Here is a 57,671-nt window from a genome sequence, read left to right as displayed (position 1 = left end):
AAACTAAGGACTAATCACTATTCACTAGTTACTCCAAACTATCTTTTATCGCTTGAATCCAATCGTCAATAGTAGTTTCGTTAGTATTGATTGCAACACTTTTTGTTCCGTAAGGTGCATATTTATCTGTTTTGGTAACCGAAAACAAACCAACTACTGGCAATTGAGCGGCACTAGCCAAGTGCATCATTCCGCTATCAGCCCCCACAAAAACAGCTGTGTTTTTAAAAAATGCCGTAATTTCTCTGATGTCTTTGCTGTAATAGGTTGGCGCAGCAAAATGTATTTGCGACACATTCTCTACAGGCAACACTTCCAAAACATTGTAGTCTGGAAATTCTTTTAAGATTCTTTCATAAAAAACGGCCCACCATTCCACCGAATAACATTTGGCTCCCGTGGCAAAAGTGAAAAGACAAATCGTTTTTTTAGATGCTGGAACAATGGCATCCAAAAGTGCTTTCCCTTTAGCTACTTCTTCAGGACTTAATTGCAAAAGCAAATTAGGAATTGGTGTATTCGATACGTTCATCCCTACCGAAGCAAGAAAATGACGTAAATCATACACAGGATACTTTGCAATATGAGCATAGTCAGAGAATTGACTGGAAAGATCAGTTTCTAGCTCCCCAAAACACTTAAATTTTGCGTCTACAAGCTGAATAGATAAGCGACCTGACGAAGAATTTTTATCTGCATTGATGGCCAAATCGTATTTGTTCTTCTTCAGTTTCAACCAGCCCTTCATATAGTTTCCTAATTCGTCAAAATGTTTTTTAGGCAAACGAATAATCTGATTTACATTTGTGAAATTTTCAAAAACAATTGGACCAAGATTCCCTTTTATAAAAACATCAATAGTTGCATTCGGGAAAAGATTTTGTACTTCTTGTACCAAAGGTGTAATTAGCAACAAGTTTCCTAAACGGTGATTGGGTCTCGAAATCAAGACTCTTTTTACTTGTTGTGGATTAATTGTTCCTTTATTTACATTCGAAGATTTGCCAAGACCACTTGTTAGGCTTTGCATAACACTTCTTCTTATTCTATTGATTTTTATTTTTAGACTCATCGAAAAGTAAGTTTTAGTCAAAAAGAACACCTCTTTTTGGAACTGCAAATGTAGAACTCTTACTTAACAATATTTTAGAATTAAATAAAAAATTAACCGTTACTTAAATACTAAAAAAATACCCGACAAGCAAAAAGCCCATCGAGTACTTTCAATTGAAATAATATAATCCTTTAATTAAAAAATGTGACTAGCAATTTGTCTGATATTTTCTGATTTCCCCATAGAATAATAATGCAAAACAGGAACACCAGCGGCTTTTAATTCAATAGATTGTTGGATTGCCCATTCGATTCCAACTTGGCGGATTTCGGCATTGTTTTTACATTTTTCTACCGCTGCAATTAAATCTTCTGGCAAATCGATACGGAAAATTTGTGGCAACACTTGCAAATGTCTTTCTACCGCAATAGGTTTTATCCCTGGAATAATCGGAACCGTAATGCCCATTTCTCTGGCTTTGGCTACAAACTCGAAATACTTTGCATTATCAAAAAACATTTGAGTCACCACATAATCCGCGCCTGCATCTACTTTTTCTTTAAGACGTTTCAAATCGGTTTGCAAAGAAGGTGCTTCCAAATGTTTCTCAGGATAACCCGCCACCCCAATACAGAAATCGGCTTTGTTATCAATATCCATTACTTCGTGTAAATACTTCCCTTGGTTCAATTGATAAATTTGACTTACTAAATCGGAAGCATATTTATTACCTCCTTTGGTGGGCACAAACGATTGTTCATCTTTCATCGCATCACCACGCAAAGCCATCACATTATCAATGCCTAAGTAATGACAATCCACCAACAAATATTCTGTTTCTTCTTTTGTAAAACCTCCACAAAGCACGTGCGGCACGGTATCCACGTTGTATTTATGTTTGATTGATGCACAAATCCCCAAAGTTCCGGGACGCATTCTTGTCAACTTCTTTTCTAATAACCCGTTCCCTTTATTTACGTAGATAAACTCTTCACGAGAAGTGGTCACGTCAATAAATGGTGGCTTGAACTCCATCAACGGATCGATGTTATCGTATAATTCCTGAATGCTTTTGCCTTTTTGTGGCGGAATAATTTCAAAAGAAAACAAGGTTTCTCCTTTGGCGTTTTCTATATGTTGTGTTACTTTCATACTACAAGTTTATTGTTCATTGTTTGTTGTTGTTAGTTCTGATTCCAAAACCATAAACTATAAACCAACAACTATAAACATTTTTTAATCAGCTATATTCGGATTCAACCATTTCATTGCTACATCGGTCGAAACATTTCTTCGTTTGGCATAATCAATTACTTGGTCTTCTTTTATTTTTCCAAGTCCAAAATACTTGCTTTCGGGATTTCCAAAATAATAACCGGAAACAGACGAAGCAGGCCACATCGCCATACTTTCTGTCAAAGTCACCCCGATTTCTTCTTCAACGTTCAATAATTTCCAAATCGTCGGTTTCTCTAAATGGTCTGGACAAGCTGGATATCCTGGTGCTGGACGGATTCCTTTATACGATTCTTCAATCAAGTCCTCTTTACTTAAATCCTCATCAGCGGCATAGCCCCAAAATTCTTTGCGGACTTTTTCGTGTAAATATTCGGCAAATGCTTCTGCAAAACGATCGGCCAATGCCTTCACCATAATCGAATTATAATCGTCTAATGCTGTCTCAAACTCGGCAGCCCATTCCTCTACTCCAAAACCAGTGGTTACACAAAACGCTCCCATATAATCCACTTTACCACTATCTTTTGGCGCAATAAAATCAGACAAAGCAATGTTGGGCGCTCCTTTTGTTTTCTGAGCTTGCTGACGCAAAGTCAAGAATGTTTGCAATGGATTTCCGTTTTCATCTCTCAATTCGATATCGTCGTCGTTGATTTGATTCGCAGGGAAAATTCCGTAAACGCCTTTTGCTGTTAACTTTTTCTCCTCCAAAATTACTTTCAGCATAGCTTGTGCATCTGCAAAAACCGAAGTGGCTTGTTCACCCACTACCTCATCGGTTAAAATTGCAGGATACTTCCCGAATAATTCCCAAGTTCTGAAAAACGGCGTCCAATCGATATAAGGCACTAATGTCTCCAAATCCACTTCTACGATTTGTTTGCCAATTACTTTGGGTTGTACTGGTGTAAATTTATCCCAATCCAATTGCAATTTGTTTTTTCTAGCATCCTCGATAGACAAGAAATTTTTATCTCGTGAACGATTCAAGAATGTTTCTCTAAATGCATCGTATTCTGCACGAATATCTGCCGCATATATTTTTCGATTATGGTCCAATAAATTACCCGCTACAGTTACCGCCCTCGAAGCATCGTTGACGTGAATTACCGTTTCTCTGTATTGAGGCGCAATTTTCACCGCGGTATGCGCGCGCGAAGTAGTGGCTCCACCAATCATTACAGGGATTTTCATATTGCGTTTGTCCAGCTCTTTGGCCAAATACACCATTTCGTCCAATGAGGGCGTAATCAAACCGCTCAAACCAATTATATCTACCTCGTGCTCGATAGCTGCTGCGATAATTTTTTCTGGAGGCACCATCACACCCAAATCGACAATCTCATAATTATTACAAGCCAATACGACTGAAACAATATTTTTACCAATATCGTGTACATCCCCTTTTACAGTAGCCATCAGGATTTTTCCATTACCTTGTTTGTCTCCAACTTGCTTGGCAGCTTCTATGTACGGAAGCAGATACGCCACCGCTTTTTTCATTACACGTGCCGATTTCACTACTTGTGGCAAAAACATTTTTCCCGAACCAAACAAATCGCCCACGACATTCATTCCAGCCATCAAGTTGATTTCGATTACTTCGATTGGTTTTTCGGCGGCCAAACGTGCTTCTTCTACATCGGCTTCTATAAATTCATCAATACCTTTGACCAAAGCGTGTGTGATACGGTCTTGTAAAGAACCCGAACGCCATTCTTGTACCGCTTTCTCGTTGCTCTTTACATCGCCTTTTACATTTTCTGCAAAGTCCAACAAACGCTCGGTAGCATCATCACGTCGGTCCAGAATCACATCTTCTACGTGTTCCAATAAATCTTTTGGAATGTCGTCATAAATCGTCAACATTTCGGGATTAACAATTCCCATCGTCATTCCGTGTTGAATACCGTGGTACAAGAAAACCGAGTGCATCGCCTCTCGCACCACATCGTTTCCTCTAAACGAAAACGACACATTACTCACCCCACCACTAACGTGCGCGTGCGGTAAATTTTCACGAACCCATTTAGTCCCTCTAAAGAAATCCAAGGCATTCAAGCGGTGTTCTTCCATTCCTGTAGCCACAGGGAAAATATTCAAATCGAAGATGATATCTTGTGGTGGAAAATGTACTTTGTTCACCAAAATATCATACGAACGCTGGCAAATTTCGATACGTCTTTCGTAATTATCGGCTTGACCCACTTCGTCAAAAGCCATCACAATCACCGCCGCACCATACCGTTTGATTAAGTTCGCGTGATGAATGAATCGCTCCTCGCCTTCTTTCAAAGAAATCGAATTCACGACACATTTTCCTTGCACCACTTTCAATCCCGCCTCAATGATTTCCCATTTCGAGCTGTCAATCATAATCGGCACACGCGAAATATCCGGTTCGGCTGCAATCAAATTCAGGAATTTGGTCATGGCATATTCGCCATCCAACATTCCTTCGTCCATATTCACATCGATAATCTGAGCGCCACCTTCTACTTGTTGGCGCGCAATATCCAATGCCTCATCGTATTTCTCTTCCTTTATCAATCGAAGAAATTTTCGCGAACCCGTCACATTGGTTCGTTCCCCCACATTCACAAATACGCTATCGGGCGTGATGATTAGGGGTTCCAATCCTGATAATACTAGGTTTCTTCTTTTTTCTGCCATTTCATTATTTTGAGTTACTCAGTGGCTAAGTGGCTTAGACACTAAGTGATTTTCTATTCTATATTTTATCTCCAGCTCGTGCTTCAAAACGAAACTGGGTTTTCTTTTTTTATTTTGGGCGTGTCCCAAGGGCCGGGCTATCCGCTACAAGTCCTCGACCAATTCCGTTAACACTCCATTGGTCTGTGGGCTTTCCACTACTATCCCTCACGCGGTATTGTGCATACAACACCTTTTTTTTTTTCAACAAAACGATACCGTTTTTATAATTCACAACGGAATCAATTTCACTCTTACATCCAACGGATTAAAATCCGTTTCTACAAAATGAGTCGTTCCTACGGAACTTTTATGCTGCTAGTGTGAGCGGAACAACTAAATTTACTCTGTCATCCTGCAAGGTTTACAAAACCTTGTAGGTCTATTAAATTAAATACCTACAAGGTTAAAAAAAACCTTGCAGGAACAATATTTTACATCACGGCAGTAGAAACTCTAGGCTTATACTCCTTGGCGATATCGGCAATTAATTTGATATGTTCTGGAGTGGTGCCGCAGCAGCCTCCTATGATGTTGATTAAATTATCTTCTAAATAAGAACGAATTTGAGCTTGCATTTCCTCTGGCGTTTCGTCGTATTCTCCAAAGGCATTCGGCAAACCTGCATTAGGATGCGCCGAAATATTGAAAGAAGTGTTATGCGACAAAGTCTGCAAATACGGCTTGAGCAAATCGGCACCCAAAGCGCAATTGAATCCTACACTCAACAACGGAATGTGCGAAACCGAAATCAAGAAAGCCTCAACGGTTTGTCCAGAAAGGGTTCTTCCTGAAGCATCGGTGATGGTTCCAGAAACCATAATAGGCACATCGATGTTGCGTTCTTCTTTGACTTCTTCGATGGCAAAAAGTGCCGCTTTGGCATTCAAAGTATCGAAAATGGTTTCTACCAAAAGAATATCACAACCACCATCCAATAAGGCTTCGACTTGTTGTTTGTAAGCGATACGTAAATCATCAAAAGTTACGGCACGGTATCCTGGGTCATTCACATCGGGTGACATACTTGCGGTTCTGTTCGTGGGTCCGATGGAACCCGCTACAAAACGCGGTTGGTCTGGATTTTTGGCAGTGAATTCATCGGCTACTTCTCGGGCTAGTTTAGCGGATTCGTAGTTGAGTTCGTATACCAAATCCTCCAAATGATAATCGGCCATTCCGATGGTGGTTCCTGAGAAAGTGTTGGTTTCTACAATATCCGCTCCTGCCTCAAAATAGGCAGCGTGCACGGCTTTGATGGCCTGTGGTTGCGTGAGGGACAATAAATCATTGTTCCCTTTTAACGGATGCGGAAAATCTTTGAATCGTTCGCCACGAAAATCTTCTTCGGAGAAATTGTAGCGTTGCAACATTGTTCCCATCGCTCCATCGAGCACGAGAATTCTTTTTTTAATTTCTTCTTGTATTGTTGACATACTTTTATTTACCGCTAAGACGCTAAGGCGCAAAGCTTTTTTTATTTATATTTTCTGTTACGCCTCTGCTTGAGGGAATACATTTCTTTTTTGTTTCAAAATAAGCCTATTGCCAACTCTTTAGCCCCGATAGCAACGACATCCTTTTAAACCTGTCAGGTTTTAGAAACCTGACAGGTTTAAAAAGATATAGTGGATAGCGGGAACGTTGATGGCAAAAAAGCCCCAATGATGCGCTCATTCAATTATTAAAAATGTATCGGGAAAGGGGTTTGAAAAAATACTAGACTGTATTTTGTTGTTATCTATCCGCGCTATGCTTGGTAGAATGTAGCACCTTCTTTAAAAAAGTAAAGGGTTGCTAAGGGTTCATCGGGTCTTTTCCCTCCGCCTTTCGTGATAACTTTCAATAAAAATAGGAACGGTGCAAAGTAACGACATAGGGTTAACAATTGCAAGTGTTTTTTTTGAAGTTTAAGAGTTTAAAAAAAAGGTTTAAATTGTTTAAAGTTGTTTAAGATTGTCGCCGAATCGACGCAACACTTAAACTTTTAAACAATTTAAACCTTTAAACGGAATAAACGAAACTATACAATAGCTTTCACCACTGCTTTTGGCGCTTCTTTACGAGTACCGTCGAAACCGTCTACACCTGAAACGGTGGTATATTTCATCACATATTTTTTACCTGGATTGATAATTTGGTAAGCCGCTTGGCACATTAACGTGGCTTCGTGGAATCCGCAAAGAATCAATTTTAATTTTCCTGGATAGGTGTTTACGTCACCAATGGCGAAAATCCCAGGAATGTTGGTTTGATAGTCTAAAGCATTGTTTACTTTGATGGCGTTTTTTTCGATTTCTAATCCCCAATCGCCGATAGGTCCTAATTTGGGTGTCAATCCGAAAAGTGGAATGAAGTAATCGCACTCAATTTTTCGGTGAGCCCCTTCGATATCTACATCTACTGATTCTAAACGCTCTGCTCCATTCAATCCAACCACTTCTCCTGGCGTAATCATTTTGATTTTGCCTTCGTTTTTCAGTTCCTGCACTTTCTCCACCGAATCTAATGCGCCGCGGAATTCGTTGCGACGGTGAATCAAAGTTACCTCTGACGCTACATTCGACAAGAAAATACTCCAGTCTAAAGCAGAATCTCCACCACCAGCAATCACCACTCTCTTGTCACGGAATTTTTCTGGATTCTTGATAAAGTATTTGATTCCTTTGTCTTCGTAAAACTCGATGTCTTCGATTAAAGGTTTTCTTGGCTCAAAACTTCCTAATCCTCCTGCAATAGCAATAACTGGAGCGTGGAATTTTTTCCCTTTATTAGAAGTTACAATGAAAGTCCCGTCTTCTTGTTTTTCGATGGTTTCTGCACGCTCACCCAAAGTAAAACCTGGCTCAAATTGCTTGATTTGTTCCATTAAATTATCTACCAAATCTCCAGCTAATACTTCTGGAAATCCTGGAATATCATAAATAGGTTTTTTAGGATACAATTCGGCCAATTGTCCTCCTGGCTGTGGCAAAGCATCCAAAATATGACATTTTAATTTTAATAATCCCGCTTCGAAAACCGCAAAAAGCCCCGTTGGTCCTGCTCCTATTATTAATATATCTGTTTTAACCATTTTTTTTTATTTATACTTATTACTTCTTTTTTTACTCATTTTGTTCAGACAGTTCACGACTTGTCTCTACGGTGTTCAAATAAACGATTAATTCATTTGAGGATTTGTGATAAATATCACTTGGGTGTTTTATTTATTGTGATGAAGAACAGGTCGCGACCTGTCCCTACGGTATTATTTATTATTTTTTAATGCCTCGGTGATTTCATTCATACGTTGCACCTTTTCTTCAAAATTACCTTTCAACGTTTTGCGATATTCATTCAGGTTTTCGACCATTGTATTCACATCTTCTGGAATTACCTCTTCAAAAAATTCACGCAATCGTTTGGCAGTTGTCGGCGATTTTCCATTGGTTGAAATGGCGATTTTCACATTGCCTTTGGTCACAATTCCGCCCAAATAATAATCGCATAAATCGGGCGTATCGGCAATATTACAAAGCAAATAACGCTTTCTGGACAAATCATACACGCGCTTATTTACCTTTAAATCATCCGTGCAAGCAATCACCAAATGGCGTTTTTTGAGCATCTTCTTTTTGAACTTCGCCTGAGTCAATTGTACGGAAGGATGTTTTTCGGCCAAGGCTTCCAACTCGGGAAGAAACCTTGTTGCCACCACTTCAACATTTGCATTTGGACTTGATTTCAACATAAAAGACAACTTTTCTAACCCCACATTTCCGCCACCTACAATCAACACATTGAATTGATGTAGTTTTAAAAATACGGGATATAATTCGTTTCTTTCCATTGTTTATTTTGTTGGGTCAGGTTAAAACCTAACGGTTTTTGTTTATTTAGGTCAGGTCGCGAACAAATCATTCATTCCTTATCTAGATTTAGGTCAGGTCGCGACCTGACCCTACGATAAATTCCTCGTAAAACCCTTTTAATTTATTGCTTTCTTTTACCACTTCGCCAATTACAATGATGGCTGGATTACTCAAATTATGCGTTGCTACAACAGCTTCTATCGTTTCAATAGTTCCTACTCCAATTCTTTCTTGTGGAGTTGTTCCGTTTTGAATGATGGCAATCGGTGTTTCGCCTTTCCCTTCGTTTTGAAACAATGTTACGATTTGCGCCAATTTACTCATTCCCATTAAAATCACCACCGTAGCGGTTGATTGGGCTGCCAACCGAACATCAGTAGATAATTTTCTATCCGAAGTCGTTCCCGTAATTACCCAAAAACTTTCGGATACCCCACGTTTTGTCAACGAAATCCCTTGATAAGCAGGAACTGCAATTGATGATGAAATCCCTGGAACGACAAAGGTAGGAATTCCAAAGCTTTCAACGTGCTCAATTTCTTCACTTCCACGCCCAAAAATAAAAGGGTCACCACCTTTTAGTCGAACAACGTGACCGTAAGTCAAGGCATTATCAACAATTAACTGATTAATTTGTTCTTGGGAATAAGCGTGACTTCCTTTGCGTTTACCTACAAATATTTTTATGGATGACTTCGGTGCAAAATCCAATAACTCCTCATTGGCCAAGGCATCATACAAAACGACATCCGCTTCCGCCAAAGCTCTAACTCCTTTGATGGTTAGCAAATCTGGATCACCTGGACCTGCACCTACTAAGGTTACTTTTGGAGCCCCACTTCTCCCCTCATTAATAGGGAAGGAGGAAGAACTATTACCTGTTATTTTATAGCTCATACGATTCCGTTTTATTCTTGTGATAGCTCTACTGCTCTGTAGGCTTCAACCGTATTAAAAAATGCAATTGCATTGGCAATGTATGCTTTGGCAAAAGTTTCAGAAGGTTCGTTTTCTCTTATGTTATAAACCAATTCTTTAAAAGAGGTGGCTAATTGAATTTTATTCGTTTCTACAAAAACAGTATCAAACAAATCGATGATTCCTGCGTGATGATTTGTTTTTTGGTTTTCGGCCAATAACAAAGCTTTGGCTCCATTTACAAATCCAGCATAAGCCAAGTAAATCGCATCCGACCATTTTTTATCGTTGTAAGCTTCTTGAGCAAACGTTAATTTATCTTTGGCTTCGTATAATAAAGTCGCTACTAAATCAATCACAACACCCGCACATTCACCCACTCCAACTGCTTTTACATAATTATCGGCGTTGCCCCAGTCTACAAAATCAGCTTCGGTTAAATTGGTTACATCGGCCAAAGGTTTCAAAAATTCATAGAAATACTTCTCTCCTTTAGCATCATAATAATTCAAAAAGGACTGACCGTTGGCATTGGCTTCAAAATCATTTAAAATCAATCGCAAGGCTTCTGGACCGCGACGGCTCGGGATTTTGATTACTTTATCCGAAAAACGTCCTTGTCCGTTTCCTAAATTTCCTCCACCTAATAATACTTGTAAGGCTGGTGCCACCAATTTACCCGCATTGATAGACATGCCTTGGAAACCAATTTCGGCCATATTATGTTGGCCACAAGCATTCATACAACCACTAATTTTGATTGTAATCTCGTTTGAATTGGCATAGTGTGGATATTCTGTCGCCAACACTCTTTCTAGTTCTACGGCAATTCCGGTACTACTCGCTATTCCTAAATTACACGTATCTGTTCCTGGACAAGCAGTGATGTCAGCAGTACTGTTGTAGCCTAACGTAACAAAATCTAATTTGGCCAATTCTTGGTAGAAGAAAGGCAAATCTTCTTCCTTAATATGACGAATTAAAATATCTTGACGTAATGTAAAACGCAGTTCATTGGTAGCGTAATTTTTGATTAAATCAGCCAATTGTCTTGCTTTGTCAATATAAAAATCTCCTAGCGCTACTTTAATTCCGATAGCCACATAACCCGCTTGTTTTTGCGGAATAACATTGGCTTTTTTCCAAGCTTCAAATGCTGCCGTATCTTCAATCGTAACTTTTGGCGCCTTGAGCAATGGTTCTGGAATTGCCTTTTCGAAAGGAGTAGTATCAATTTCAACTACTTGATGCGATAAGGCTTTTTTCTCTTCTTCCACCAAACGTAAAAACTCCTCTTTTCCGATTTCCTTGATCAAGAATTTCATACGTGCTTTTAATCGCTTGGCTCTTTCGCCGTGACGGTCAAAAATTCTCAAAATTCCTTCTGTGGTGGGAATGATTTGATTGGCTGGAATGAATTCAGACAATAATTCGGCGTGACTAGGTTGAGATCCTAAACCGCCTCCAAACAATACTTTAAATCCTTTTTGACCATTGACAATCTTTGGAATAAATCCTAAATCGTGCAAATAGCTCAAAGCGGTATCTTTATCAGAAGAAGAAAAAGACATTTTGAATTTACGTCCCATTTCCTGACACACTGGATTTCTCAAGAAAAATTCGAATAATGCGTGTGCATATGGAGACACATCAAAAGGTTCGTCTGGGTCGATACCTGCAGTTTCACTTGCCGTAATATTTCTAACCGTATTCCCACAAGCTTCTCTAAGCGTTACATCATCTTTCTCTAGCTCAGCCCAAAGTTGTGGTGTTCTGTCTAAACTCACATAGTGAATTTGAATATCCTGACGTGTAGTGATGTGCAGGCGTCCCGTAGAATATTCTTCAGATACTTTACAGATACGGTGTAATTGTTCGCTGGTCACTTTACCAAAAGGCAATTTGATACGAATCATTTGCACGCCTTCTTGACGCTGTCCGTATACACCACGTGCTAAACGCAAGCTACGAAAACGCTCCTCGTCGATTTTTCCATCGCGGAATAAAGCAATTTTTCTTTCTAAATCGATAATGTCCTTTTGAACAATCGGATTCTCTATTTCGGTTCTAAAACTTTCCATAAGCTCCACCCCAGCCCTCCCCAAAAGGGAGGGAGCCGAGTCTAGTATTTAGTTAATAATTTTTTAATTCTATCGTTATTCCCACTAATTCCCCCTTTGGGGGTTAGGATGCTTGCCTATTTTATAAATCCAACGCCAGCTGTCGTGTTTGTTGCAGGGTCAATCAAAATAAAAGCACCATTTGATTTGTTATCTGTGTAACTATCAAAATAGATTGGTTTACTTAATTTGATGGTTACTTCACCAATTTCATTTATAGCCAATTGACTTGCTGGAGTTACCCCTGAATAATCAGTAGCGATTACATTTTTCACACTGTCAATCTTGGCTAAAACTCGGTTGGTATTATGCTGTACTAAATATTTGGCACCACCTACTAATTTTTTGCTGTCCATCCAGCAAATGGTTGTGGTGATTTCTTTTTCTATTTTAGGCAATTCGCTAGATTTTACAATCATATCACCGCGAGTCACATTGATGTCATTTTCCAATTCGATTGTGATAGAGGAACCAGCAATGGCTTCATCGTATTGCTTATCGAAAAAGTGAATGTTGGTTACTTTTGATTCTGTCAAAGAAGGCAAAACGGTTACCGCATCGCCCACTTTAATGGAATTCCCATATAATTTCCCAGCATATCCTCTAAAGTCGTGGTACTCCTCTGTTTTTGGACGAATAACGGTTTGCACTGGAAAACGTGTAATTCCATTTTCATAAATATCATTAGTTTCTAAAGACTCCAAATGTTCCAAAACGGTTTGCCCAGTGTACCAAGGCATATTTTCTGATTTTTGAGCCACATTCCCACCATTGATGGCACTTAGCGGAATATAACTTACATTTTGTTCCTTGTATGCGCTTTTCGCGTTCAAGGCTTGAAAGTCAGCTTTAATTTTATTGAAAACTTCCTCTGAATACTCCACCAAATCCATTTTGTTGATGGCTACAATCACGTCTTTTACTCTCAATAAATTATTGATAAAAAAGTGACGGTAGGTTTGCTCAATTACTCCTTTTCGAGCATCAATCAAAATAATCGACACTTGCGAAGTCGAAGCGCCGGTTACCATATTACGAGTATACTCTACGTGACCTGGTGTATCGGCAATGATGTAACTTTTTTTGGCAGTAGAAAAATAAATATGCGCTACATCTATTGTAATTCCTTGCTCTCTCTCGGCCACCAAACCATCGGTCGCCAAAGAAAAATCTAGGTAATCGTATCCTTTTTGCTTGCTGCTTTTCTCTATTGCTTCAATCTTATCAGTTGTCAAGGATTTTGTATCGTACAATAATCTTCCGATTAACGTACTTTTTCCATCATCTACACTCCCTGCTGTTGCTATTTTTAAAACTTCCATTCTTGTTTTGTTTATTGTTTGTTGTTTATTGTTTGTTGTTTAGAGTAAAAGGACACTTCCATAAACTATAAACGAAAAACCATAAACTCTTAAAAGTATCCTTGTTGTTTTCTTTTTTCCATAGCGGCTTCCGAACGTTTGTCATCGATTCTGGCGCCTCTTTCAGAAATGGTAGAGGAACGAATTTCTCCAACTACTTCAGCAATAGTGGCTGCATACGACTCTACTGCGGCAGTACAACTCATATCACCAACGGTTCTGAAGCGAACAATTCGTTCTTCGATTTGTTCGTCTTCTTCTTGGTACACATAAGGAGAGTGTGACCATATCAAACCGTCTCTCAAAAAAACTTTTCTTTTGTGTGAAAAATAAATCGATGGAATCTCGATTTGCTCTTGTTCGATATAACTCCACACATCCAATTCGGTCCAGTTTGAAATTGGAAAAACGCGTACGTTTTGACCATTTTCAATTTTACCATTCAACAAATCAAACAATTCAGGACGTTGGTTTTTTTCATCCCATTGACCAAAATCATCACGAACCGAGAAAATACGCTCTTTGGCTCTGGCTTTTTCCTCGTCTCTACGGGCTCCACCAATACAAGCATCGAATTTGAATTCTTCGATAGCATCCAAAAGCGTAGTAGTTTGCAATGTATTTCTACTCGAATATTTTCCTGTTTCTTCCACCACTTTACCTTCGTCAATGGCATCTTGCACATTGCGAACGATTAATTCTAATCCTAATTCGGCCACCAATTTATCTCTAAACTCGATGGTTTCTGGAAAATTATGTCCGGTATCTACGTGCAACAACGGAAAAGGAATTTTGGCTGGAAAAAAAGCTTTTTGTGCCAAACGCACTAAGGTAATCGAATCTTTCCCGCCCGAAAAAAGCAAAACAGGTCGGTCAAATTGAGCAATTACTTCTCTGAATATATAAATAGCTTCGCTTTCTAAAGCATTTGTTTTTAATACTGAACTCATTTTTTGTTTATTTGGTAATTTGTTTAACTGTTTAATCGATTAAACAGTTAAACGATTAAACTTTTTATTTTTGGTGCAACCCACATTCTTTGTGACTGGATTCCCAAGACCATCTTCCGGCTCTGATGTCTTCTCCCTCGACAATGGCTCTCGTGCAAGGCGCACAACCGATGCTCACAAAACCTTTTTTGTGCAATGCGTTTTGAGGCACATTGTTGGCATCAATATAGTCCTGAACTTCTTTTAGACTCCATTTCAATAAAGGATTGAATTTGATGATGTCAAAATGGGCATCGTATTCAAAAAAGGCTAAGTCACTTCTATTCTCAGACTGCTCCGCTCGCAATCCTGTAATCCAAATTTGATTCCCTGACAATGCTTTTTTTAATGGCACCACTTTTCGGATAAAACAGCATTCTTTTCTATTTTCAACCGATTCATAAAAACTGTTTGGCCCTTTGGTGTTCAACAAATTTTCTACTTGACTCGTTTCTGGATATAAAGTCTGAATAGTCACTTTGTATTTCTTTAACGTCTTATGAAAAACATCGTAAGTTTCTTGAAACAATCTTCCGGTATCGAGGGTAAATATTTTTATCGGCAATTCATTGGTTGCAATTAAAGCCGTGATTACTTGGTCTTCTTGTCCGAAAGAAGTCGAAAAAACTACTTTTTCTGGAAAATCATTAGCCAAAACAGCTAAAGTTTCCTCGATGGAAAGGTTTTCGGTTTTCTTGATTAATTCTTGTACTTTTAAAGTGCTCATATTTTTTTATTTAAAATCTATTACCCTATCGGTTTTGTAGATTACTTCGCAAAAGTACTACTATTTTCTAAATCACAAAATTTTTTTAAAAAAAATTAGCGTTGTTTTTACATCAAAAAATCAAGTCCATTAATAAATTAAAAGATTTATTGTTAAAGTCATAGGCGTAACATCTCTTCTTTCTATGAATAGTAATGAAGATGACGTCTTCTCTAATTTTTATAAAGCAACATAAAGGAGGAAAAGTGAATTGAAAAAGTAGACGTCTTTAATAGCCCCGGGAGTAGCGGCATCCTTTGTTGTCTCGTTTTTTTAAACGAGATAACAAAGATATAGCGAATCACGGGAGGAGACGTAATGAAAAAGAACAATTCGTGCTCCGAAAAAATTTAATTCTACTTAATCCATAGGATTATTATAAAATTGTTTTACATTTGCAAAAAAAAAAGTTTCAATGGATTTTCATATAGGATTTGTAATTGCAGGTTTAGTCGTAGGTTTTGTGGTTGGTATGACTGGTGTTGGTGGTGGGTCATTGATGACTCCTATTTTGTTATGGTTCGGTATTCCTCCCACTACAGCGGTTGGTACTGATTTACTGTATGCGGCTTTTACCAAAATGGGTGGAATATTTGTTCACAATAAAAAAAGTAATATCAACTGGACCATTGTGGGTTGGCTTTCGTTAGGAAGTGTACCTGCTGCTGCAGTAACCTTATGGATTTTAGAAAGTTTTAAGGCTGATATTTCGGGACTGAATAGCATCATCAAATACAGTCTAGGCTGGGCGCTATTATTCACCTCAATTGCGATAATTTTCAAAAAGAAATTATTGGTGTTTTCTCAAAAACACGCAGGAGATAAATTTCATAGTGAAAGCAAGACTCAAAATTTTCTAACTGTAGCTATTGGAGTGATGCTAGGTGCAACAGTGACATTGACGTCTATCGGCGCTGGTGCTCTAGGAACTGTAACCCTGTTTTTTTTGTATCCACTTTTACCTACTCCAAAATTGGTAGGTACAGAAATTGCACACGCCGTTCCTTTAACGCTAGTGGCTGGCTTTGGTCACGCATCGATGGGTAATATGGACTATGGACTATTAGTGCAATTATTAATGGGGTCTCTACCAGGGATATATATAGGCAGTATGCTCAGTGGAAAAGTCCCTGATTTATTGCTAAGAAATGCCATAGCAATGATGCTGTTTTTTGTTGGGTATAAATTGATTTTTTAATTTTCTCTCACCACTAAATAAACTTTCAAGAACCAAAACGGCAACTGAAAGTATAACAAAGAACCGCAAATTTTAAAACCTAATTAAAATTTGTGAATTTGCGGTTAATTTTTAAAAAGCAATGTCTGCCAAGGTGTTGTTCTCTAAAATCATCAAAGTATTGTCTCTGACTTCCATCATCAGTTTACGAACGGCGCAAGTAGCTTCGTCGTTGCAGTCATCGCAGGGCTCATAGAAATTATGACTGGCACAAGGCAATAAGGCAATTGGTCCTTCGAGTATGCGATAGACTTTGGCCATATTGATGTCTTTGGGTTCTTTGATTAAATAGTATCCGCCGCCTTTTCCTTTTTTGGCACCCAAAAAACCAGAATGACGCAAAAGCAATAAAATACTTTCCAAAAACTTCAAAGAAATATGCTCTGCTTTAGCAATTTCGGCAATTTGAACGGGCGTGTTATCTTCTCGACGAGCTAAGAAAGTAAGGGCTTTGATTCCGTATTTCGTTTTTTTTGAAAGCATAATGAATTTGGGTTGACGTATAACGATTGTAGCTTTTACCTACAACAATCTTTACCTTATTATGGTAACAAAAATATACTTTTTAACAATATAAACACAAAACCCACGGATGAAACCGTGGGTCATTGTATATGAATCAATAATTAAAACTTTTTATGCTAAAGCCTGATTCAAATCAGCAATCACATCTTCTACGGTTTCTAATCCCACGGAAACACGCACCAAACCATCGGTGATGCTCACCGCCAAACGCTCTTCTACAGATAATTTACTATGTGTGGTTGAAGCTGGATGTGTTACAATAGTTCTAGTATCTCCCAAATTAGGCGATAACGAACATAATTTAATTTTATCCAAAAAGGCTCTTCCTGCTTCTAGTCCGCCTTTGATTTCGAAGGCCACGATGTTTCCTCCTAATTTCATTTGCTTTTTGGCAATTTCGTATTGTGGATGCGATTTCAAGAAAGGGTATTTCACTTTATTGACTTGCGGATGATTTTCCAAAAACTCAGCTACTTTCAATGCGTTTTCACAATGTCTATCTACACGAACCGCCAAAGTTTCTAAACTTTTAGACAATACCCAAGCGTTAAATGGCGACAAAGAAGGTCCTGTCAAACGAGAAAAAAGATAAATATCTTTAATCAAATCCGACCTTCCAACGGTAATCCCTCCTAACACTCTTCCTTGACCATCGATTAATTTAGTAGCCGAATGAATCACCAAATCCGCTCCCCATTTGATAGGTTGTTGAATATATGGCGTAGCAAAACAATTATCGATAATCAAAATCAAATTGTGTTTTTTGGCAATGGCACCCAATAATTCCAAATCAATGATATCGATAGCTGGATTCGTTGGAGATTCGGCATAAAGAATCTTTGTGTTGGGCTGAATAAAGCTTTCTATAGTTTCCGGTTGATTGATATCAAAATAGGTCGTTTGAATATTCCACTTTGGAAAATAATTCATAAACAAAGAATGCGAAGCACCAAAAACACTACTCGACGAAACAATATGGTCGCCCGACTTCAACAAAGCCGCAAACGTAGAGTAAATGGCCGCCATTCCTGATGCAAAAGCATAACCCGACTCAGCGCCTTCCATTTTGCAAATTTTATCAATAAACTCAATGGTATTGGGGTTGCTGTAGCGACTGTACACATTGCGCTCTTTTTCTTCTGCGAATGAAGCTCTCATATCTTCGGCATCCTCAAATACAAAACTTGACGTTAAGTATAAAGGCACCGAATGCTCTAAATATTGTGTTCGTTCTATCTGACCGCGAATGGCTTGGGTTTCAAAACCAAAATCTTGTTCGTTCATTTATTTTTTTGTTTTTAACACGAATTGCACGAATTTGCACAAATTCTTATTGTTTTAAATTTCAAAAACAAACTGACAAATCTGTGTAAATCTGTGCAATCTGTGTTTTTTTTGCTTGAATAATTTATAATTCCTCTCCGTTCAAAACCACTTTGTAGTGAATGGTTGCAGTTGGTTCTAAGGTTTTGGAAACAGAACAATATTTCTCAAAAGAAAGTTGTGCTGCACGAGCCGCTTTCTCAGGAACAATTTCACCTTCCAAATAAAACACTACGTAAATGTCTTTGAAGGGTTTAGCTTCGCCCACTTGTACACGTTCTCCTTCAACCTCAGCTTTGAAAGAGGTGATTTGCTGACGTTGTTTTTTCAAAATCGAAATCATATCGATGCCACTGCAACCTGCAACTCCCATCAATACTAATTCCATTGGACTTGGTCCCATATCATTTCCACCAAATTCAGGACGCGCATCTACATTTACTAGATGACCTCTGTCATTTTTTAACTCGAAATGGAAATTTTCGTTTACTCTGTTTAATGTTACTTTCATTATTGGCCTTTTTGAACGCTGATGTCGCGGATTTTAAACGCGGATTCAACGTATTTTATTTAAAAAACTGATTACTAAAAACTGACTACTGATGACTGATTTTATCCTTTATCCGACAACCTCAAAATATCGCCAAAAACACCTCTCGCCGTTACTGCCGAACCTGCTCCTGCTCCTTGAATTACAATAGGTCGGTCGCCGTAGGATTCGGTGTAAATTTCGAAGAAAGAATCCGAACCTTTCAAACCTCCCAAAGCAGTATCCGAAGGTACGGAAACTAATTTTACTTCTAGATTTCCTTTATCGTTTTGCAAATCGCCAGACAGTTCACCAATGTAGCGCAAAACGTGGTTGGTTTTTTGTTCTGCTTTTATTTTGGCATAGATAGGGTCGAACTCTTTTAATTTGTTCAAGAAAGTCGACACATCGCCTTCACGCAAATGCTCTGGAATTAAATTTTGAATGGCAATCTCATCAAATTCGTTTTGCAAATCCAATTCTCTGGCCAAAATCAATAGTTTTCTACCTACATCGTTACCACACAAATCTTCTCTTGGGTCGGGTTCGGTGTAACCGTTGTCGATGGCTTCTTTCAAAATTTCACTAAACGGAACGTCTTTGGCCGAGAAATTATTGAACAAATAACTTAACGTACCTGAAAATACTCCTTTGATTTTGGTGATATTTTCACCTGACAAATGCAACAATTTGATGGTATCAATCAAAGGCAAACCTGCACCTACATTGGTTTCGTACAAATAACTTTTTTGATTCTCATCCAAAACCTTTCTCAATTTTTTATAAAAACTATAGCTCAACGTATTGGCCACTTTATTAGAAGAAATCAAGTCGAAACTACTTTCAATTAATGGAATATAATTTTCAACAAAAGTTGCACTAGCCGTATTATCGATGGCAATTAGATTTTCTAAATGATGTTCATTTGCGTAAGCAATTACCTCATCAATAGTATAGGAATGCCCGTGCGTTTGAATCTCGTTTCTCCAATTCGGTGATACACCATTTTTATTCAACAAGACATTTTTAGAATTGGCTATCGCAAAAACATTCAATCGGATATCTTTTCGTTTTTCAATGGCATCTGCCGATTCCAAAATTTGGTTAATCAAGGTTCCACCAACCAATCCGTGTCCAAAAATTGCAATATTAATTTTCTTAGAAACACCAAAAATTTCCCCGTGGATTACATTCAACGCACGATTCAATTCAGACTTATGCACCACCAAACTCACGTTTTTCCCTGTCACGGTGTTGTTGAACAAAATCGGAACAATCTTGTTTTTGATTAAAGCCGTATAAGGTTTGTGAAACGTACTCAAATCCTGCCCGATAATCGAGATTACTGAAACTTCATCAGTAACCGAAATTTTATTGACATCTTTGGAATAAAAGTCATTTTCGAACTCTTTCTCCAATTCTATCATCGCTTTACTCGCTTTGTCTGCGGCAACTACCAAACCAATACCACGTTCAGAAGACCCTTGCGAAATAATACTTACACTAATATCATTATCGCCCATCACTCTAAAAATACGTGCATCAACACCCGTTTTCCCAAGCAAACCACGACCTTCTAAATTCACCAACGCCACATTCTCTAATACCGAAAGCGTTTTAATACCTTCCTTTCCAGCATTCGAAGTAATTAAAGTTCCTTTGTTTTCGTGATTGAACGTATTTAAAATTCGTAGCGGAATATTTTTTTCCAAAAGCGGAATGATGGTTTTGGCGTGCAAAATAGTAGCGCCAAAATTGGCTAATTCATTGGCTTCGTTAAACGATAGAAAGTCAATTTTTTTAGCATCTTCAACCAATTCTGGATTGGCGGTATAAATTCCGTCCACGTGCGTAAAATTCTGCAATTCGTATGCATTCAAATAATTGGCAAAAAGTGAAGCTGTATAATTACTTCCGTTTCTTCCCAAAGTCGTCGCCTCGTTTTTGTTATTTGAACCAATAAAACCAGTAATTATATTGACTTTATCGCTGTGTTGTTTAAAAAACTGCACCACATTTTTCTTAGAAACTTGCTCGATAGGCTGTGCATCGCCAAATTTTCCATCGGTTTTTATCAATTCTCTAGCATCAGCAAAATTAGCGTTGATTCCTTTTTGCTTCAAAATAGCTGTGATTAATTTGGCCGACAGTAATTCGCCTTGCGACAACACTTGGTCTTTGATTTTTTCGCTATAATCACCAATCAAACTTACCCCTTCAAACAATTTTTCGAGCACGGTAAATTCCTCGGACAAATCCACCGTTGGATAATCCGCTTGTTGATAGGCTTTAAACTTCTCGAACAAAGGTTTGTAATTTTCATTCTTAGACGCAATCGCTAACAAATCTTCCAATTCATCTGTAGCATTGCCTCTTGCCGAAACTACAACGGCAAATTCTTCTCCCTTCAACACTTTATCAGTAAGGATTGCCAAAACTTTTTGAAGTCCTTCTCCATTGGCCAATGATTTTCCTCCGAATTTTAATATCTTCATTTTGTTATATTTTACGAGTTATTCAACTCCTTTTATTTACTTTATTTTAAATTTTATAACATTTAATTGGGCGTGCCCCTGTTACAAAAAGGGGCTAATTTATAGCACCGTTTACAAAGCCCCTTTTTGTAACAGGGTCGGGCTATACGCGCTACTTCGGTAGCCAGCTGCTATCCCTCACGCAAAATTCCACAAGAACTTTTAGTGGAATCTCATTTCTTCAACTATTCAAAAAACGTTGCAAGCAAACGATTCAACTGCTGAAATTCTATTAAAAAAGCATCGTGTCCGTGAATCGATTCAATTTCTTGATACGAAACTTGGTGCTGTAATTCCTGCAATTCAAGATATGTTTTCCGGTTTTCTATTGGGGTAAAAAACAAATCAGTATTAATTCCTATAATATGAATATTGGCCGTTATGGGTGCTACCACACTTTCAAAAGAGCCTCTTCCACGAGTGATATCAATGGTTTTCAACAACTGATTCATCAGTTTATAAGAAGCTAGTTGAAACCGTTGTTGCAATTTCTCTCCATGATGCGCCAACCAACTTTCGATATTAAAAACACCCAATTCGTCATTAATTGTTCGGTTAAATTTAGCTTCAAACGATTCTGGAGTGCGGTAACACAACATCGCGTGTATTCTTGCGTCTTCAATAGGACGAGAGGAGTTATTCAGAATTTGTTCTTGCAAATAGCAATTGGCCATCAACCAATCGGTCGCTTTCCAATCCGTTGCAATTGGAATTAAATGCTGTGCAATTTGTGGCGATAAAGCAGCCATTTCCCAAGCAATTCCTCCACCAACAGAACCTCCAATAATGGCATATACACTATCAATAGCTAGTTGTTGCAAACCTAAATTAAAAAGCTGTGCCACATCGCGAGCGGTAAAATCTAAATAGGATTCAATTACACTGCCGTCAAAACCATTGCCTGGCACATTAAAAGCGAGAATGGTATATTTTTGAGTATCGATAGTTTTTGCAGGTCCAATTAAATCATTCCACCAACCTGTTGCGCCTATCACTTGTGAATTACCCGTCAACGCGTGATTGACCACAACAATAGGAGCCGTATGCAAAGCGGGACCAAAAACTTGATAACTTAGGTTTAAGGTAGCATAAAAAGCACCACTTTCGGTGGCAAAATTAGTAAGGGTTAGTAAGTTGGGTTTATTTTCCAATGTCAAATCTTTGATGTTGTTGATTTGTATTTGGAATATTAGAAAGAAAAACTAGTGAGAACTAGAGGTATTTGTTGCGTTATCTTTTCCCGATTAATCGGGATAGAATGTAGCACCTTCTTCGATTTCCGAAGGGTTGCTAAGGCTTCATTGGGTCTAATCCCTCCGCCTTTCTTTATAACATTTCAATACATTTTTGAACTTAGAGCTGCAAAGTAACTATTTATTTTTTTAACACGCAAATTTTTAAAACAACAACCAAGTCACAAATCAATTGCAAACTTGGTTATTGCTTCCTATTTGTACGGAATATTCTTTAAATGAAAAGCGTATCGTTTTCGTTAGAATACAAATGAAATAACATAGATTTTTTAGTTTTTTCATTTGTAGCTACCGAAGATTTATCCATAATAAAACGTGGATGAATCAACTCGTGTACGGTTTGATCTACTTTTTCTATTTTATTTTTGATGCTTTTTCTACTAAAGAAAGAAACTATTGTGCGGAAGGTTATATTTGTTCTCATGATAATTATTTTTATTTGGTTTTTCTTTTTTTTATTTAACCGAAGCTGTCAAACACAGCTTTCAAATCGGCTTTTAAATCTTCTATATCTTCTAACCCGACCGAGAGTCGAATCAAATCTTTGGTCACTCCAGTTGTTACTTGGTCTTCATCAGACAATTGCTGATGTGTTGTACTCGCGGGATGAATGATTAACGACTTCGTATCTCCGATGTTGGCCAAGAGTGAAAAAAGCTTCGTTTCATCGGCTACTTTTTTCGCTGCTTCGAATCCTCCTTTGAGTCCGAAAGTTACGATACCACTCTGACCCTTAGGCAAATAGTGCGTTACTAAATCGTAATATTTACTCGAGGAAAGCCCCGGATAATTCACCCAAGCCACAGCATCTTGTTGTTCTAACCATTGGGCCAAGGCCAATGCATTTTCGCTGTGCTTCTGGACTCGGATTGGCAAAGTTTCTAAACCTTGAATGATTTGAAAAGCATTGAACGGACTCAGTGCTGCTCCGTAATCTCGTAATCCTTCGATACGAACTTTAGCGATAAAAGCAGCATTCCCTAACGCTTCGTGATACACTAACCCATGATACCCAGCGGATGGCTCGGTAAATTCAGGAAACTTTCCGCTACTCCAGTCAAAAGTTCCTGCATCTATAATGACGCCACCCAACGAAGTCCCATTACCAGAAATGTATTTCGTCAAAGAGTGAATTACAATATTCGCGCCAAATTCAATCGGATTGAGTAAATATGGAGAAGGAACAGTGTTATCTACGATGAAAGGAATTTTAAGCGATTGAGCCTCAGCTGAAATAGCTTTTAGATCCAAAACATCTAATTTTGGATTCCCTAACGACTCAGCAAAAAAGACTTTCGTATTTTCTGTAGCGGCTTTAGTAAAATTTGCTGCTTCTGATGGATCAACGAAAGTGGTAGTAATTCCAAGCCTTGGCAAAGTCACACTCAAAAGATTATAGGTCCCTCCATACAAACTGTTAGAAGCTACAATATGATCACCCGCTTTTAAGAGCACCAATAAAGTAGTGGCAATTGCAGCAGTCCCCGATGCGGTAACTACAGCTCCAATTCCTCCTTCAAGCGCTGCTAAACGTTGCTCTAAAATATCATTGGTTGGGTTATTCAATCGAGTATAAATAAAACCAGCTTCTGACAAACTGAATAAATTAGAAGCGTGTTCAGAATTATTAAAAACATAAGAACTGGTTTGAAAAATAGGAACAGCACGTGTCCCAGCTGTTTTAGTAGTATCGTGTCCTGTATGTAGAGCCTTAGTGGCGAATTTAGTAGTACTCATTTTTTTTATTTTTTAAATTATATTTTTTATCTATTGAGGTAACAAAAAAACCCTTTTAGAAATAGATCCAAAAGGGTTTAAAAAAGTTATTTATAAACTTACTTTCGGAATCAGCACATATCAATCATACACATAACCATAACCATTGCCTTGGCATTCTTAATAGACTTGACATTTAGAGATTTGGACTGATGTTGATTGATTTGCTTCATAAGATTCAAATATTTAATTATTGTTTTCTTTTGTTGTAAATAAAAAAGCCTCCCGTTTTTGGCGGGAGGCTTTTGCTATATTTTGAATGAGTTTAAATACATGCAATAGGCGACCCGCAGGAATTATCCTGAATGGCTTTCATCGTTTTACAAGAGACTAAAATCATTTCTTTTTGTTTTGTTTTCACAAATGTGCAAACTTAAATTCTAAAAACCAAACAATTAGTAAGGTTTTAAGAAATGTTTAGCCTCAAAATAACAAAATCGTGGAGATAACGGGACTATCCTAACATAAATCCAAAAAAAAGTTAAGATTAATTTGAAATTAAAAATGGTTTCATACCTTTGCGCCCGAATACAGAGGAAAAATTTGAACTGATTGCAACCTCTTCATAATGAAATATTTCATTGTGGATATCGAATACAAACTTCGGTATAAAAAATGCTAAAGCAGGAACTCTTCTCTTTAGTTTTTTACAGCAATTATCTTTTCCTCGCTTAATTTTAAAATACATTTTTTATTATGGCTTATTTATTTACGTCAGAGTCTGTAAGTGAAGGACATCCAGACAAAGTTGCTGATCAAATTTCAGACGCATTAATTGATAACTTTTTAGCTTTTGATGCAGACTCCAAAGTAGCATGTGAAACTTTAGTAACTACAGGTCAAGTAATTTTGGCTGGTGAAGTAAAATCAAATACGTACTTAGATGTACAACAAATTGCTCGAGATGTAATCAAAAAAATTGGATACACCAAAAGCGAATACATGTTTGAAGCCAATTCTTGTGGTATTCTTTCTGCTATTCACGAACAATCAGCTGATATTAATCAAGGGGTTGACAGAGCTAGCAAAGAAGAGCAAGGAGCTGGAGACCAAGGAATGATGTTTGGTTACGCTACTAACGAAACCGAAAACTACATGCCTTTGGCTCTTGATTTATCGCACAAATTGTTACAAGAATTAGCCATTTTGAGACGTGAAAATAATGAAATCACGTATTTACGTCCTGATGCTAAGTCACAAGTAACTTTAGAATACAGCGACGATAATAAACCAACACGTATCGATGCAATTGTTATCTCTACACAACATGATGATTTTGATGATGAAGCAGCTATGTTAGCTAAAATCAAAAAAGACATGGTTGAGATTTTGATTCCTAGAATTATCGCTAAAAACCCAGAACACGCTCATTTATTCAATGATAAAATCCAATACCACATCAACCCAACAGGAAAATTCGTTATTGGAGGACCTCACGGTGATACTGGTTTAACTGGAAGAAAAATCATTGTAGACACTTACGGTGGAAAAGGAGCTCACGGTGGTGGTGCATTCTCAGGAAAAGATCCAAGTAAAGTAGACCGAAGTGCTGCTTATGCTACTCGCCATATTGCTAAAAACTTAGTAGCCGCTGGTGTTGCTGATGAAATTTTAGTACAAGTTTCTTACGCGATTGGTGTAGCAAAACCAATGGGTATTTTCATCGAAACCTACGGCACTTCAAAAGTGAATTTGACTAATGGTGAAATCGCTAAAAAAGTAGAAGAAATCTTCGATATGCGTCCATACTTCATCGAACAACGTTTGAAGTTAAGAAACCCGATTTATAGCGAAACAGCTGCATACGGACACATGGGACGTACTCCTGAAACCGTAACTAAAACCTTTGCTGCTCCAGGTGGTTTAACTAAAACTGTGGAAGTGGAATTGTTTACTTGGGAGAAATTAGATTTTGTAGATAAAGTAAAAGCAGCTTTTGCATTGTAAAATCAAAGCATTTATATAAATCAAAAGCCTTCTTGTTGTAATAAACAGGAAGGCTTTTTTAATTGTCCCTTCACTTTAAATACTAGAGCATAATGATTTATTTGTTTGAAATTTCAAGAATGGATTAATTGCAAAACATTAACAAATAGATAATTACACATTGAAGCGACCAGTTTTTTTCGTAATTTGTATCACATTATATTGTTCAACTCATGCTATTTCTAATAGCGCTAATAACAAACATTGATTATGAAAAAAATTGTAAAATTCCTTGCTTTTGCATTAGTGTTGACGCTGGTAACCACAGAAGTTCAAGCACAACGTGACAAATATAAAGAGAAAGACAAAGGAAGAGACCGAGATTGGGGATCATCCAATAATTCGATAGGAAGATGGGAAATTATTGGTACCCAAACCGTGAACAAAACAGGAGATAGAGATAACTTTAGACCTTCTGGACGTGACAGTTATACAGCATTGAAAGTGCGCGCAATGAGGAACACAGTAACCATTAACAGAATGACCATTGTCTATGAAAATGGACAACGACAAGATATTCCATTAAGGAGAACCATGAGAGATGGTGAAGAATCCAGAGTTATCAATTTAAGTTATAGAAGACGTATTGATAGAATTGAATTTTACTATAAATCTAGAGATTTATTTGGTGGTCGAGGTCAAATACAAGTTTGGGCCAGACGCTAGTTCATTATATACTTAATTCAAAAACATCACTTTGATCTCAAAGTGATGTTTTTTTTTACAAATTATACTTCACAGAGAAAATCAAGTAACGTGGTTGCACGGTGTACTGAGAGGTTCTCGTAGCGAACTGCGAAAAACTATCGTCGTTGAGTGAGGTAGTATTCAATAAATTCGTACCGCTGATTTTATACTCGAATTTGCTGTTCTTCTTTTGGTAAATCAAACTCGCATTCAAGAAATCGTATTCATTATTCACCGTTTTGTCGTTGTTGTAGTAATGATAAAACTCATACTCGGCCACAAAAGAAAAACTGTCTAAGAAATAGTAATCTAGCTTAGCAAAAGGGCGATCGGTATAAAATGTATTCTTGTTATAGTCATTGATTACCATATTATAGCCTACTTCTAGATTGGGCAAGCTCTTGTAATTGGTAGAAGCTCTTAAGGTATAACTTTGAGTAAAACTCTCATTAGCGATAGTTACATTATTCTGCTTATTATTGAATTTCGACCAATTCAAATTGGTATCAAAAGAAGCTTTGTAATTTTTCAAGAACGAACGCCCATAAGAAGCACGTCCTGAAATAGTTTCATCAGCAAAAGGAGAGTTAAAAGGCACCGACGTTTGGTTTACCCCATCAAAAGTAGCATCTGTTTTAATAGCATCTACCGTTTTGGTGTAATTTACAAAAGCGGTAATATTTTCCATATTGAACATATTGTACTTAAAGTATCGCAACGAATGTTGTTGCGCCGTAGCATTTTCTAGTGCTCTAAAACCGCGTGTTAAACTGTTGTAGTTCGAGAAAACATAACCTTCCACCAATCTATTAATATCGGTAAAATTGTTGGTATACGAGAAATTATACGTCAAAGTCTCGGCTTTTTTGATTTGGTATATTGCTACAAAATCAGGTAAGGCTCTGAAGAATTTTTGACTGAATTCGGTTCCTAATTGCGCATTGGTCATATGGTAACTGTGCAAACTTACACCTGGCGTAAACGTAAATTTCCCTGTGAGAATCTTATAATGCAATCCCAAAAAGACATCATTAAAACGATAGTCCACATCGTTAGTGTTTTCCGAGGCGTTCAAATCGTTTACTGTGCCATTATCCAAAACTTGAAAAATAGAAGAATTAAAATTTTGATACGAATACGTATTGCCTAAAGTCAAATTGATATTGCTTTTGGGCGTCAGCATATAGTAATAATCTAATTTAGCGTCGAGTTTGTTCGTTTTTACAAATCGGTTTTGGTTGATATCGTTTCTATTTTGCCCTGGTTGATAGCCACTTAATATAAAAGGTTGCGATTGCAAATTGGCATTGTAAAACGGATCTTCTTCTTGATATAAATTTTGCATTTCAACCGCAAAGACATTCTTTTCATTCAAAGTAAAATACGCACTCAAATTCTGATTTACCGATATTGGGTCTTGCTCTTTTAGCGTAGTTATAGATTCCGTAGCCGAAACGTTCTGTACTATCGATTCACGAAGTAAGGACGTATTTTCATCTTGTTTGGACAACTTGGTCAATACATCATAATCCAACTGAAAATTAGTCGACGGTTTATAGGTTGAGCTCAACTTGAATAACCCTAAATTACTGGTTTGATGCGCCACTTCTTTACGGTTTTCGGTAGAAGCTACTTCAGAGGAATTCGGTTTCAAGATATTATTTTGAGAAATGGTTTCTAAATCGGTGATAGATGATGAAACAATTCCAAAACCACTAAAACTCCAAGCTTTATTTACATTGTACGAGAAATTGGTTGCGCCAAACTTGGTGTCAATTTCCTTGGCTCTATTGTTTCTTGCCAAAGCAATCCCCAAATCATTAGAAGATACGTTAAAACTTGAACCTCCTTTTGCCGACAATCCTCGAAATCCACCGGTAAACTTAAAGTAATCCTGAATCGTCAAAGGCAATTCGCCTATGTTATTAAAATTCGAAATCAAGTTTATACTGTACTTTGGGCTGTAGTAAAACAATTTCGGATTAATCACATACCTGCTTTCTTTGTGCGCCACACCAACACCCGCGTTGATATCTCCAAACCAAAAGTTCTTCTTCCCAGATTTCAATTTAATATTCATTCCAATATTATCTTGATTGTTTTCTACTCCTTTTAGAATCGAGTTTTCGTTGTAATTACGCAATACTTGAATCTTATCAATCGCATCGGCAGGGATATTTTTCACGCCCAATTTGGTGTCGCCATCAAAAAAATCTTTGCCTTCCACCATTAATTTGGTTACCTTTTTGCCTTCTACTTCAATCTCACCGTCGGCATTCACTTCAACGCCTGGTAATTTTTTCAATACATCTTCTAGTTTTCTTTCGGTTCCGGATTTAAACGAATCGGCATTATACACAATCGTATCTCCTTTTATAGATACAGGCATTTCACGAACAATTTCTACCCCATCCAATTCAATACCACCCGCATCCAAAGCAATATTTTTGACCAAATTAGCGGTAGCCGTTGTTACTTCGACCTCTTTATTTTGCATTCCCAAAAAACTCACTTTAATTACATACGTGGTATTGGGTTTCAAATTCAAACTGAATTTTCCTTTATCATTCGTGATGGCATAAGCATCCATCGCTTTAGTGGTTTTATTCACTGCCATTACGTTGGCCATTTCAAGTCCCGCATTTTTAGAGTCGGTAATCAAACCATCGAGTTTAATGGTTTGTGCAAAAGATAAAGTAGTAAAAAGAAAAAGAGCAATTCGAAGCAATGCTTTCATAGAGTGGTTATTGAATTGTTAGTTGTAATGCTTTATTTTGAAGCGGTAACAAGGGGCATTTTGAGCCAACAAAGTCCCGTCGTCCGCTATATCTTTGCCTTTTGTAAAGAAAAAAGGCAAAGGATGCCGCTCCCACCGGGGCTAGAAGGCGGCATTGTTTTGTTTTTGTTGTATTTTTTAAATTAAAAAAAGGAAGTGTTAACCTCCTATTCTCATTCTAAATCCACCATTATTTCCACCTCTTCCACGATTCATCTCACGGAATTCCTCCATTTTTTTGATTACCGTTTCGTCAAAATCTTTTTGGTTGATTACTTTTCCATTCGTGGCGGGTTTTATAGCTGCTTTCTCTTTTGGGTTCAACACTACTTTAGAACACAAAATCACGGTTTTGCCATCGTTTACCTCCAGAATCAAACCAGGCAATCCCCAATAGCCTTCAGGCCCTTGATTTACTGGGATTTCTGCAGTGTACCAGGCTGTGATTGTCACCTCTTTTGGGACATCTAACTCATCCATAAAGCTGGTTTTCTTTGGTTCGCCCGCTTTATCAGTTGCGTCTTTTTTAGCTTCGTCTTTTTTCTCGTCTCTTGGTCTAAAATTTCTAAAATCGGTTTTACTAACCGGACGAACAGCAGTCGCTTTATAGCAATTGTAACCGCCAATTACTCTCGTTTCGCCTTCCATTTTCCATTTTAGGTTGGTCAGCGTGTCTTTCACCAAGAACTCTTTCCCCATAAATTCTTTATCGACGGTATAGGTCTTATCTTTTACATTTTTATAATATGTCCCGCCACCACCAGTCATAGAAGCCATCATTCGCATTCCGCCGCCGCCATCTTGTCCTGGAGCGTCTAATTTCTCTTCTTCTTTATAAATAGATGCCGATTTGTCAAAATTGAGAATGAATGTTTTCTCAAACATTTTTTTCATTCGGTCTTCGATGTTTTTCATCATTTCGGGAGTAATGTTTTTATTTCCTTCTATTCTGGTCTTAAAATCAGCTGTACTAGTTTTAGACTCATACACTGCCATCCCTTGAAATTCCTGAGCTCTAAGCCCAATACTGCTCAATACAAGCGCGGTCAAAAGCAAAATAATTTTATACATAGTTTCCAAATTTTTCAATAAGACGAGATTCAAATTCATTTGTTACAGTAGTAGTTTATAAATAACTATAGACTTACGAAAAATGAAAAGGTTTAATTGTAAATTAGCGAAATGAAGAAGTATTTGATGTTTCTGGTAGCATTTTCGTTTTTAACCCAATGCTACAGCCAAATCAAAGGGATTCCAATGCAAGCAATGGAGGTCGCTCCCAAAACAGTCACGTTTTGGGCTAGCGATGCTTTTGAGTATGTTTACACTATAGAAAATAACGTTTTCAAGAAAAGCAAAGGCTCTGAAAACTGGGAATACAAAAACATAACCCTAGGACAAATTACCAAAGTCGACCTTCAAAATCCACTCAAAATAGTGTTGTTTTATGAGGATTTCAATACGGTAATTCTACTAGATAACCAACTTAACGAAAGTCAAAGAATTAATTTTTCAGAGCACCCTACGCCTATTAATGCTACGGCAGTGGGTATTGCGGGACAAAATCAATTGTGGGTCTACAATAACCTCAACCAACAAATTGGATTGTATGATTATCTCAAAAACGAGTACAAAACCATTAGCACACCGCTGTCTGGAAAAGTCAAAAACTACACCACCGACTTTAATTCCTTTATATGGATGGATGACAATGCAGAAGGCTACTCATGTTCGCTATTTGGCGCTATCGAAAATTTAGGCAAATTTCCAGTGGCTGACCAACTTCAAATCATTAGTTCCTATCAGATACTCTATAGTGTGGACCAAAAAATAATAGTATTGACTCGACAAAAAGATAAATCTTGGACAAGCACATCACTTCAACTTCCTGAAAAAAGGTTTGAAAAATTCTATTACTTAGCCCAAAATTTAGCTATTTTTACAACCGAAGGAATTTATAATTTTAAAATCATACTACCGTAATGCACATAGCAGTAGCAGGAAACATAGGTTCAGGAAAAACTACCTTAACACAATTATTATCAAAACATTTTAAATGGGAACCTCATTACGAAGACGTGGTTGACAATCCTTATTTAGACGATTTTTATCACCAAATGGAACGCTGGTCTTTTAACCTGCAAATTTATTTCTTGAACAGCCGTTTTCGCCAAGTAATGCAAATTCGCCAAAGTGGTAAAAAAATCATTCAGGACCGCACCATTTATGAGGATGCACATATTTTCGCTCCAAACTTGCACGCGATGGGATTGATGACCAATCGAGATTTTCAAAATTATACTTCCTTATTTGAATTGATGGAAACGATGGTGCAACCACCAGATTTATTGATTTACTTAAGAAGCTCCATTCCTAATTTGGTAGGTCAAATTCACAAACGCGGACGCGAATACGAAAACTCTATTTCTATCGATTATTTGAGTCGTTTGAACGAACGTTACGAAGCGTGGATACAAAGTTACACCAAAGGAAAACTGTTAGTAATTGATGTTGACAATATCAATTTTGTGGATAACCCAGAAGACTTAGGTAATATCATTAACAGAATTGACGCAGAATTGAACGGATTGTTTTAACAACCCCTTTTAGTCTGATCATTTAGAAAAATACAAATAAAAAAACACCTCATAACTTTTCAATGTTATGAGGTGTTTTCATTTAAAACTAGGTCAAGACATGACTTGACCTAGCAATAAGTTATTTTATAGCTTCAACTTTAGCCTTTACTTCTTCAGGAGTTCCTTCGAAAGTTTGAGTAGTAGTAGCGCCATTAGCTGTAGTAGTTACAGTAGCTTTAGCTTTACCATTTTCGTTAGTCATTTCTACACGAATGTCTTTCATGGTAGTCAACTTAATCTCCGTTTTCTCTCCAACATATTTTCCATCGGCATCGTACATTGATAAACATTTAGCAGTACATTCTTCTGAACAACCATTTTCTTTGCACATTGCAGCGCATTCGTCTTTGGTCATTGTAGCCATTTTTACTGGATCGCATTTTTTGGTTTCACACATCATTTCAGTTTTAGAACCGTTTTTACAACAAGCAGCTGCAGCAGCGGTATCAGTATGACCACTTCCTAAAATCGGAGCAATCACTAATCCAATCAAACAAGTTAATTTGATCAAAATATTCATAGAAGGTCCAGAAGTATCTTTGAAAGGATCACCCACTGTATCACCAGTAACGGCAGCTTTGTGAGCATCAGAACCTTTGTAGGTCATTTCTCCATTGATCATAACCCCTGCTTCGAAAGATTTCTTAGCATTGTCCCAAGCTCCTCCTGCGTTGTTTTGAAACACTGCCCATAATACACCAGAAACTGTTACACCAGCCATATAACCTCCTAACATTTCAGCAATCAATTGGTTGTTATCACCGTACACTAATTTCCCTAATAACACAATCGCAATTGGGAAACCAATGGTTAATATACCAGGTAACATCATTTCGCGTAAAGCGGCTTTCGTTGAAATTTCCACACATTTACCGTATTCTGGTCTTCCTGTTCCTTCCATAATTCCGGGAATTTCTTTGAACTGGCGACGTACTTCGTACACCATATCCATAGCAGCTTTTCCAACAGAATTCATTGCTAAAGCAGAGAAAACCACTGGAATCATTCCACCCACAAATAACATCGCTAAAACAGGTGCTTTGAAAATATTAATTCCATCAATTCCTGTAAACGTTACATAGGCAGCAAATAAAGCTAAAGATGTTAGAGCCGCAGAAGCAATCGCAAAACCTTTTCCAGTTGCTGCTGTTGTATTTCCTACTGAATCCAAAATATCGGTTCTAGTACGTACCTCTTTTGGCAATTCACTCATTTCGGCAATTCCACCCGCATTGTCCGAGATAGGACCAAATGCATCAATTGCTAATTGCATAGCAGTAGTTGCCATCATTGCAGAAGCAGCTAAAGCCACACCATAAAATCCAGCTAAAGCATAAGAAGCCCAAATGGCACCTCCGAATAATAAAACTGTTGGAAAAGTAGATATCATACCCGTTGCCAAACCAGCGATTACGTTAGTTCCAGCTCCAGTAGAAGATTTTTGTACGATAGCTAAAACTGGCTTTGTGCCTAATCCAGTATAATATTCAGTAACTGAAGAAATAGCTCCACCCACAAACAAACCTACAATCGTAGCATAAAAAACACGTATAGAATCGATATCTTTAACTCCTTCGCCGTAAAACTCCATTTTCATAGTCGTAGGCAACATATATTGTACTAAGAAGTAGCAAGACACTAAGGTTAAAACAATAGACACCCAGTTACCGATGTTTAGAGCTTTTTGTACTTGAGCTTCTTTTGCATCATCACTACTAATTTTCACCAACATCGTTCCGATAATAGAAAACAAAATTCCAAAACCAGCAATTGCCATCGGCAATAATATTGGACCGATTCCGCCAAAGGCATCGTCAATTTTACCACCCATATCTGTAATTACATAATTACCAAGAACCATTGCTGCCAATACAGTCGCCACATACGAACCAAATAAATCCGCACCCATACCGGCAACGTCTCCTACATTATCTCCAACGTTATCAGCGATTGTAGCAGGATTTCTTGGGTCGTCTTCAGGGATTCCAGCTTCTACTTTACCAACTAAATCAGCACCAACATCGGCCGCTTTGGTATAAATTCCACCACCAACACGAGCAAACAAAGCGATAGATTCAGCTCCTAAAGAAAATCCAGCTAAAGTTTCCAGAACAATCGTCATGTCTTCAGTAGAAGTCCATTCTCCGTTCATAAAGATTCTGAAAAAGACAATAAAAAAACCGGTCAACCCTAAAACAGCTAAACCGGCTACACCTAATCCCATTACAGTTCCACCACTAAATGATACTTTCAAAGCTTGAGGTAAACTAGTACGTGCGGCTTGTGTAGTTCTTACATTGGTTTTAGTGGCGATTTTCATTCCCATATTTCCAGCCAAAGCGGAGAAAAAAGCACCAAAGATAAAGGCGATAACTATTAACAAATGGGTTTTTACACCAGGCAAGAAAGTTATCCCTGCCAATACTGCACTTGCTAAAAGGACAAATACAGCTAATAATCTATATTCTGCTTTTAAAAAGGCCAGAGCCCCTTCATAAATGTAATCTGATATTTCTTTCATTTTGCCGTCACCAGCATCTTGTTTGAGCACCCAGGCTCGTTTTGCTACCATGAACAGAAGTCCAATAAGCGCCATAACAATTGGCACATAAATCATAAATGTATTCATAAAAAAATGTTATTTTTTAATTATTATAAAATCTTGTTGGTAACGAATTTAAGCAAAAAAAAGCAACACTCATTGCTGAGTATTGCTTTTTTTATAAAAAATGAAGGGTAAAATTATTTAATACTAAATAATCCCTCTGGTTTATTTTCTAAATCATCAAAACGCTTAGTACACTCTTTAATGATAGCATACGCTTCTGTAACATCTCCCCAACCTTCTACGTCTACTTTCTTGTGCTCTAAATCTTTGTAAACTTGGAAAAAATGTTCGATTTCTTTCAACAAATGCTCATTAACATCGCTTAAGTCATTTAATTTATTCCAGATTGGGTCAGAAACCGGCACACAGATTACTTTTTCATCTGGTCCTTTATCGTCTGCCATATGGAAAACTCCAATTGGTTTTACTTCCATCACACATCCAGGAAAAGTTGGCTCGTTTACCAACACCAATACATCCAATGGGTCGCCATCTAAGGCTAATGTTTCAGGAATAAATCCGTAGTCTGCTGGATACATCATAGAAGAGAATAACATTCTATCGAAACGCATTCTTTTAATAGCAAAATCGTACTCGTATTTGTTTCTACTTCCTCTTGGTATTTCGATCAATACATCGAAAGTTTTTAATTTGTCTGCAGTCATTTTTATTAAGTCTTAGCTTTTTATAAATTTTTTGCAAAAGTATACAAACCGAACGTTTTTACAAGAAAAAAATAAGGATATATAACTATATCGTTTTCGTTATATTAAGGGTTGTACTCTACTTTTCGGTTGCGTTTACACAAATAGTGATGCCACAATAAATAGGTTGCAAAAGAACGATAGGGTTGCCAAAGTTGCGCGCGTTGCGCCATCATCTCTTTGTCGTGAATGTCAAATAATTCTTTGAAGGTATTTACCACGGCTATGTCGCCAAGAGGTAACAAATCTTGGGCTTGTAGCGAAAACATCAAATAAATATCGATAGTCCAATGACCAATACCTTTTATTTTGATTAATTTTTCGCGAACCACTTCGGCAGAAAGCGTGGACAATTCTTCTAAAACCAATTCTTTTGAAAGTAGTGCAGCGGCCAAAGCTTTGATATAGGTTACTTTTTGACGACTAACGCCCACTGCCTTCAATTGCTCATCACTAAGTTGCACAACCGTTTCTGGAGAAAAGGGTTTTGCGATTTCTTTTACTCGCAAAAAAGTCGCTTTAGCTGAATCAATAGAAACTTGTTGTTCTAGAATCAATAGTACGAGTGTCTCGAAACCTTCAGGGCGTTGAGGAATAGTGGGCAAACCGTACTTTTCGACTATAGTCTTGAAAACGGGTTCTTGGGTAATTAATAACGAAAAAGGTTCTTGCATAATCGATTTTTTAGCCCAGATGGAAGCGGCATCCTCTAGTGGCGGGGTTCGACACTAGAGATATAGCGTACAGCTGGATGAGCTCCTAAAAATTAAACCCAAAGGTTCCTTTGACCGTAAAATTTTGCGCATCAGGCACATCGCGATAATTACCGCGCCATGCAAAATCTATTCTAAATACTTTGAAAATGTTTCCAATTCCGGCGCTGTATTCCCAATAAATGTTCTCTGGAGCGACATAGGGTAAACCAGAGGCATTGATGGCTCGGTTGGCATCTGAAATGGTTCCGTAAACACCTTTTATACCCACTACCTCACGCCAATTGAGTTTTCGCATAAATGGGATACGAGCAAACAAACGCCCTTGGAAATTGTGATTCCATTGTAAGGTTACATATTGGTCGCTTATAAATTCGTAGAAATTCAGATTATTAAAGGTGTTTTCGATACTGAAATACGTTTGATTGCCGGGAATAACACTCATCAGCCCCAAAGGTATCGTGCCAAATGTTTTCCCAGCCTCTAAAATTAAATTGGTTCTTCCGAGTGGGCCGATAATAAAAGGCTGTTTGTAATACAGCTGAATTTTATCATACCTAAAATCGCTGTTTAAAACACCTTTGAAACCGTGGCTAAAATTGACAAAAATACGACTGTATGGGCTATCAACAATATCTCGTTCTACTCCAAAACCAATAGTTTTTCGGTTAGGTGTGTACTCAATTTGAAGATTTGCCTCGGATTGTTTAACCTCACTTTTTGTAACACCCGCAGGATTCGAAGCCGAGGGCAAAGTGGTATAATAATCTAGACTAAAGGTTGGCGAGGCCGAAACCAATGTTCGATGAGAAATTCCGGTTTGAAAGGTCCAGTTCTTAAAAGGTTCTATCTCGAATGAAAAACTAGTTAAGTTGATATTCGTGAGCTTTCCGTTACTGCCTGTGGTAAACAAGGCCGATGAGGCAAAACTTCGTCCCAAGACATCATTGGTCGTGGTCAAACTGGCGCCTATTTGCTCAATGTCACGTCGATTTCCTCCAGAAATAATGATTCGGTTTTTCTTATCGACCATCCATTTGCCTGAAACACCATATTTGAATTTTTGATCTTGAAAACCATAAGCTGTAAAGGCTTGAACACGCCAAGGGTCGTTAGGTCCAAAATACGTTCTTCCGCCCAATCGAAGTCGAATGCCCTCTACTTCGTTATAACCAAAAGTTGAAAAAATATTACCAAAATCAAAATTGTTGAACTCTACATAACCACTTCCTAAGATAGAAACCAAACTATACAACTGCTTGAATTTTTTGACGGTTTGTAAGGTATCAAGCATTTTGTACACGCCTTTTTCGTCTTTGGACAGTTTTTCAAAACGATTCTCTTCCCAATATTCTTCGGATTTATTATAAACTTCGTTGTCTATGAAATTGACTTCGTCTTTGTAAAAAGCGGTGGGTTTAGGCTTGTTGAACTCGTGATTGCGATAAAAAGAGGTTCTTTTGCCATACACTCCTTTTGATTTTTCTTTTTTGTTCAAAGCAAAATCCGACATCAAATAATCTCGAGTCAAGAGAAAAACAGAGTCGTTCATCACCTCAAATTCTTGCTCGATATAAATGTCTTTTACCCAGTTAATATTGGCGCTTTTGGTAACCGCCATATTGATTTTTTTGATGGCAAAAGTGGTGTCGTTTACCCAAAAATCTCCTTTGAAAGTCAATTCGTTTTTACGCCTTGGATAGAAAACAATATTAAAACACCATTTGTTGTCGATAAATGCGCTATCACGCAATACATAATTATAGACATCAATCCCTGTTCTAGAAAGCGGGCTGGTAAAACTTTTGTCGAAAAAAGTCAAGTGGTTGTCATAGATATTGTAATCGGAATACAAATCTTTGACAAAAGCTAAGATTTGCTGATTTCCATTAAATCCAGAGGTTTTATTGGCTTTATTGATTTCTTTGACTTTCTTGATGGTGTTGTCTCCATACACATCATACAACGCTTCGTTGATAAAAATGGGCAAATACGTTTTTCCAGTAACTTTAGAAGTATCGACTTGCTTGAAGATGAATTCCATTCCTTTGAAAATTTTATTCTTCATAAAAGCGCTGTCGATAGTGTTCATATCAAATTCAATCTTCTCATACTTCTCCATTTGGTATTGATTGAATTGATACAAACCATTTTTGCGTTTGCGTTCCCAAATTTTGCGCAGAATATCTAAAGCAGGATTGTTTTTCTTTGACGTTTTTCCCGTAAAAACGACCACTTCATTCAATTCTTGCATTTCCTTCAATACAATTTTGAAATTGTAATTCACTGCTTTTTCTAAGGTCACTTCCTTATCTGAAAAGCCAGCCGAGGTAATTACTAAAACAGTATAAGTCTGTGGAGACTCAATGTAAAAACGACCATCTTCATTGGTTACAATGCCAACATTAGAGTTTTTAAAAACAACATTAGCATACGGAATGGGTTGATTGGCTTTATCCACCACAATACCGCTAACCTTGGTTTGTGCATTTGCTACAGCAACGAATGCAAATAAAAATATAAAGAAATATAAAATTGATTTTTTCATAATAAAAAAGGGGCTTCATCGAATGCGTATCGATGAAGCCCCAAATATAATAATTAGATGACAAGTAGTAATCTTAAACCGCCACTACGAATGTTAAAAAAAACCTATTTTATGATTTTTAACTTCGCTTATTTTTTGTACAATACTTTTTTAACTGCTTTCACAACGTCATCAGCATTAGGCAACCATTCTTTCAATAGAACAGGAGAATAAGGTGCTGGTGTATCTGCAGTTGTGATTCTCTGAATTGGTGCATCCAAGAAATCAAAAGCTTGCTCTTGTACCAAATATGTAATCTCTGAAGATACACTAGCAAAAGGCCAAGCCTCTTCTAAAATTACCAAACGATTCGTTTTCTTAACCGATCTCAAAATCGCTTCTGTATCCATTGGACGAACGGTTCTCAAATCGATTACTTCACAAGAAATTCCTTCTTTAGCCAATTCATCTGCTGCTTTAAAAGCTTCTTTGATAATTTTTCCAAAAGAAACAATTGTTACATCAGTTCCCTCTCTCACCACATCGGCTACTCCCAACGGAATAGTGTATTCACCATCTGGCACTTCGCCTTTGTCGCCATACATTTGCTCTGATTCCATAAAAATAACTGGGTCGTTATCACGAATGGCTGATTTCAACAATCCTTTGGCATCATATACATTCGAAGGTACTACAACTTTTAGACCTGGAGTATTCGCAAACCAATTCTCGATAGCTTGAGAGTGCGTTGCTCCTAGTTGTCCCGCAGAAGCTGTTGGTCCTCTAAAAACAATTGGAATATTGAATTGACCACCAGACATTTGACGCATCTTGGCAGCATTATTAATAATTTGATCAATACCAACCATACAAAAGTTGAAGGTCATGTACTCTACAATCGGACGGCATCCATTCATGGCTGAACCTACCGCAATACCTGTAAAACCAAGCTCTGCAATAGGTGTATCAATTACTCGTTTTTCACCAAATTCGGCCAACATTCCTTTTGATGCTTTGTAGGCACCATTGTATTCAGCAACTTCTTCACCCATTAAGTATATGGACTCATCGCGACGCATTTCTTCACTCATCGCTTCGCAAATCGCCTCTCTAAATTGTATCGTTCTCATATTATAATATCTATGTGTGTTTTTTCGAACAGCAAAAATAAATATTTTAAACTACTTTAAAGCATAAAATAGGTTTAAAATTATTAGGAGCTATTTCCAGCTATCCGCTATATCTCTAGTGGCGAACCCCTCCACTAGAGGATGTCGCTCCTATCTGGGCTAGGACTCAGCGTACAAAAGAGAATTTTCACTGAAAAGCTCATTTAAAAAAAAAGAATATTTAAAAACAAATAAAGAAATTTTTGTTAAAAAACAAACCAAGAACCTGCAATCAATCCTAATTTTCTTATGTTTGAGTTTAACTACAAATTAACCACATGAGAAAGACATTTTTTTTATCATTTTTTTTCTTAATTATCGCAAAGTATGATGCGCAAACTTTACAGGGTACATTTACACAACAATTTCTTAAAGGAGTAGGAAAAGAAACAACTCTTTCCCAGAAAGGCTCCAAACCAATGAGTTTTAGTTATCAATATAGTAACAATAAATCAATTGCAAAACTCACATCTGAAGAAGGAACCTCAACAGATATTGTATATAATGAAAAATTTGGACAAACTTATGCCACAACACGAAAAGTTATCCGACCTTCAGCTATTATCTACTATAAAGACTTTACCATAAACAATTATAAAGTCCTATATACAAAAGATAATAAAGATGTATCTGTAGAAGATAAACTACCTAACCAAAACTGGAATTTAATAGATGAAAGTAAAATTATAAATGGTTTTAGTTGTAAAAAAGCAACTACAATAAATACAGCTTTTGGAAGCAATCAAAATATTATAGCATGGTATTGTGAAGCTATCCCCATAAATGATGGACCAATGCATTATCATGGATTACCAGGCTTTATTATTGAGATTGAGATTGACGACACTTCTACTTTAACATTTGAAAAGCTTTCCTACGTAAAAGACTCTTTTACGATCGAGGAGCCTAGAAATAAAGCTCAAGAGATAAGTTTTGGTCAGTTCACAGGGAAATAATAATAATATAGTCTGTGCGACTGTTTAGTTATAAGTTTAACCAGCGAATACAGACCCTTCAGCGAAATCGTAATAGTTTTGAAAAAATATTATGCGTGCATAGTAAATATTCCAATTATTATTTTAAATTTGTCAAGCTTTATCAAAAAAAATAAGTCTTATGAAAATATTAGTTTGCATCAGTCACGTTCCTGATACTACTTCAAAAATCAATTTCGTTAACGGTGATTCAGAATTCGACACCAATGGCGTTCAGTACGTTATCAACCCAAATGACGAATTCGGATTAACTCGAGCCATCTGGTTTCAAGAACAACAAGGCGCAACGGTAACTGTTGTAAATGTTGGTGGACCAGACACAGAACCTACTTTAAGAAAAGCATTAGCTATTGGAGCCAACGAAGCAATTCGTGTAAATGCCAATCCAACAGATGGTTTCTTCGTAGCCAAACAATTGGCAGAAGTAATTAAAAATGGCGGATACGATTTAGTAATCGCCGGAAAAGAATCTTTAGATTACAACGGAGGAATGGTTCCTGGAATGATTGCTGGAATCTTAGGGTACAACTTTTTGAATTCTTGCGTGAGCATAACCGTAGATGGAAATGCAGTTACTGCTTCAAGAGAAATCGACGGAGGTAAAGAAACGGTAGCTACTACTTTACCCCTAATCATTGGTGGTCAAAAAGGAATAGTAGAAGAGAAAGATTTACGCATTCCAAACATGAGAGGCATCATGACGGCAAGAACTAAAGCGCTTACCATTCTTGAACCCGTTGATGCAAATGCAACTACCAAAGCGGTTAAATTTGACAAACCTGCTCCAAAATCGGCAGTAAAATTAGTAAACGCTGATAACTTGGATGAACTAATCAATTTGTTACACAACGAAGCCAAAGTAATTTAGCATTCAGTACTCAGTTTTTAGTGTTCCGTTTAAAATCTATAATAATTTAGTTTCTAGTTTATACTTTTCAGTTACAAAACTTTAAATCTTAAACTTTAAACTTTTAAACAAAAAAATCATGTCAATACTAATATACGCAGAATCTGCAGAAGGAAAATTTAAAAAAGTAGCATTAGAATTAGCTTCTTATGCGAAAAAAGTAGCCGAGACATTAAACACCACAGTAACTGCGGTAACAATTAACGCTGGCGATGTTTCTGAACTATCAAAATATGGTGTAGATAAAGTTTTGAAAGTGACTAATGACCAATTAGCAACTTTTTCAGCAAAAGCTTACGCGGATGTAATCAAGCAAGCTGCTCAAAAAGAGGGTTCAAAAGTGGTTATTCTTTCATCAACTACAGATAGCATCTATTTGTCTTCATTAGTAGCTGTAGGTTTAGAAGCAGGTTTTGCTTCGAACGTTGTGGGATTACCAGTGAGCACAGCACCTTTTCAAGTAAAAAGAACTGCTTTTTCAAACAAAGCTTTCAATACTACCGAAATTAATACTGAAGTAAAAGTATTAGGAATAGCTAAAAACTCTTACGGTATTTTTGAAAATGCAAGTTCATTAACAGAAGAAGATTTTAATCCAACCATCGATGCAAACGACTTTGGAGTAAAAGTAACAGCTGTTGAGAAAAGTTCAGGAAAAATTTCTATTGCCGATGCTGATATTGTAGTTTCAGCTGGACGTGGAATGAAAGGTCCAGAGAACTGGGGAATGATCGAGGAATTAGCAGGAGTTTTAGGCGCTGCAACTGCATGTTCAAAACCAGTTTCCGACTTAGGATGGAGACCTCACGGAGAACACGTAGGACAAACAGGAAAACCAGTTGCTACTAATTTATACATTGCGGTAGGTATCTCTGGAGCAATTCAACATATTGCGGGTATTAATTCTTCAAAAGTAAAAGTAGTTATCAATAGCGACCCAGAAGCACCTTTCTTTAAAGTTGCTGATTATGGAATTGTTGGAGACGCTTTCGAAATTGTACCCCAATTGATTGAAAAATTCAAAGCTTTTAAAGCACAACATTCATAAAATACAATCTTTTTAAATTATAAGCTACCTAAAAACAAGATAATTGTATCTTTGCTTTAGGTAGCTCTTTTTTTTATGCCTTTTTTTGATTAAAATTGCACCTTTAAAAAACCGAATAACTAGCAAAATCAATAGTTGTTTTTTCTATAAAAAATCCATGAGCTTAGTAAAATTAACCATAAAAGGGATATCCTACAGTCAAACACAAAACGGAGCTTATGCTTTAATTTTGAATGAAGTGGATGGCGAGCGAAAACTACCAATTGTCATTGGAGCTTTTGAAGCTCAATCTATTGCTATTGCTTTAGAAAAAGAAATCAAGCCACCTCGTCCGTTAACACATGATTTATTTAAAAACTTTGCAGAACGTTTTGATATAGTTGTAAAGCAAGTTATTATTCACAAGTTGGTTGATGGCGTATTTTATTCTAGTATTATCTGCGAAAGAGACAAAATCGAAGAAATTATTGATGCTAGAACCTCAGATGCAATCGCGTTGGCACTTCGATTTAATGCCCCTATATTTACTTATAAAAATATTTTGGATAAAGCTGGAATCTACTTAAAATCCAACCCAAACCCTACCGATCCAGGCGCAGAAGAATTAGACAGTATTTTGTCTAATCCACAAACATTTGGTCATGGTGAAGAAACCAACCAATCAGGTCCAACCTACGCCAATCATAGCCTACAGGAACTCAATGAAATGTTGGAACAAGCTGTAGCCAATGAAGACTATGAAAAAGCAGCCAAAATAAGAGACGAAATATCCAAACGCTAAGCAAAGTCTTTAATCTAAATACAAAACGGAGCTAGAGCAATCGCATCCATTTATTTTATACTTATGAAGTTAAAACAACTCTTTTTTAGCCTTGCATTTCTTATAGCTCAAGTTACTTTGGCACAAGACTATTATTTACATTGTGGTAACATACTAGATACCAAATCTGGCAAAATGCTTTCCAGTAAAACGATAGTAGTTGCCAAAAACAAAATCGTAAAAATACAAGAAGGTTTTGTCGCAAAAGCCAATCCAAACGATATTGAAGTAGACTTAAAAAACAAATTCATTTTACCAGGACTAATCGATCTTCATGTACATATTGAAGGTGAACTAAATTCTAAAAGCTACGTTTCAAAATATATTGACAATGAAGCCGATGTTGCTTTTCAAGCCGTAAATTGTGCCGAAATCACTTTACTAGCTGGTTTTACTACTGTTAGAGATTTAGGTGGAACTGGAGTAAATGTTTCTTTACGAAATGCAATTAGCAAAGGATTAATCAAAGGTCCTAGAATTTATACCGCAGGAAAAGCCATTGCTACAACAGGAGGTCATGCCGACCCAACAAACGGAAGTAATAGAAAATTAGTAGGCGATCCTGGACCACATGAAGGGGTAATCAATTCGCCAGAAGATGCTGTTAAAGCTGTTAGGGAACGTTACAAAGAAGGGGCAGATGTAATTAAAATTACTGCAACTGGTGGCGTATTAAGTGTAGCTAAAAGCGGAAAAAATCCACAATTTTCTATTGAAGAAATAAAAGCAATTACTGCAACGGCCAAAGATTACAACATGCTAACCGCTGCACATGCTCATGGTGATGAGGGAATGCAAAGAGCCATACTTGGCGGAATTAAAACCATTGAACATGGCACTTTCATGAGTGAAGAAACTATGGAGCTTATGAAAAAGCACGACACATACCTAGTTCCAACACTAACCGCAGCAAAAGAAGTAGAAAAAAATGCAGAAGTAGTTGGATTCTATCCTGAAATTGTAGTACCCAAAGCTCGTGAAGTGGGGCCGCAAATTAAAGCAACTTTTGCCAAAGCCTACAAAAAGGGAGTAAAAATTGCCTTTGGAACAGATGCTGGTGTATTTCCACATGGTATAAATGGCAAAGAATTTGGATACATGGTAGAAGCAGGAATGCCTGAAATAGAAGCTATTCAAGCAGCAACTATAACCAATGCTCAATTACTTGGAATTGACAAAGAAGCTGGACAACTAAAAGAATCTTTTTGGGCAGACATTATCGCTGTAAATGATAATCCTCTAAAAAATATTAAAACATTAGAAGACGTTTCTTTTGTAATGAAAGACGGAAAAATTTATAAAAATCAATAAAACAAGCGGTCCATACTATGAAACAATACCATGACTTAGTTAAGCACGTTTTAGAAAACGGGATACAAAAAGGGGATCGTACAGGAACGGGTACCAAAAGTGTTTTTGGGTACCAAATGCGTTTTGATTTAGCCGAAGGATTCCCAATGGTAACCACAAAAAAGCTACATTTAAAATCAATCATACATGAGTTATTGTGGTTTTTAAAAGGAGAAACGAACATTGCTTACCTACAAGAACACGGAGTAAAAATATGGGATGCATGGGCGGATAGCAATGGAGATTTGGGCCCCGTTTATGGCCATCAATGGCGTAATTGGAACAGTGAAGAAATTGATCAAATTTCTGACTTAATTACGGAACTAAAAACCAATCCTAATAGCCGAAGACTTTTAGTTTCGGCATGGAATCCATCGGTATTACCAGATACTAAGAAATCCTTTGAAGAAAATGTAGCCAACAACAAAGCTGCATTACCTCCATGTCATGCTTTTTTTCAATTTTATGTAGCTGATGGTAAACTATCCTGTCAATTGTACCAACGAAGTGCTGATATTTTCTTAGGAGTACCTTTCAACATTGCATCATACGCATTACTAACACTTATGATAGCACAAGTTTGTGATTTAGCTCCAGGCGAATTCATTCATACATTTGGTGATGCACATATATACAATAATCATTTTGAACAAATTGAATTGCAACTCTCAAGAGAACCAAGACCTTTGCCAAAAATGAAGTTAAACCCCAATGTCAAAAACATCTTCGATTTTACTTATGAAGATTTCACCCTAGAAGATTACGACCCGCATCCAACTATAAAAGGAAGCGTTGCTGTATAATAAAAAAACCGCTTTTATAGCGGTTTTTTTATCTATAATGCTAAAACAGAATTTTCGGCACCTGCGTAATCATTCCATTTAAATCCATCAGCTTCAGGATCATTTATATAATTACCATCAATCAAATACTTGAATTCATAGGAAGAATCTTTAGGCAAATCAAAAACACCTTTAAAAGTACCATTTTTTAATTTTGACATTGTTCCTTCTGCAATACTCCAGTTATTAAAATCACCCACTACTGCCGCAGAAGCAGCTTCTTTTGCTAAAATAGAAAAAGTAACTTTGCACACTGGTTTTGTTTTGACGAATTGTTTCTTAATAGCCATAACTCAATGATTTTTAAAATTTTAAAACAAGTTAATTATTTTAAAAACAACTACAAATACTCTACATTCATTTTTACAACTTAACACAAATGAATGTTAAAAAATAAATAAAACAATAATTTAAAGGCAAATAAAAATTCAAATTAAGAATTTGAAAATCTTTAAAACAAGTAAAACATAAGATAGATTATCAGTTTTGCAAAATAAATTTTATCTTTATCTACAAAAAAAATCATGGACCAAGCCATTCACGAACAATACGAATATGCCAGACGTAGAATCAAGCAAAAAAAGAGATTGTACTTTCACTTTGTACTTTTTGCTTTGACTAGTCTTTTTTTATTCATAGCTAATCGTTTCTTTTCTGTTGGAGAAGAAAACAATTGGTGTATTTGGATCATTACTTTTTGGGCTTTTCTATTCGTTCTTCACTTCATAAAAGTGTTTATAACAGATCGATTTATGGACAAAAACTGGGAAAGAGATCAAATCGACAGACTGGTTGCTTTACAACAAAAAAAGATAAGTCAACTCGAACGTCAAATCGAAAAAGAAAACAAATAAAAACCTATGATTACACTTATTGCCGCTGTGGCTGATAATCTTGCCTTGGGCAAAAACAACGATTTAATTTGGCATCTTCCTAATGATTTTAAACGATTCAAAGCTATAACGTCAGGGCACCACATTATCATGGGACGCAAAACTTTTGAAAGCTTCCCGAAACCATTACCAAATAGAACACATGTCATTATTACTAGGCAGAAAAATTACCAGCCTGAAGGCTGTATTGTCGTAGATTCGATAGAAAAAGCAATTGAAGCCTGTCCCAAAACAGAAACTATTTTTGTGATAGGCGGAGGAGAAATATACAAGTTGGCCATAGCATTTGCGGATAAACTAGACATAACGAGAGTACATCACAATTTTGAAGCTGATACTTTTTTCCCAGAAATTGACCCTAAGAAATGGCGATTATCAGAGTCGCTAAAGCATTTTAAAGATGAGAAACATCTTTATGATTATAGTTTTGAAACGTATTTAAAAATTGATTAGAGATACTCCAAACAAAAAAACATCCTTTTCAGGATGTTTTCTTTTTGTAAAAGATATGATTCGTTAATGACTTACTCTTGTAACAGTATTTGAGACAACAATATTAAAATACCAAGAAACAATATTGATCCAGAAACTGAAATAATAATGTTTGATATCTTTTTTGAGTAAAACTCAAAGTAGCCTTTAATACCAAATACCACAAAGATACTAAAGACCAAAAAAATTAAAATTTCCAAAAACAAATTTAATCCTAAGAACGTATTTTGCGCTTCAAAAAAAGTACCACCGGAAAGAGTGATATTTTCAAAACTGCTAACAAGAACAAACGCGACTATCAGCGCAATAATAAACCATTTGATTTGAGTCATTAAATTAATACTAACCATTTATTTTTCTTTTACATGGCAAATTTGAATAATATTTTGATATTGCACAATACCCACTTTTAGTGATATTTCATTTTTTTTGTTAAAAACAACAACTAACCATAACGAAAATCACAATTGCAAAAAAGCACGTTCAAAATCAAATCAAGTGCTGTGTTAATAGAGTTTATAGTATATTTGTGCAAACTAAAAAACGATGTCAGAAAAAGTCACCCCTTATAAAGATTCGCCATTAAGCAAAAAAGAACAGGTAGCTAGCATGTTTAACACAATTTCAGGTAATTACGATAATTTAAATCGTGTCATATCTTTTGGCATTGATATTAAATGGCGCAAAAAAGTTTTGGATTTAGTTGCCAAATCGAATCCAGAAACCATACTTGACATAGCTACTGGTACAGGAGATCTGGCTATTTTGATGGCACAAACACAAGCTAAAAAAATCATAGGTTTAGATATTTCAGCTGGAATGTTAGCCGTGGGAGTTGAAAAAATAGCAACTAAGCAACTTTCTAATCGTATCGAGATGATGTTAGGAGACTCAGAGAACATGCCTTTTGAAGATAATTACTTTGACGCCATTACTGTAGCCTTTGGTGTTAGAAACTTTGAAAATCTTGAAAAAGGGTTGTCCGAAATTTTAAGAGTATTAAAGCCCGGCGGTACTTTCGTCATTTTAGAAACTTCGGTACCAGAAAAAACACCTTACAAACAAGGATATCACTTTTATAGTAAAAATATACTCCCATTGATTGGAAAATTATTTTCAAAAGACAATACCGCTTATGGTTATTTGTCTGAATCATCCGCAGTTTTTCCTTACGGTGAACGATTGAACAATATTTTGAGAAAAATTGGGTTTATAAACGTGAAAGATATGCCTCAAACTTTTGGGGTGGCTTCCATTTATTATGCATCCAAAAAATAATTAGAAACTGTTTTTGTTTCCTATGAAAAAACTAACCATAATCCTTTTTCTATTCAGTCTAACGTTTGCCAATGCGCAATGGAATAAACACCTTTTCAGCAAAGATCCAATTATCAACTTAGAAAACTTCCAAAAACAAAAATTGTATTTTGGATTTTACATGGGTTTTAATGGTTATGATTTCAAAATCGATTACAAAAACAATATTCCTGATGTATTAGTAAAAAGGACTACTGGTTTTAATGTAGGACTTGTAGCTGATTTAAGACTACAAGAATACATTAACTTGAGGTTTGAACCTGGCTTGTATTATACCAAAAGGGATTTGTATTACCCAAGTAGCTATTTTCCAGCCACACCTACTGCAAGTGACCGTTTAAGAGAGGTAAACAGTACTTACATTCATTTTCCTTTGTTGGTTAAATTTTCAGCACTACGAACAGGAAATGTAAGACCTTATCTAGTAGGAGGTGGTTCGCTTACACTAAATTTATCAAGTAATGCCAAATCCTTGGACGATAATGCCGAAGGAAGATTCAGAATGAAATCATGGACACCTAACTACGAATTAGGCTTTGGGATTGATATTTTTTCTGAATATTTTATCTTTTCACCATCCATTCGCGGAGTTTTTGGAATTAACGATGAATTAATTAGAGACAAAGACCCTAATAGCCCATGGACTAGCAATATCGAATCCATAAAAAGTAGAGCTATCTTCATCAACTTTACTTTTCATTAATGAACCCTACGCTTAAATTCACTTAAAACAATTGCGGTAGCAGTGGCTACATTTAAACTCTCGGTTTGTTGCAGGTCACCAAAACGAGGAATTGTAATTTTTTGGGTAACCAAAGTTTCTATTTCAGAAGAAATACCATTTGCTTCGTTTCCTAAAACAACAATCCCTTCAGAGGGTAGCTCCGCCTCATACAAAACATCACCCTCCATGAAAGTACCAAAAACAGGCCGTGTTGTTTTATTTAAATACTCTTTTAGATCCAAATAATTAACTTTAACTCTTGTGATTGAACCCATTGTGGCTTGAATCACTTTTGGATTATATAAATCGACTGTTTCTTTTGAACAAATCACTTGCTTAATCCCAAACCAATCGCATAATCTCAATATTGTACCCATATTTCCTGGATCTCGAATCGTATCCAAAGCTACAATCAGTCCTTCATTTGAAACATTGCTTTCTTTGGGCATTTTAAAAACCGCCAAGCAAGTATTAGGCGTAGATAAAGCACTGATTTTTTTTAAATCGGCATCAGAAACCAACGTTTTTTTCGTTGAATCAACAGATCTAAAATCATCAACAGTAGCATATAAATGCTCCAATTCAAAATTAGAACTCAATAACTCATGAATCCCTTTTACACCTTCGGCTATAAACAATTGATGAGCTATCCGGTATTTTTTTTGATGTAAACTCGATATAAGTTTTATTTGGTTTTTACTAACCATAAAAAAATGTACTTTTGAATTAAATTTATTAAAATCACTTGAAAAAGAATTCCACAAAAGTAGTTGCATTTCTTCTAATTGCAATAATTATTTCGGCATGTAATGCTGTAAAACGGGTTCCTGAAGGCAAATTTTTACTAACAAAAAACCAAATAATAGTAAATAACAAAGCCATCAAGGATCAAACGGCATTCGATCAAATGTATCAAAATCCAAATGGAACTATTGGTGGATTTAGATTAAGGCTAGCACTTTATAATGCTGCCAATTTAAATCCAGACTCTACCTATCAAGCTAAATTTACAAATAAGCCAGGTAAATATGAAAGAAAAGCCAAGTGGTTATCTGCTAAGCAAGTAGATCGCCTGGGCGAGTCATTTTACTACAAAGGCATTCATCAATTTCTAAAAAAAGTCGGAGAACCTCCTGTAATTATTGATACGATTAAGACCCAAAAAACAGTGAATCGATTAAATAATTATTATTTCAACAACGGATATTTCAATGCAAAAGCCTCCTATTCTATTGATACCGTAGGATTTAAAAAAGCAAAAGTTAAATATAATATTGCTTTATCAAATCCTTTTATTTTAGACACTGTCAGCCATTTGATTACATCTCCATCCCTAGACTCGCTGTACAATACAAGCAAGGAAGGTAGTTTTATTCTTTCTGGAAATCAATACAAAACCAGTGATTTTGAAGAAGAAAAAAACAGAATCACTACTTTCTTCAGAAACAACGGCGCTTATCAATTTCAACCCAACAATGTAACTTTTGACATAGATACAATTGGCAAAAAAAACAAAGCCAATGTAAAAATGATCATCAAAAATTACTCCTATCAAAAAGAGGACTCGACTTATACAGTCCCATTCAAACTTTTCAAAATAAGCGATGTAAAAATTTATACCGACTTTTCTGCAAAGAACCCTCCCGAAACAGTAACCGACAGTACAGAATATAACGGTTTTCTTTTGTACAGTCATGGAAAACTAAAATACAAACCATCAGCTATTACTGATGCCGTTTTCCTAACAAAAGGCTCTTATTTTGGCGACTACAAAACAGTACTATCTAATCGTTCTTTAAACAATTTAAAAATTTTTGGCTATCCAAGTATTCAATACGAAGTAGACAAAAGAGATAGTACGGCACAATCACTCATTGCAAAAATATATCTTTCTCCAAGGAAAAAATTTAGCTTTGGTACCACTTTAGACTTAACCCATTCCAACATTCAAGATTTTGGAATTGGAGCTAGTATCACCGAAACCATCAGGAATGTATTCAATAGAGCCGAAACCTTAGAAATTGGTTTTAGAGGCAACATAGGATCTTCTAAGGATTTTGCAAACCCTAATGATGCTTTCTTCAATGTAACCGAATACGGAATCAATTTAAAATTAAATTTTCCAAGAATATTATCTCCAATAAATACTGACAAAATTATCCCAAAGCGAATGATTCCTTATACACAAATTTCATCGGGATTCAACAAACAAAGAAATATTGGTTTAGACAAAGAAAATTTCACAGCATTAATTACATACAACTGGAATCCTATTCGCAACAATACTGCTCGTGTTGATTTATTAAATGTACAATTTGTAAGAAACTTAAACCCCGACAATTATTTCAATGTTTATGGTTCCTCCTACAACGCTTTAAATAAAATAGCAAAAGACTTTAACACTAATCCTACTTATATAAACTCTGATAAAAATCTAATCATCAACTCTGGAACTGACGGTTTTATTAATGATGTTTTAAGTCTTAATACAGCTATAACACTTAACGATAAAGAATTTAAAGAAGTATTGAGCATTGAAGAAAGAAGACAACGATTGACCGAAAATGACTTTATTTTAGGAACGAGTTACACTTTCACTCAATCTACCAAAAAGGACCTCCAAGACAACGAATTTTATCAATTTAGAACCAAAATAGAATCGGCAGGAACATTGCTGAGTTTGATTGCCAAAGCTAGCAACTTAACAAAAAACGCTTCTGGTCAATACGAAATTTTCAACCTGCCATATACAGAATATCTAAAGCTTGAACTAGATTACATCAAACATTGGGATTTTTCCAAAGAAAACATTCTTGCCTTTAGGAGCTTTTTTGGTATAGCTCTCCCATTTGGTAATGCCGACTATGTACCCTTTTCAAGAAGTTATTTTTCTGGAGGAACCAATGACAATAGAGCTTGGCAACCCTATAGCTTAGGTCCAGGTAGCACTGGTTCAATTCTTGATTTCAACGAAGCGAATATGAAGATAGCGTTAAGTGCTGAGTACCGATTTAAAATTGCTGGAAGCGTAAAAGGGGCATTATTTGCCGACGCTGGAAACATATGGAATGTTGCGGATGCAATAGTAGTTGAAAGCGCCAGATTTAACGGACTTAAAGATTTAAAAGAAATAGCCTTAGGAACAGGATTTGGCTTACGATACGACCTAAGTTTCTTTGTTGTTCGATTTGATCTAGGCTTTAAAACCTACAACCCAGCTTACCCAATTGGAAATCGTTGGTTTAAAGATTTAAATTTCACAAAATCGGTCTTAAATTTTGGAATTAATTACCCGTTCTAAAGTTAGAAATGATTAATTTTGCAAACTGATATATAAAAAATAAATAACTTAAAAAATAAGTAAAATGGCACACAACATAAAACCAGGAGTTGCTACTGGAGACCAAGTACAAGAGATATTTAGATATGCAAAAGAGAAAGGTTTCGCGCTTCCAGCAGTAAACGTAACTGGATCAAACACTATCAACGGAGTTTTAGAAACAGCTGCAAAATTAAACGCCCCTGTTATTATTCAATTCTCAAATGGTGGAGCGCAATTCAATGCAGGAAAAGGACTTTCAAACGCTGGTGAAAAAGCAGCAATCGCAGGAGGAATCGCTGGCGCAAAACATATTCACACTTTAGCAGAAGCATATGGAGCAACTGTAATTTTACATACTGACCACTGTGCAAAAAAATTATTGCCTTGGATTGATGGTTTGTTAGATGCTTCTGAAGCTCACTTTGCAGCAACAGGAAAACCATTATTTTCTTCACACATGATTGACTTATCTGAAGAACCAATCGAAGAAAACATCGAAATCTGTAAAGGTTATTTAGCACGTATGAGCAAAATGGGAATGACTTTAGAGATTGAGTTAGGTATTACAGGTGGAGAAGAAGATGGTGTAGACAACTCTGATGTTGATAGCTCAAAATTATACACTCAACCTTCTGAAGTATCTTATGCTTACGAAGAATTATCAAAAGTAAGCCCACGTTTTACCATTGCTGCTTCTTTTGGAAATGTTCATGGTGTTTACAAACCAGGAAACGTAAAATTAACTCCAAAAATCTTGAAAAACTCTCAAGACTATGTTCAAGAAAAATTCAACACAGGACATAACCCAGTTGATTTTGTTTTCCACGGTGGTTCTGGTTCTACATTAGAAGAAATCAGAGAAGCTATTGGTTATGGTGTAGTTAAAATGAACATTGATACAGACTTGCAGTTTGCTTTCACCGAAGGAATTCGTGATTACATGATTAACAATTTAGAGTACTTAAAAACTCAAATTGGTAACCCAGAAGGTGCTGATGCTCCAAACAAAAAATACTATGACCCAAGAAAATGGTTAAGAGAGAGCGAAGTAACTTTTAATGCTAGATTAGAACAAGCATTTGCTGACCTAAACAATGTAAATACACTATAAAAAGTGATTCTCTTTCAATTTCAAGTGTTCAGTTATCAAAACTGATAATTGAACACTTGATTGATTATTAAGAGAACACTTGATTACTGAACACTGAATACTATATAAATGGCTTGGTTTAAAAGAAAAGAAAAAGGAATTACTACTGCTACCGAAGACAAAATGGACATTCCAAAAGGACTTTGGTACAAATCACCTACAGGAAAAATTATTGATGCCGATGAATTAGCTCGCAACTTATTTGTGAGTCCAGAAGATGATTTTCATGTTCGAATTGGTAGTGCTACCTATTTTGAAATTTTATTTGACAACAACGAATTCGTTGAGTTAGATAAAAACATGACCTCAAAAGACACTTTACATTTCGTAGACTCCAAAAAATATTCAGACCGTTTAAAAGAGGTGATGGAAAAAACGCAACTCAAAGACGCTGTTAGAACTGGAGTAGGAAAATCGAAAGGAAAAGAATTAGTAATTTGCTGTATGGATTTCGCCTTTATCGGTGGATCCATGGGAGCCGTAGTAGGGGAAAAAATTGCTAGAGGAATTGATTATGCCATCCAAAACAAATTACCTTTTGTGATGATTTCTAAATCAGGAGGTGCTCGTATGATGGAAGCCGCTTATTCGTTAATGCAATTAGCCAAAACTTCGGTAAAATTAGCACAGTTAGCAGAAGCTAAGTTACCATACATCTCTTTGTGCACAGACCCAACTACTGGAGGAACTACTGCTTCCTATGCCATGCTAGGAGACATTAACATCTCTGAGCCAGGAGCACTAATCGGATTTGCTGGACCTCGTGTAGTAAGAGATACCACAGGAAAAGATTTACCAGAAGGTTTCCAAACCGCAGAGTTCCTTTTAGAACATGGTTTCTTAGATTTCATTACACCAAGAAAAGAATTGAAAGACAAAATCAACCTTTACATCGATTTGATTCAAAACAACGATATTCGATAAGTCTTTTTACTTTTAAATACAAAATCCCAAGAAATTCTTGGGATTTTTTTATACTAATAACTCAGGAAAAACATCTCATGCTTCTCAACGGAAAACTACATCCCAGTTCGAATAGCTTCCACAGGATCTAGATTCGCCGCCGATATCGCCGGTAAAATACCCGAAAGCAAACCAATGAAAGCCGCTAAACTTGTACCTAAAAGAATATTACCAAACCCTAAAACAAACTCAAAGTCTAATGCCTTGGTCAATACCATTGCAATTATCCAAACAAAGAACAATCCAATTAGCCCACCAATTAAAGAAAGAATGATAGCCTCGAATAAAAATTGAAATAGAATAAATCGATTTTTAGCTCCCAAAGATTTTTGAATTCCAATTAAATTGGTTCTTTCTTTTACAGAAACAAACATAATATTAGCAATACCAAAACCTCCCACTAACAAAGAAAAACCACTAATTATCCAACCCACAACATTCATTTGCCCAATAATTCCATCTATAAAATCAGTAAATCCAGAAAATACATTAATAAAAAAATTATCAATCTCCCCTGCTTTCAAACCTCGAAAAGCTCTGAGTTTTTGGGTGATTTCACCCTTATAAGCATCCATATCTACTCCTTTTTCTGGTTTGAATATAATTACATTAGTCAATCCGTCATTATTATCTCCATATAATTGACGAACAAAATTCACTGGAATAAAAGCCGAAGTATCGTCTTCATCAAAAATACCAGATCCTTTTTTCTTCAACACGCCAATTACTGTAAAACGTTTACCATACAAACGCACCGTTTTACCTATTGGGTCACTTCCTTCAAATAATGACGAAGCGACTTCATCTCCTAAAACAATTACAGCAGCACCAGAGTTAGCTTCAGACTCATTGTAAAACCGCCCACGTTCAAATTCCAACCCTTGAATATCAATAAACTCATGAGAAACTGGCACAATGTTTACATCACTAACCGTCTTTGATTCATGCTTTATGGATTCGCGTTTGGTAAAAATTTGATAGCCCATCTGCTCTGTATTTGTCATAACCCCTTTCATATAAATGTATTCATCATACTTTACGTTGGGAAATTGCTCTCTTTTCCATTGCGGAATTTCTGTAGGACCAAAAGAAAACTTCATTAAGTAGATGGTGTTTTTATCTAAACTACTTAAATCTTTTGATATTTTTCTGTCCAAAGAATCGACCGCAGCCAAAACTGCAATTATCGAAAAAATACCAATGGTAACACCTAATAAGGAAAGTAAAGTCCTTAATTTATTAGCCAACAAAGCATTCATTGCAAAGCTAAAACTCTCTTTCAACAACCGAAGATAAACTAGCATAGACTTAAAAATTGTGTTAGGTAAAATTCATTAAATTTTATACAAAAACCTAATAAATATAATACATCCATAAGTACGAATTTAAATAAAAATGTTACAGCAATTCCTGTGAATTTATTTATAAAAATTAACTATTTTTGCACTTTCAAAAAAACTACTACACATGAGCACTACTAAAAAAATACAATCGGCCTTAATTTCAGTGTTTTCCAAAGACGGATTGGAGCCAATTGTTAGAAAACTACACGAACAAAATGTTGTTTTTTATTCTACTGGAGGAACTGAAGAATTCATCAAGAACTTAGGTATTCCTGTAATTCCTGTAGAAGACGTAACTTCTTATCCTTCAATTTTAGGAGGAAGAGTAAAAACTTTGCACCCAAAAGTATTTGGTGGCATCTTAAATCGTCAAGACAACGAAAGTGATGTGCAACAAATGAAGGAATATGAAATTCCTCAAATAGATTTAGTAATTGTTGATTTGTATCCTTTTGAAAAAACGGTTGCTTCTGGCGCAAGCGAAGCGGATATTATTGAAAAAATTGATATCGGAGGTATTTCGTTGATTCGTGCTGGTGCCAAAAATTTCAAAGACACCGTAATTGTTTCATCAATGGACCAATATGGTTTATTTTTAGACATGATCACCAATCAAAACGGAAGTACTACATTAGAAGACAGAAAACTTTTGGCAACAAAAGCATTTCACGTATCTTCTCATTATGATGGCGCGATTTTCAAATATTTTAATACTGACGAAACTATATACAAAGAAAGTATTCAGAACGGTCAAGTTCTTCGTTATGGAGAAAACCCTCATCAAAAAGGATTCTTCTTTGGTGATTTTGAAGCGATGTTCAACAAAGTTCATGGAAAAGAATTATCATACAACAACTTACTTGATGTAGATGCTGCTGTAAACTTGATTAACGAATTCAAAAACGACGGACCTACATTTGCCATTTTAAAACATAATAATGCTTGCGGCTTAGCAACTAGAAACACAATAAGCGAAGCATACAATGCTGCTTTGGCCTGCGATCCAACGTCTGCTTTTGGTGGCGTTTTAATTGCAAATGCCAAAATAGATATCGCCACGGCTACAGAAATCAACAAACTATTCTGCGAAGTTGTTATAGCACCAGCTTATGACGAAGAAGCATTGACTATTTTACAAGAAAAGAAAAACAGAATTATTTTAATTCAAAATGAAGTAGCTTTACCAGAAAGACAAGTACGCACTTGTTTGAACGGACTATTAATTCAAGACAGAAACAATATTACCGATAAAGCAGAAGATTTAAAGACTGTAACACTTACTGCTCCAACCGAGCAAGAAATTAAAGATTTAATTTTTGCATCAAAAGTTTGTAAAAACACTAAGTCAAACACCATCGTTTTTGCAAAAAACGGCACACTTATTGCTTCAGGAACAGGCCAAACCTCTAGAGTTGATGCATTAATGCAAGCTGTAGAAAAAGCAAAAGCATTTGGATTTAGTTTAGAAGGAGCGTCTATGGCAAGTGATGCATTCTTCCCTTTTCC

At 36.5% G+C, this 57,671-nt stretch carries 48 protein-coding genes and 2 riboswitches (1 of these 50 running past the window's edge); of the genes, 19 read left to right on the top strand and 29 right to left on the bottom strand.

The annotated features are described in order from the left end of the window. Positions 1-28: 28 nt before the first annotated feature. The 11 genes from ACZ1AQ_RS07155 to ACZ1AQ_RS07105 form a co-directional block, all read right to left on the bottom strand. A complete protein-coding gene (locus ACZ1AQ_RS07155) occupies positions 29-1,072 on the bottom strand; it encodes a glycosyltransferase family 9 protein (RefSeq protein WP_489632242.1) in 1,044 nt (347 codons plus the stop codon). A 177-nt stretch (positions 1,073-1,249) separates the two neighbouring features. Then, positions 1,250-2,206: a methylenetetrahydrofolate reductase [NAD(P)H] gene (metF, locus tag ACZ1AQ_RS07150; protein ID WP_489632241.1), complete on the bottom strand. Its 957-nt coding sequence runs from the start codon at positions 2,204-2,206 to the stop codon at positions 1,250-1,252. 84 nt (positions 2,207-2,290) lie between these two features. Next, on the bottom strand, positions 2,291-4,966 hold the full coding sequence (gene metH / locus ACZ1AQ_RS07145; RefSeq protein ID WP_489632240.1) for a methionine synthase: 2,676 nt from the start codon (positions 4,964-4,966) through the stop codon (positions 2,291-2,293). A gap of 473 nt (positions 4,967-5,439) precedes the next feature. Continuing rightward, positions 5,440-6,441 carry a homocysteine S-methyltransferase family protein gene (locus tag ACZ1AQ_RS07140; RefSeq protein WP_463339148.1) on the bottom strand — a complete coding sequence of 334 codons (1,002 nt, stop codon included), beginning with the start codon at positions 6,439-6,441 and terminating at the stop codon, positions 5,440-5,442. A 298-nt stretch (positions 6,442-6,739) separates the two neighbouring features. Then, positions 6,740-6,847, bottom strand: a riboswitch (SAM riboswitch). Between the two features lie 181 nt (positions 6,848-7,028). Beyond that, on the bottom strand, positions 7,029-8,081 hold the full coding sequence (locus ACZ1AQ_RS07135) for an NAD(P)/FAD-dependent oxidoreductase (RefSeq protein WP_489632239.1): 1,053 nt from the start codon (positions 8,079-8,081) through the stop codon (positions 7,029-7,031). Between the two features lie 174 nt (positions 8,082-8,255). Then, complete coding sequence (locus ACZ1AQ_RS07130) at positions 8,256-8,837, bottom strand: precorrin-2 dehydrogenase/sirohydrochlorin ferrochelatase family protein (protein ID WP_489632238.1); 582 nt, start codon at positions 8,835-8,837, stop codon at positions 8,256-8,258. Positions 8,838-8,925: 88 nt separating this feature from the next. After that, positions 8,926-9,756: a uroporphyrinogen-III C-methyltransferase gene (gene cobA, locus ACZ1AQ_RS07125; RefSeq protein WP_489632237.1), complete on the bottom strand. Its 831-nt coding sequence runs from the start codon at positions 9,754-9,756 to the stop codon at positions 8,926-8,928. 11 nt (positions 9,757-9,767) lie between these two features. Further along, positions 9,768-11,858: a nitrite reductase gene (locus ACZ1AQ_RS07120; protein ID WP_489632236.1), complete on the bottom strand. Its 2,091-nt coding sequence runs from the start codon at positions 11,856-11,858 to the stop codon at positions 9,768-9,770. A gap of 116 nt (positions 11,859-11,974) precedes the next feature. Further along, positions 11,975-13,219 carry a sulfate adenylyltransferase subunit 1 gene (locus ACZ1AQ_RS07115; protein WP_489632235.1) on the bottom strand — a complete coding sequence of 415 codons (1,245 nt, stop codon included), beginning with the start codon at positions 13,217-13,219 and terminating at the stop codon, positions 11,975-11,977. A gap of 89 nt (positions 13,220-13,308) precedes the next feature. Further along, on the bottom strand, positions 13,309-14,208 hold the full coding sequence (gene cysD, locus ACZ1AQ_RS07110) for a sulfate adenylyltransferase subunit CysD (protein WP_159687674.1): 900 nt from the start codon (positions 14,206-14,208) through the stop codon (positions 13,309-13,311). A gap of 64 nt (positions 14,209-14,272) precedes the next feature. Then, positions 14,273-14,974 carry a phosphoadenylyl-sulfate reductase gene (locus ACZ1AQ_RS07105; protein WP_489632234.1) on the bottom strand — a complete coding sequence of 234 codons (702 nt, stop codon included), beginning with the start codon at positions 14,972-14,974 and terminating at the stop codon, positions 14,273-14,275. A gap of 454 nt (positions 14,975-15,428) precedes the next feature. Here ACZ1AQ_RS07105 and ACZ1AQ_RS07100 point away from each other — a divergent pair, with 454 nt between their 5' ends. Next, entirely contained in the window at positions 15,429-16,211 is a 783-nt protein-coding gene (locus tag ACZ1AQ_RS07100) for a sulfite exporter TauE/SafE family protein (RefSeq protein ID WP_489632233.1), read from the top strand. Between the two features lie 111 nt (positions 16,212-16,322). Here ACZ1AQ_RS07100 and ACZ1AQ_RS07095 read toward each other — a convergent pair whose 3' ends face one another. The 7 genes from ACZ1AQ_RS07095 to ACZ1AQ_RS07065 all read right to left on the bottom strand — a co-directional run bounded on the left by ACZ1AQ_RS07095 (position 16,323) and on the right by ACZ1AQ_RS07065 (position 24,151). Further along, entirely contained in the window at positions 16,323-16,733 is a 411-nt protein-coding gene (locus ACZ1AQ_RS07095; RefSeq protein WP_024980343.1) for an RrF2 family transcriptional regulator, read from the bottom strand. Positions 16,734-16,886: 153 nt separating this feature from the next. Next, a complete protein-coding gene (locus ACZ1AQ_RS07090; protein ID WP_489632232.1) occupies positions 16,887-18,059 on the bottom strand; it encodes a trans-sulfuration enzyme family protein in 1,173 nt (390 codons plus the stop codon). 124 nt (positions 18,060-18,183) lie between these two features. Continuing rightward, the gene (locus ACZ1AQ_RS07085; protein ID WP_489632231.1) at positions 18,184-18,609 is read right to left on the bottom strand and encodes an OsmC family protein; all 426 of its coding nucleotides are present in this window, start codon (positions 18,607-18,609) and stop codon (positions 18,184-18,186) included. 101 nt (positions 18,610-18,710) lie between these two features. Beyond that, on the bottom strand, positions 18,711-21,122 hold the full coding sequence (thrA, locus tag ACZ1AQ_RS07080; RefSeq protein ID WP_489632230.1) for a bifunctional aspartate kinase/homoserine dehydrogenase I: 2,412 nt from the start codon (positions 21,120-21,122) through the stop codon (positions 18,711-18,713). 224 nt (positions 21,123-21,346) lie between these two features. Continuing rightward, on the bottom strand, positions 21,347-22,312 hold the full coding sequence (locus ACZ1AQ_RS07075) for an alpha/beta fold hydrolase (protein WP_489632229.1): 966 nt from the start codon (positions 22,310-22,312) through the stop codon (positions 21,347-21,349). A 76-nt stretch (positions 22,313-22,388) separates the two neighbouring features. Further along, positions 22,389-22,496, bottom strand: a riboswitch (SAM riboswitch). Positions 22,497-22,628: 132 nt separating this feature from the next. Further along, on the bottom strand, positions 22,629-22,838 hold the full coding sequence (locus ACZ1AQ_RS07070) for a hypothetical protein (RefSeq protein ID WP_489632228.1): 210 nt from the start codon (positions 22,836-22,838) through the stop codon (positions 22,629-22,631). Between the two features lie 35 nt (positions 22,839-22,873). Continuing rightward, entirely contained in the window at positions 22,874-24,151 is a 1,278-nt protein-coding gene (locus ACZ1AQ_RS07065; protein WP_489632227.1) for an O-acetylhomoserine aminocarboxypropyltransferase/cysteine synthase family protein, read from the bottom strand. A 735-nt stretch (positions 24,152-24,886) separates the two neighbouring features. Here ACZ1AQ_RS07065 and metK point away from each other — a divergent pair. Together metK and ACZ1AQ_RS07055 are read left to right on the top strand one after the other, a co-directional pair. Next, positions 24,887-26,137, top strand: coding sequence for a methionine adenosyltransferase (metK, locus tag ACZ1AQ_RS07060; protein ID WP_489632226.1), 1,251 nt, complete (start codon positions 24,887-24,889; stop codon positions 26,135-26,137). A gap of 249 nt (positions 26,138-26,386) precedes the next feature. Continuing rightward, entirely contained in the window at positions 26,387-26,842 is a 456-nt protein-coding gene (locus tag ACZ1AQ_RS07055; RefSeq protein WP_489632225.1) for a DUF2541 family protein, read from the top strand. 55 nt (positions 26,843-26,897) lie between these two features. Here ACZ1AQ_RS07055 and ACZ1AQ_RS07050 read toward each other — a convergent pair whose 3' ends face one another. Both ACZ1AQ_RS07050 and ACZ1AQ_RS07045 read right to left on the bottom strand, forming a co-directional pair. Next, positions 26,898-29,600, bottom strand: coding sequence for a carboxypeptidase-like regulatory domain-containing protein (locus ACZ1AQ_RS07050; protein WP_489632224.1), 2,703 nt, complete (start codon positions 29,598-29,600; stop codon positions 26,898-26,900). A gap of 198 nt (positions 29,601-29,798) precedes the next feature. Next, positions 29,799-30,710, bottom strand: a complete 912-nt coding sequence (locus ACZ1AQ_RS07045) for a GLPGLI family protein (protein WP_489632223.1) — start codon at positions 30,708-30,710, stop codon at positions 29,799-29,801. Between the two features lie 111 nt (positions 30,711-30,821). On the opposite strand from ACZ1AQ_RS07045, the gene ACZ1AQ_RS07040 reads away from it, so the two are divergent. After that, a complete protein-coding gene (locus ACZ1AQ_RS07040; protein ID WP_489632222.1) occupies positions 30,822-31,622 on the top strand; it encodes a hypothetical protein in 801 nt (266 codons plus the stop codon). Then, the gene (locus tag ACZ1AQ_RS07035) at positions 31,622-32,236 is read left to right on the top strand and encodes a deoxynucleoside kinase (protein ID WP_064715574.1); all 615 of its coding nucleotides are present in this window, start codon (positions 31,622-31,624) and stop codon (positions 32,234-32,236) included. Before ACZ1AQ_RS07040 ends, ACZ1AQ_RS07035 begins: the two co-directional genes overlap by 1 nt. A gap of 121 nt (positions 32,237-32,357) precedes the next feature. Here the strand turns inward: ACZ1AQ_RS07035 and ACZ1AQ_RS07030 are convergent, their stop codons facing one another. From ACZ1AQ_RS07030 to ACZ1AQ_RS07010, 5 genes are all read right to left on the bottom strand, one after another. Beyond that, complete coding sequence (locus ACZ1AQ_RS07030; RefSeq protein WP_489632221.1) at positions 32,358-34,907, bottom strand: sodium-translocating pyrophosphatase; 2,550 nt, start codon at positions 34,905-34,907, stop codon at positions 32,358-32,360. 113 nt (positions 34,908-35,020) lie between these two features. Then, the gene (locus ACZ1AQ_RS07025) at positions 35,021-35,551 is read right to left on the bottom strand and encodes an inorganic diphosphatase (RefSeq protein ID WP_489632220.1); all 531 of its coding nucleotides are present in this window, start codon (positions 35,549-35,551) and stop codon (positions 35,021-35,023) included. A 104-nt stretch (positions 35,552-35,655) separates the two neighbouring features. Continuing rightward, positions 35,656-36,264 carry a DNA-3-methyladenine glycosylase family protein gene (locus tag ACZ1AQ_RS07020; protein ID WP_489632219.1) on the bottom strand — a complete coding sequence of 203 codons (609 nt, stop codon included), beginning with the start codon at positions 36,262-36,264 and terminating at the stop codon, positions 35,656-35,658. Positions 36,265-36,349: 85 nt separating this feature from the next. Next, positions 36,350-38,851: a DUF5686 and carboxypeptidase-like regulatory domain-containing protein gene (locus ACZ1AQ_RS07015; protein ID WP_489632218.1), complete on the bottom strand. Its 2,502-nt coding sequence runs from the start codon at positions 38,849-38,851 to the stop codon at positions 36,350-36,352. 128 nt (positions 38,852-38,979) lie between these two features. Further along, complete coding sequence (locus tag ACZ1AQ_RS07010; RefSeq protein ID WP_489632281.1) at positions 38,980-39,999, bottom strand: pyruvate dehydrogenase complex E1 component subunit beta; 1,020 nt, start codon at positions 39,997-39,999, stop codon at positions 38,980-38,982. Between the two features lie 278 nt (positions 40,000-40,277). Here ACZ1AQ_RS07010 and ACZ1AQ_RS07005 point away from each other — a divergent pair, with 278 nt between their 5' ends. From ACZ1AQ_RS07005 to ACZ1AQ_RS06980, 6 genes are all read left to right on the top strand, one after another. Beyond that, positions 40,278-40,955: a GLPGLI family protein gene (locus ACZ1AQ_RS07005; RefSeq protein ID WP_489632217.1), complete on the top strand. Its 678-nt coding sequence runs from the start codon at positions 40,278-40,280 to the stop codon at positions 40,953-40,955. Between the two features lie 160 nt (positions 40,956-41,115). Continuing rightward, a complete protein-coding gene (locus ACZ1AQ_RS07000; RefSeq protein ID WP_489632216.1) occupies positions 41,116-41,862 on the top strand; it encodes an electron transfer flavoprotein subunit beta/FixA family protein in 747 nt (248 codons plus the stop codon). 118 nt (positions 41,863-41,980) lie between these two features. Continuing rightward, positions 41,981-42,949, top strand: a complete 969-nt coding sequence (locus ACZ1AQ_RS06995) for an electron transfer flavoprotein subunit alpha/FixB family protein (protein WP_489632215.1) — start codon at positions 41,981-41,983, stop codon at positions 42,947-42,949. Between the two features lie 157 nt (positions 42,950-43,106). Continuing rightward, positions 43,107-43,730 (top strand): bifunctional nuclease family protein, encoded by a 624-nt coding sequence (locus tag ACZ1AQ_RS06990; protein ID WP_489632214.1) that lies wholly within the window; start codon positions 43,107-43,109, stop codon positions 43,728-43,730. Positions 43,731-43,793: 63 nt separating this feature from the next. Further along, a complete protein-coding gene (locus ACZ1AQ_RS06985; protein WP_489632213.1) occupies positions 43,794-45,080 on the top strand; it encodes a metal-dependent hydrolase family protein in 1,287 nt (428 codons plus the stop codon). Positions 45,081-45,097: 17 nt separating this feature from the next. Continuing rightward, a complete protein-coding gene (locus tag ACZ1AQ_RS06980) occupies positions 45,098-45,922 on the top strand; it encodes a thymidylate synthase (RefSeq protein WP_489632212.1) in 825 nt (274 codons plus the stop codon). A gap of 32 nt (positions 45,923-45,954) precedes the next feature. Here ACZ1AQ_RS06980 and ACZ1AQ_RS06975 read toward each other — a convergent pair whose 3' ends face one another. After that, positions 45,955-46,251, bottom strand: a complete 297-nt coding sequence (locus ACZ1AQ_RS06975) for an isoamylase early set domain-containing protein (protein WP_489632211.1) — start codon at positions 46,249-46,251, stop codon at positions 45,955-45,957. 234 nt (positions 46,252-46,485) lie between these two features. Between ACZ1AQ_RS06975 and ACZ1AQ_RS06970 the strand changes: the two genes are divergently transcribed. Together ACZ1AQ_RS06970 and ACZ1AQ_RS06965 are read left to right on the top strand one after the other, a co-directional pair. Then, on the top strand, positions 46,486-46,815 hold the full coding sequence (locus tag ACZ1AQ_RS06970) for a 2TM domain-containing protein (protein ID WP_489632210.1): 330 nt from the start codon (positions 46,486-46,488) through the stop codon (positions 46,813-46,815). Between the two features lie 6 nt (positions 46,816-46,821). Further along, complete coding sequence (locus ACZ1AQ_RS06965) at positions 46,822-47,307, top strand: dihydrofolate reductase (RefSeq protein WP_489632209.1); 486 nt, start codon at positions 46,822-46,824, stop codon at positions 47,305-47,307. Between the two features lie 71 nt (positions 47,308-47,378). On the opposite strand, the gene ACZ1AQ_RS06960 is transcribed toward ACZ1AQ_RS06965, so the two are convergent. Then, the gene (locus tag ACZ1AQ_RS06960; RefSeq protein WP_489632208.1) at positions 47,379-47,696 is read right to left on the bottom strand and encodes a hypothetical protein; all 318 of its coding nucleotides are present in this window, start codon (positions 47,694-47,696) and stop codon (positions 47,379-47,381) included. 196 nt (positions 47,697-47,892) lie between these two features. Here ACZ1AQ_RS06960 and ubiE point away from each other — a divergent pair, with 196 nt between their 5' ends. Further along, entirely contained in the window at positions 47,893-48,624 is a 732-nt protein-coding gene (gene ubiE / locus ACZ1AQ_RS06955; RefSeq protein WP_489632207.1) for a bifunctional demethylmenaquinone methyltransferase/2-methoxy-6-polyprenyl-1,4-benzoquinol methylase UbiE, read from the top strand. Between the two features lie 22 nt (positions 48,625-48,646). After that, positions 48,647-49,366, top strand: a complete 720-nt coding sequence (porT, locus tag ACZ1AQ_RS06950; RefSeq protein ID WP_489632206.1) for a type IX secretion/gliding motility protein PorT/SprT — start codon at positions 48,647-48,649, stop codon at positions 49,364-49,366. On the opposite strand, the gene ACZ1AQ_RS06945 is transcribed toward porT, so the two are convergent. Beyond that, positions 49,363-50,094 carry a TrmH family RNA methyltransferase gene (locus tag ACZ1AQ_RS06945; protein ID WP_489632205.1) on the bottom strand — a complete coding sequence of 244 codons (732 nt, stop codon included), beginning with the start codon at positions 50,092-50,094 and terminating at the stop codon, positions 49,363-49,365. The two genes, porT and ACZ1AQ_RS06945, sit on opposite strands and share 4 nt — an antisense overlap. A 38-nt stretch (positions 50,095-50,132) precedes the next feature. Here ACZ1AQ_RS06945 and tamL point away from each other — a divergent pair, with 38 nt between their 5' ends. The 3 genes from tamL to accD all read left to right on the top strand — a co-directional run bounded on the left by tamL (position 50,133) and on the right by accD (position 54,783). Then, a complete protein-coding gene (gene tamL, locus ACZ1AQ_RS06940; protein ID WP_489632204.1) occupies positions 50,133-52,688 on the top strand; it encodes a translocation and assembly module lipoprotein TamL in 2,556 nt (851 codons plus the stop codon). A 64-nt stretch (positions 52,689-52,752) separates the two neighbouring features. Then, positions 52,753-53,820, top strand: coding sequence for a class II fructose-bisphosphate aldolase (gene fbaA, locus ACZ1AQ_RS06935; protein ID WP_489632203.1), 1,068 nt, complete (start codon positions 52,753-52,755; stop codon positions 53,818-53,820). 108 nt (positions 53,821-53,928) lie between these two features. Further along, positions 53,929-54,783, top strand: a complete 855-nt coding sequence (gene accD / locus ACZ1AQ_RS06930) for an acetyl-CoA carboxylase, carboxyltransferase subunit beta (RefSeq protein WP_489632202.1) — start codon at positions 53,929-53,931, stop codon at positions 54,781-54,783. 95 nt (positions 54,784-54,878) lie between these two features. Here accD and ACZ1AQ_RS06925 read toward each other — a convergent pair whose 3' ends face one another. Then, positions 54,879-56,126: an ABC transporter permease gene (locus ACZ1AQ_RS06925; RefSeq protein WP_489632201.1), complete on the bottom strand. Its 1,248-nt coding sequence runs from the start codon at positions 56,124-56,126 to the stop codon at positions 54,879-54,881. A 163-nt stretch (positions 56,127-56,289) separates the two neighbouring features. Here ACZ1AQ_RS06925 and purH point away from each other — a divergent pair, with 163 nt between their 5' ends. Further along, a protein-coding gene (gene purH / locus ACZ1AQ_RS06920; protein WP_489632200.1) for a bifunctional phosphoribosylaminoimidazolecarboxamide formyltransferase/IMP cyclohydrolase crosses the window boundary here: on the top strand, positions 56,290-57,671 show its 5' portion. It continues 145 nt past the right edge of the window; 1,382 of the gene's 1,527 nt are visible here — the first part of the coding sequence; the start codon lies at positions 56,290-56,292; its stop codon lies beyond the right edge, outside the window.

It is taken from the genome of Flavobacterium sp. UM26, assembly GCF_057922445.1.
Note: the sequence above shows the minus strand (reverse complement) of the source record. Positions and strands in the feature narration are given on the sequence as shown.

Excerpts from the sequence above, each read along its gene's own strand:
- cysD (WP_159687674.1), bottom strand. The coding sequence starts at position 14,208 with ATGAGTTCAGTATTAAAAACAAATGCTTTAGAAAGCGAAGCTATTTAT.
- cobA (WP_489632237.1), bottom strand. The coding sequence starts at position 9,756 with ATGAGCTATAAAATAACAGGTAATAGTTCTTCCTCCTTCCCTATTAAT.
- ACZ1AQ_RS07100 (WP_489632233.1), top strand. The coding sequence starts at position 15,429 with ATGGATTTTCATATAGGATTTGTAATTGCAGGTTTAGTCGTAGGTTTT.
- ACZ1AQ_RS07025 (WP_489632220.1), bottom strand. The coding sequence starts at position 35,551 with ATGACTGCAGACAAATTAAAAACTTTCGATGTATTGATCGAAATACCA.
- ACZ1AQ_RS07105 (WP_489632234.1), bottom strand. The coding sequence starts at position 14,974 with ATGAGCACTTTAAAAGTACAAGAATTAATCAAGAAAACCGAAAACCTT.
- ACZ1AQ_RS07055 (WP_489632225.1), top strand. The coding sequence starts at position 26,387 with ATGAAAAAAATTGTAAAATTCCTTGCTTTTGCATTAGTGTTGACGCTG.
- metF (WP_489632241.1), bottom strand. The coding sequence starts at position 2,206 with ATGAAAGTAACACAACATATAGAAAACGCCAAAGGAGAAACCTTGTTT.
- ACZ1AQ_RS07130 (WP_489632238.1), bottom strand. The coding sequence starts at position 8,837 with ATGGAAAGAAACGAATTATATCCCGTATTTTTAAAACTACATCAATTC.
- ACZ1AQ_RS06945 (WP_489632205.1), bottom strand. The coding sequence starts at position 50,094 with ATGGTTAGTAAAAACCAAATAAAACTTATATCGAGTTTACATCAAAAA.
- ubiE (WP_489632207.1), top strand. The coding sequence starts at position 47,893 with ATGTCAGAAAAAGTCACCCCTTATAAAGATTCGCCATTAAGCAAAAAA.
- ACZ1AQ_RS07065 (WP_489632227.1), bottom strand. The coding sequence starts at position 24,151 with ATGAGTACTACTAAATTCGCCACTAAGGCTCTACATACAGGACACGAT.
- ACZ1AQ_RS07095 (WP_024980343.1), bottom strand. The coding sequence starts at position 16,733 with ATGCTTTCAAAAAAAACGAAATACGGAATCAAAGCCCTTACTTTCTTA.
- thrA (WP_489632230.1), bottom strand. The coding sequence starts at position 21,122 with ATGAAGATATTAAAATTCGGAGGAAAATCATTGGCCAATGGAGAAGGA.
- ACZ1AQ_RS07035 (WP_064715574.1), top strand. The coding sequence starts at position 31,622 with ATGCACATAGCAGTAGCAGGAAACATAGGTTCAGGAAAAACTACCTTA.
- ACZ1AQ_RS06990 (WP_489632214.1), top strand. The coding sequence starts at position 43,107 with ATGAGCTTAGTAAAATTAACCATAAAAGGGATATCCTACAGTCAAACA.
- ACZ1AQ_RS07000 (WP_489632216.1), top strand. The coding sequence starts at position 41,116 with ATGAAAATATTAGTTTGCATCAGTCACGTTCCTGATACTACTTCAAAA.
- ACZ1AQ_RS06985 (WP_489632213.1), top strand. The coding sequence starts at position 43,794 with ATGAAGTTAAAACAACTCTTTTTTAGCCTTGCATTTCTTATAGCTCAA.
- ACZ1AQ_RS07045 (WP_489632223.1), bottom strand. The coding sequence starts at position 30,710 with ATGTATAAAATTATTTTGCTTTTGACCGCGCTTGTATTGAGCAGTATT.
- ACZ1AQ_RS06970 (WP_489632210.1), top strand. The coding sequence starts at position 46,486 with ATGGACCAAGCCATTCACGAACAATACGAATATGCCAGACGTAGAATC.
- ACZ1AQ_RS07050 (WP_489632224.1), bottom strand. The coding sequence starts at position 29,600 with ATGAAAGCATTGCTTCGAATTGCTCTTTTTCTTTTTACTACTTTATCT.
- ACZ1AQ_RS07115 (WP_489632235.1), bottom strand. The coding sequence starts at position 13,219 with ATGGAAGTTTTAAAAATAGCAACAGCAGGGAGTGTAGATGATGGAAAA.
- ACZ1AQ_RS07135 (WP_489632239.1), bottom strand. The coding sequence starts at position 8,081 with ATGGTTAAAACAGATATATTAATAATAGGAGCAGGACCAACGGGGCTT.
- ACZ1AQ_RS06975 (WP_489632211.1), bottom strand. The coding sequence starts at position 46,251 with ATGGCTATTAAGAAACAATTCGTCAAAACAAAACCAGTGTGCAAAGTT.
- ACZ1AQ_RS06980 (WP_489632212.1), top strand. The coding sequence starts at position 45,098 with ATGAAACAATACCATGACTTAGTTAAGCACGTTTTAGAAAACGGGATA.
- ACZ1AQ_RS07030 (WP_489632221.1), bottom strand. The coding sequence starts at position 34,907 with ATGAATACATTTATGATTTATGTGCCAATTGTTATGGCGCTTATTGGA.
- ACZ1AQ_RS07085 (WP_489632231.1), bottom strand. The coding sequence starts at position 18,609 with ATGAAAGTAACATTAAACAGAGTAAACGAAAATTTCCATTTCGAGTTA.
- porT (WP_489632206.1), top strand. The coding sequence starts at position 48,647 with ATGAAAAAACTAACCATAATCCTTTTTCTATTCAGTCTAACGTTTGCC.
- accD (WP_489632202.1), top strand. The coding sequence starts at position 53,929 with ATGGCTTGGTTTAAAAGAAAAGAAAAAGGAATTACTACTGCTACCGAA.
- ACZ1AQ_RS07070 (WP_489632228.1), bottom strand. The coding sequence starts at position 22,838 with ATGAGAACAAATATAACCTTCCGCACAATAGTTTCTTTCTTTAGTAGA.
- ACZ1AQ_RS06995 (WP_489632215.1), top strand. The coding sequence starts at position 41,981 with ATGTCAATACTAATATACGCAGAATCTGCAGAAGGAAAATTTAAAAAA.
- ACZ1AQ_RS07140 (WP_463339148.1), bottom strand. The coding sequence starts at position 6,441 with ATGTCAACAATACAAGAAGAAATTAAAAAAAGAATTCTCGTGCTCGAT.
- metK (WP_489632226.1), top strand. The coding sequence starts at position 24,887 with ATGGCTTATTTATTTACGTCAGAGTCTGTAAGTGAAGGACATCCAGAC.
- ACZ1AQ_RS06965 (WP_489632209.1), top strand. The coding sequence starts at position 46,822 with ATGATTACACTTATTGCCGCTGTGGCTGATAATCTTGCCTTGGGCAAA.
- ACZ1AQ_RS07020 (WP_489632219.1), bottom strand. The coding sequence starts at position 36,264 with ATGCAAGAACCTTTTTCGTTATTAATTACCCAAGAACCCGTTTTCAAG.
- ACZ1AQ_RS07120 (WP_489632236.1), bottom strand. The coding sequence starts at position 11,858 with ATGGAAAGTTTTAGAACCGAAATAGAGAATCCGATTGTTCAAAAGGAC.
- ACZ1AQ_RS07090 (WP_489632232.1), bottom strand. The coding sequence starts at position 18,059 with ATGAACGAACAAGATTTTGGTTTTGAAACCCAAGCCATTCGCGGTCAG.
- fbaA (WP_489632203.1), top strand. The coding sequence starts at position 52,753 with ATGGCACACAACATAAAACCAGGAGTTGCTACTGGAGACCAAGTACAA.
- ACZ1AQ_RS07040 (WP_489632222.1), top strand. The coding sequence starts at position 30,822 with ATGAAGAAGTATTTGATGTTTCTGGTAGCATTTTCGTTTTTAACCCAA.
- metH (WP_489632240.1), bottom strand. The coding sequence starts at position 4,966 with ATGGCAGAAAAAAGAAGAAACCTAGTATTATCAGGATTGGAACCCCTA.
- ACZ1AQ_RS06960 (WP_489632208.1), bottom strand. The coding sequence starts at position 47,696 with ATGGTTAGTATTAATTTAATGACTCAAATCAAATGGTTTATTATTGCG.
- ACZ1AQ_RS06925 (WP_489632201.1), bottom strand. The coding sequence starts at position 56,126 with ATGCTAGTTTATCTTCGGTTGTTGAAAGAGAGTTTTAGCTTTGCAATG.
- ACZ1AQ_RS07155 (WP_489632242.1), bottom strand. The coding sequence starts at position 1,072 with ATGAGTCTAAAAATAAAAATCAATAGAATAAGAAGAAGTGTTATGCAA.
- ACZ1AQ_RS07005 (WP_489632217.1), top strand. The coding sequence starts at position 40,278 with ATGAGAAAGACATTTTTTTTATCATTTTTTTTCTTAATTATCGCAAAG.
- ACZ1AQ_RS07015 (WP_489632218.1), bottom strand. The coding sequence starts at position 38,851 with ATGAAAAAATCAATTTTATATTTCTTTATATTTTTATTTGCATTCGTT.